The sequence below is a fragment of the Tardiphaga sp. OK246 genome (assembly GCF_900188215.1).
Classification (GTDB): domain Bacteria; phylum Pseudomonadota; class Alphaproteobacteria; order Rhizobiales; family Xanthobacteraceae; genus Tardiphaga; species Tardiphaga robiniae.
Window position 1 is genome coordinate 1,088,116 of sequence record NZ_FZOX01000003.1, and the last position, 55,971, is coordinate 1,144,086.

Sequence of the window (55,971 nt, forward strand, 5' to 3'; positions counted from 1 at the left end):
ACAAACTTGCACACCGCGTGCTCAATCCACTCGTCCTGATCCTCATCGTCGCAGCAGCCGTATCCGGGCTCGGCGGAGACATCGGCAGTTTCGTCGTCATCGTCGCGGTGATCTCGTTGTCGCTGACGCTCGACATCGTTCAGGAGCATCGTGCCGAACTGGCAGCGGAAGCACTGCGCCAATCCGTCGCCATACAAGCAGACGTGCTGCGCGACGGTACGTGCGTGACCGTCCCGGTCGCAATGATCGTGCCCGGCGACGTCGTCATGCTGCGGATGGGTGACCTCATTCCTGCGGACGGCGTGGTGCTCGACCAAAAGGGGCTTCAACTCGACGAATCCCTGCTGACCGGCGAGGCCTTCCCGGTATCTAAATCAACCCTCCCCTGCACTGCCACCAGTCCGTCAGAGGCGCACAACGCACTCTTCGCAGGAACGTCCGTCGTCGCAGGCCAAGGATCGATGCTGGTGGCGGAGACCGGCAACCGCACCCGCTTCGGTGCCATCGCCTCCTCCGTCGAAACGGATGCCGCTCCGACGGCTCTCGAAGAGGGTGTGCGACGACTCGGGCTGCTGATCGTGAGGCTGACGATCTTCTTGACGCTATTCGTGCTGCTGGCTCACCTCGCCTCAGGACGGCCGGCGCTTCCATCCTTCCTGTTCGCCGTTGCCCTAGCGGTCGGGCTCACGCCGGAGTTGCTGCCCATGATTATGACCGTGACCCTGGCCAAGGGCGCGCAACGCATGGCGGCCAGACAGGTCATCGTCAAACGCCTCTCCGCGATTCACGATCTCGGCGCTCTGGATGTCCTCTGCGTCGACAAGACCGGCACGCTCACCGAGGCAAAAATAGCGCTTATCGAACCGATCGATTGCGATGCCGGGCGGTCGGAGCGCGTGCTGCAACTGGCGGTCGTGAACAGCAGGTTTCAATCCGGGATGCGGAGCCCGTTAGACGTCGCCATCCTTCAGTCCACGCCCAGCACGGGGTCGGATCAGTGGGCGCTGAACGGCGAAATCCCATTCGATTTCAGCCGGCGCTGCCTGTCCGTCGCCGCGACCCTCGACGACAGGACGTTTCTGCTGACCAAAGGAGCGCCGGAGGCCATTATTACCAAATCAATCGCCGTCGAAATCGACGGGCTCGCACGCCCGCTCGACGAGGCATGGCGCGAGAAGCTGGATGCGATCCAACAGCGCTACCAAGACGGCGGCTTTCGCCTGCTTGGCGTCGCTATCCGGGAGCTGGCGCCACTCATCCCGCCCAGATTGGAGGACGAGACCGATCTTACCTTCGTCGGGTTCTGCGTCTTCGCCGACCCCGTCAAACCCGACGCGGCATCAGCCGTAGCGGAACTCGCAGCACTTGGCGTCAAACTGAAAATCATCTCCGGCGACCAACCGGGCGTCGTGCAGCACGTGGCTGCACAGGTCGGCATTCCGGCAGACCGCGTCATCGTCGGCACTGAGATCGACGGACTCGCGGATGCCGCTCTTGCCGAGCGGGTAAGGACCGTCGACCTGTTCGCCCGCGTCGATCCGAGCCAGAAACGGCGCATCATTGAGGCTCTGCGCCGCGACAAACATATCGTCGGCTTCCTGGGCGATGGGGTGAACGATGCACCCGCAATCCATGCGGCCCATGTGGGGCTTTCGGTCCAGGGGGCAACCGAAACCGCGCGGGCGGCGGCCGACATCATTCTCCTCGCCACGAGCTTGAACGTGCTCTCGGCGGGCGTTCGCGAAGGCCGCAGAACGCTCGCGAACATCCTGAAATACGTGCGGATGGGCACCAGTTCGAATTTCGGCAATATGCTCTCGATGGCGCTGGCTTCCGTGGTGCTGCCTTTCCTACCACTGCTCCCGCTGCAGATCCTCTTGAACAATCTCCTTTACGACCTTTCGGAGATCGGCATTCCTTTCGACGACGTCGAGCCTGACGACATCGCTCGGCCGCGCGCCTGGGACATGAAGTCGATCCTCCACTTCACCATCGTGATGGGAGCGATCTCCTCATTGTTCGACGTCGCGACCTTCGTAATTCTACTAAAAGGCTTCGGCGCCGACGAAGCGGCCTTCCGCACCGGCTGGTTCCTGGAATCAATCGTGACGCAGATCCTGGTTATATTCATCATCAGGTCCTCACGCGCGCCTTGGCGGGCGATCCGGCCGCACCCCGCGCTGATTATCACCTCCATCGGCGCGCTCCTTGGCGCCCTATCGCTCGTTTTCGGGCCATTCCGCGCGTGGTTCGGCTTCATACCGGTGCCTTGGCAAGCCACCGCAGCCATCGTCTGCTTGACGGTCGGTTATCTCGTCGCAGCTCAAGCCGTCAAACGATGGGCTATCCAAGGGAAGACAAGCAGCATCTAGAGCGCTTTGGCGATAGTCGCCTTCGAATTGCGGAAGATCAAAGCATCGTCCTGATCGGTAAGTCATAATACTCTTCTCTAACCTGGAGCACGATCATGAAGCGCAATGTCGGACGTCTCGATCAGTTCATTCGCATCTTCATCGGCATGGCGCTCGTCGCCTACATTTCAAGGGATGGAACGCTCATGCCGAACTGGCCACTCGCTGGGCTGGTGGGGGTCGCCCTCCTGGTCACCGCGGCCTTCTCCTATTGCCCTCTCTACGACGCACTCAACGTCTGTTCGCGGGACCAATCAGATCGCACTGTCTGATATGAGAATGCAGGAACGTGGCTTCGCGACCAAACAAGCCTATGAATCCCGCACGTCGGCCGCATTGGCCGCATGAATGAATGCGGCCAATAGTTCGGTGCGGCCAATGAGACCGACGACGCTCGAGCCGCACATGACTGGCACCTGCGCGACGTGGTGACGGTCCATGAGCGCAACAACGTCATCCACGGTCGCGTTCGCGTCGATGCACACGGGCACCCTGCTCATGATCTCGCCGACCGTGCGGGCAGTCATGCGACGCGTGGCCGGCGTGTCCTCTTCGAACCCAGGCGGTCGCTCTACCCAGTTACCGGGCGGTGGTAAGATGTCCAGTTCCGCCCGATGAAGAAAGTCTCCCTCGGACACTACACCGATAACGGCGCGATCGGAATCGACCACCGGGATGATCCTCTGGTTGGTCTCCAGCAAAATATTGGCGGCCTCCAGAACCGGCTTCGTCGGAGCGATGACCGCAAAGGAGCTGCGCATAATATCCGCGACGTTCATGACGGCTTCCCTTCCATTTCGAGAGACGATCTTTCGATCGCTAACCCATCCACTGTCCGCCGTTGATGGAAAGCGTCGAGCCGGTGATGAAGCTTGCGTCGTCAGAACCAAGGAAAAGGACGCCGCGTGCGATATCCGCCGCCGTCCCGAGCCTCCCGACCGGGATCTTTGATAGAATGTCCTTCGTCAAAACGTCGTCTGACACAATCTCGAGCATGTCCGTGTCAATATATCCTGGGCATATCGCGTTGACGGTGATCCCCATGTGGGCGGACTCAAGGGCCAATGCGCGCGTGAATCCCAGCAATCCGGCCTTCGCAGCAGAATAGTTGGTTTGTCCATACTGCCCCTTCTGACCATTGATCGATGAGACATTGACGATGCGCCCGAACTTGCGGGCACGCATTCCTTCGATAACGACGCGGCACATATTGAAGGCGCCGCCGAGGTCCGCGTCGATTACTTCCTGCCACTTCTCGCGATCCATCTTATGCAGCGCTGCGTCCCGCACGATACCTGCATTGTTCACAAGAACATCGACGGGACCGACCGCCGCTTCAACCTCCTTGATGCCTTCCGAACAGGCTTCGAAATCACCGACGTTCCATCGATACGGCGTCAGACCGGTCTTGTTGCGGAAGGCCTCCGCCGCCGCTCGGTCGGCGACATAGGTCGGCACGACTTTGTAGCCCGCTTGCAGGAACGCCAAGGACACGGCAGCTCCGATGCCCCGCGTACCGCCAGAGATCAACGCTACTCTTGCCATCGTCACCTCCCTATCGAGACGAGAAAGACAATCGGTAGCCCGCTCGCTCGTGTTGCTTCTTGCGTTAGATCAAAACGGCCCGCTGCGAACTGCTGTTTGCTGAGACATCGTACAAGCGCATCTGCCAAGGGTCAGGAGCACGGTCATGAATAGCATTCTTACGAGTATTCCAACCGAACGCGGATTCCGGGGGCTCATCGACGCAGCGGCCTCGCTGGCCACGACGTTCGATACGCGGCTCGACGCCGTTGCCATCGGCTATGAAACGACGAGCATAGGTCTGGCGGTCGAAGGCGGTACCGCCGTGGCTGCTATCTACGAAATTGAGCGCGAACGCGCCCAAGCGAGGGCCGAGGGCGCGCTGTCGATTGTCGTGGCGGAGGCACAACGGAGGTCTTTTCAGTGCAAGTGCATTCCGATGACGGCGACACCGTTCGAAGCCGCCTCTACAATCGGCGCGCTTGCGCGGCTCTACGATCTGACGATCGTGCTTCAGCCTGAGGTGGAGGTCGAGTCGTACGACAACACGCTACCGCAGGAGATCCTCTTCGAGGCGGGCGGCCCGGTCCTTTTCGTACCCTACACTTTCAGGGGCCCGCTCAAGATGTCCAACATCGGAATCGCCTGGGACGGCAGCCGCCTGGCGGCGCGCGCCGTACGAGACGCAATGCCGTTCCTGAAGAATGCCGAAAATATCACCCTGATCACCGTGAACGATACGACGCATCCCGAAACATCGGCCCAGGCGCTCCAGGCGCGCCTGATCCACCAGGGATTGCGAGTGACCGTCAGCCGCAGCTTCGCCGCGCCGGCTGACATCCAGCCGATGCTGCTATCGATCGCTGCGGACACCGGTCTCGATCTTATTGTGATGGGCGGTTATGGCCATTCGCGGCTGAAGGAACGCATCCTCGGAGGCGTGACCCGCGGAATGCTGGAGTCGATGACGGTCCCAACTTTGATGTCGCACTGACACCGAGGCCGTCGGAAACACCCGGAACATCGCATCGTCGCGAGGGAAAGAGAATCATGCGTCCATCCATCTTCGCGCGCTCAACAATCGTCGTGCTCGCTCTCATCATCATGGAATCGTCCCCAGCTTCCGCGGCCAGCGTCGAACAAGGCAAACGCCTCGCGATCGTGTATTGCATGAAGTGCCATGCGATCGACAAGGTCAGCCCAAGCCCACTGCGGATCGCGCCCCCCTTCCGGACGCTTCATGAACGATACCCGATCGAGACGCTCCAGGAAGCATTGGCCGAGGGGATCGTGACGGGTCATCCGAGCATGCCGGAATTCAGGTTCGACCCGGATCAAATCAACGATTTCCTCACATTCCTAAAATCACTCGAGTGAATTCAGAGCGAAATTTGCGCAAAGTCAAAGGCAAGAGGCGACACAACGCCGTATCCTGCAATCAACAGACAAGGAGAACTCAGATGCGCGCACATCAGATCATGACACGCAACGTCCTTACCGTCTCACCCGTCACGTCGGTCGAGACCGCAGCCAACACGATGCTCGAACACCACATCAGTGGGCTTCCGGTGCTGAACATGTCCGGAGAACTCGTCGGCATAGTATCCGAGCGCGACTTCCTTCGCCGCGCCGAGATCGGCACGCAGCGCAAGCGACCTCGCTGGCTTCAGTTCTTCATGAGCCCCGGCGCCCTCGCGGATGATTTCGTCCGCGAGCGGGGGCGCTCGGTGTCCGATGTTATGACGCCGGATCCGGTGACAGTCAGCGAAGACGAAACGCTGGATGACATTGTGGCCTTGATGGAAAAGAAAAACGTCAAGCGTCTTCCCGTCACGCGCGGGCGCCAATTGGTTGGAATTATCACCCGCGCCAACTTAATGCGGGCTGTCGCGAGCATGGCCCGCGACGTCCCGGATCCCACGGCCGACGACGATCACATGCGGGAACGGATCATCCGAACGATCGAAGCTCAGGACTGGCGCCCGATCGGTCTACAGGTCACCGTCCGCCGTGGCATCGCTCATCTGCACGGATTGATCGTGGACGATCGCGCGCGGGAGGCTGCACTCGTCGCAGCCCGGAATGTCGCCGGCGTCAAGGAAGTCCACGATCACCTCTGTTTCGTGGACACTTGGTCCGGATTCTATCTGGAATCCGCCGAGGACAGGAAGGCGACGGGCTGACGCCGTCGGGAGAGTGTAGATGGCTTGGATTCTACGTATTCTCTCGATAGCGGCGGCGGCGATCACTTCGCTTTTCGTAGCCAGAGACGCCCTGAATTTCAGCATCATCCAAACGCTGGTGACCATCACGCTGATCGTCGGTTTCGCCATCGCTGCCGTTGGGTGGAGCATGAGGCGCGACATATAGGCTTGCTATCGCATTCGTTGGTTCAAGATCGTTTTCACTGCCGCGCGGCATCGCGTTATCAATTGCGATGACCGGAAACCTGCATCGGAGGCCATCATGACCCACTTTCACGTCCGTTTTCTAAAGAAGATCTGCAACGACACAGGCCACGAATGCGTGACCTGCCAGGGTGAGTTTCTCGTCGAGAACACATCGGCAGGTCTGGCGCTCGAAGAAGCCGAAGCCGCCTTCTGCGAATTACGTAAGACGGATCGCTGGGATATGTTTGCGGACACCGCGGAAATCCGGATCACAGGTGGGCGCGAGGGCTTCGCACCCCGCCTGGCCGGAGTAGGTCATCCGAAGTCGCAGGCAGTCTGACGGCGCCCTCGTTAGCCCCGCCGAAATCGAGGTGTCCTCTGCTCGCCCCCGGTGACAGGCGTCGCGACTACGTAACAATACCTAGGGGAAACATCCAAATATCCGAGCGACGCGAGCCGGCGCACAGTCTGACCGACAAAATCAGACACAGAGGAGCCGTCCATGCTGAGCCAGACGACACACGCAGCCATACTCCCCTTGTTGCCTTACGAGGTCTTGTCCCAACCGCAGCAGGTACGTCGACTGCATCTCGGCGCGACCAGATGCTACGCGCGCAACGCCGAGATCTTCGGGGAAGACGAGCCCGCGACGCACATCTATCGCGTCGTCTCCGGCGCGATCCGGACCTATCGGATCCTGCACGACGGACGCCGGCAGATCACCGCTTTCTACCTGCCGGGGGATCTGTTCGGCTTCGAGGCCGGCAGCAACCACCTCAATTCCGCTGAAGCTATCTGCGAAAGTCAGATATCTGCGATCAGCTTAAATACCGCCTCGCGCCCGATGGCAGGGTCGCCCGATCCGACCAGCGATCTTTGGTCGATGGTCAAGGAAGAGCTCCGCCGCATGCAGGATCACATGGTCCTGCTGGTCCGTAGCGCCGAAGAAAGGGTTGCCCACTTCCTGCTTGAGATGTCGCGCCGGAGCGGCAATCTAGCCACAGTGAACCTGCAAATGTCGCGTCAGGACATCGCCGACTACCTTGGCATCACAATAGAGACCGTGTCGCGAACCCTAACCCACTTCGAGCAGGCCGGCCTCATCTCGCTGCGCACGTCGAGGCAAATAAATCTATGCAAGCGTGCAGCCCTCGCGCGCCTCAATGCGTAAAAGGGTTAGCGGGGACCTCGGCGGCCAGCGGTGCATTCGGTGCTGGCCCACGAAGTGCTCGCAAAGCATTCGTAATGGCGGCGACGTCGATGACCTCTTGCAAGAGGGCACCTTGGACTGGGGCCAAGTATCCAAAAGCAGCCGCGATCATCCCAATGAGGGACAGGCCTGTCCCCAACAGAACGCTCTGATAGGCAATCGCTCTAGATCGCTTCGCGATGTCGATCGCCACCGAGACGCGATCGAGACGATCGACAAGAAGCACGACGTCCGCCGCCTCCGACGAGGCGGCGGCGCCTCTCGCGCCCAGGGCGACACCTATGTCCGCAGCCGCAAGAGCTGGCGCGTCGTTGATCCCGTCGCCGACCATCATGACACGTCCGCCCTTGCGCTCGGCGCGGACGATCTCCGTCTTCTGGTCCGGGCTCAGCTCGGCATGGACCGCATCGAAACTCAATCCCGTCACTGTCGCCTCGGCGATATCCCTCCGGTCTCCCGTCGCGAGGACCATGCGCTGGACTCCCTTGCGTCTAAGATCATCCAGGAGGCCCGACATGCCGCGGCGGATCCGGTCTCCGAGAACGATCTCGCCGACCGCCTGACCGTCCAGCCCAACCACCACCACCAGCGATCCGGCGTCCGGAGGGGGAGCGCTCATCCGGGAGATGCCGGAGATCGTATTCCGCGAGACAAAGCCCGAGCCTCCGACCACGACGCGCCTGCCATCAACTCGCCCGATGATGCCGTCCCCCGGTGTCTCGACCACCTCTGCGGGCAAGGATAACTTCAACCCGCGCCGGCGCGCCTCTTCGACGATGGTGCCGGCGACGACATGTTTCGACGCCTGATCGAGCGATGCCGCGAGACGCAATACCTCTAGGTCGGAAACTCCATTGGCATGAATCGCAAGGACGTTCGGACGCCCGTCGGTGAGAGTTCCGGTCTTGTCCAAAACCAATCGCTGGATTCTAGCTAGACCTTCAATGGCGCTTCCCCCCTTGATCAGGATGCCATGCCGGGCCGCGCGCGACAGTCCCGCGATGAATGCGATCGGGACGGCGAGGATCAACGGACACGGTGTCGCCACGACAAGAACGGCGACGACGCGAATGACGTCACCGCTGACATACCAGGCAAGACCGGCGATGCCGGCTGTCAGCAACAGGAATGCCAACGCGAAGCGGTCGGCGAGCCTCGACATCGGCGCTTTCGATTGCTGCGCGGCCTCGACCAGGCGGACGATTCCGGCGAAGGTGCTCTCAGCGGCCGGACGCGAAGCCACCATGGTGAAGGCGTCACCTGCATTGTAGACGCCGCTCGACACGCTTTCCCCTGCGCTTCGCCGCACCGGCATCGCTTCGCCGGTCAGTGCGGATTCGTCGAGAATGGCCACTCCGTCCGTTACGGTCCCGTCGGTCGGCACCGGATCACCTTGACGTATCAGCAGATGATCGCCAGACGCGAGCGCGTCGACGGCGACCTCCTCTAGACGATCGTCGTGCAGTCGCACCGCGACCAGCGGTACACGGGACAATAGCGCCGTCATTTCGCGCCGCGCACTGCGGTCGGCGTAGGCTTCGAGGAACTGCCCGCCCGCATACATGAGTGCTACGACCACCGCGGCAAGCTGCTCGCCGGTGACCAAGGCGGCGATCATCGAAAACGCTGCCACGATGTCAAGCCCGAACTCGCCGCGTCGCAGGCCCATCACGATCTGTGCCAAGAGAGCGATCAGGACCGGAATCGTGCTCACTGTCCAGGCGGTTGCGCGCCACGCCGACAGCCCTATCCAAGGCGAGACGAGTCCCACACAAAGCCCTAACGCCGTGGCTCCAATGAGCGCGCCGCGCATCTGGAAGATCGGGTTCTTCAAAAGACGTCCTCCGGCAAGGTCCGCCCCGCCTCCATAGGCAGCATCATCCGCTCAAATCGGCCAATGTCGGTTGATGCGGATCAATACGCGCGCCACGGACCCGACCCATGATGGACTGCAGGCGGCACGCATAATGTTGTCGGATCAACCGCAATCCGGTCGTCGGGGACCGCAGGCTCATCGGAATCCTGTCGCGTCGGGACCTACTCCGTGCCGCCGTCGATCTGGCCGATGCGGCTTCTGTTTGAAGACGCGAACGTGAAAGGAAGATATCCGATGTTGGACGCACAAGATATCGAGCTTATCGACCGCTACTGGCGGGCCGCGAATTATCTTTCCGTGGGATAGATCTATCTGCTCGACAATGTGCTTCTTCGAGAGCCGTTGCGCGCCGATCATATCAAGCCGAGATTGCTTGGACATTGGGGGACCACGCCGGGTCTGAATTTCATCAACGCACATCTGAACAGGACCATCCGCGAGCGCGATCTTGACATGATCTACGTCTGCGGTCCGAGTCACGGCGGCCCCGGCATGGTCGCCAACACCTATCTCGAAGGCAGCTACAGCGAAGTCTATCCAGAGATCACGCGGGATGCCGACGGACTGCAAAAGCTTTTCCGGCAGTTTTCTTTTCCCGGAGGCATTCCGAGTCATGCTGCTCCGGAGACACCCGGCTCCATACACGAAGGCGGAGAACTCGGGTACGCACTGGCGCACGCGTTCGGCGCCGCATTCGACAATCCCGATCTAATCGTCGCATGCGTCGTCGGAGACGGTGAAGCGGAGACGGGCCCGCTGGCGGCACATCTTTGCCCGGCGCCTCCGTGACCGGACCGGCCGCCGAAAAAGCTCACCACGGGAAAATGCATCGGCGCGGCTGATCGACCCTCGGCTTACGGCCGCCGTCGCGCAATGTTACAAGCTAAGCGGCAACATCGCATCGCGCGGCCAGTTTGCTCGGAGGAGTTTACAGGGCGCACAACGCCGCCAGGTAGCTTCGAGCTTCATGTCAAGGATATGGCGATGTGGGGAGCCGCCGGGCAACCCTGTCCGAACTGATAGAATCACCGCAGACGTAAGGGATTACAGATTGCTGATGAGCTTGCCGGTCGCGGGCTTTCGCTCCGTGGCCATTAGAACAAAAGTCATAAAACCGGAATGATGCTGAAAACGCAGCTACCCATCGCGCTGTTTTATAGCTTCGACCAAACAAACCGCAATGGCAATCGCTCCACTTCCATAGTGAAGGTTATGTTTTTCGATTCATCCATCTGGCGTCGCGCTCTATGTTGGCCGCCACCAAAGGCGCTTGCTCGGCTGCGATGGGCGGAGAGAAGACGTAGCCCTGCACGAAATCGCAATCGAACGCGGCGAGCAAGTCCACCTCCGCCGCCATTTCGGCTCCTTCGGCGACGACACTCATTCCCAGCCCATGCGATAGAGCGATCATCCCACCGAGCAGCTTACGTTTCTCCGGCACGGTTGCAATGCCGTCCACGAATGTCCGATCAATCTTCAGACAATTGAATGGAAGACGCGTCAAATAGCCCAGCGAAGAATAGCCGGAGCCGAAATCATCAAGCGCCAGCTGGACGCCTAATTTCGATAAGGCTGCAAGCGTGTTACTGACTTTCTGCTTGGTACGATCGACAAACAAATTTTCAGTCAGTTCCAGGCAGAGCAGTTCTGAAGGAAGGCCGGTCTCTGCGAGCACAGTTGAAACTACCGCCTCAAAATCCCCACTCCAGATTTGAGCCGGAGAAACGTTCACCGAAATGGATCGTGGCGGCAATCCGACATCTAGCCAACTGCGCATTTGCTTGCAGGCGTTGCGTAGCACCCAATGGCCGAGATCAACAATGAGACCAGTGCTTTCCGCAATGGGAATGAACTCTGAAGGCGAAATCGCCCCCCGCTCCGGATGATTCCAGCGCAGCAGCGCTTCGAAACCACTTACGCGGCCGGTCTTCAAATCAACTTGTGGCTGGTAATGTGCTTCGAGGCCCCCAGTCTCTACGGCGTGGCGCAGGCGTCGGCCGAGGTCTAGCCTTTGATCAGCCGCCTGAGCGTAAATCGGCTCAAAAAGCTGCGCTCGGCCGCGTCCAGCCTCTTTGGCCATGTAAAGCGCAAGGTCTGCGTTGCGAGAAGCTTTCTCCGCCGTTGCCCCATGTTCTGGCAAGACAGCAATGCCGATGGTGGCGCCAATGCAGGCCTCGCCTTCGGCGAGTTCGACGGGGACCGATAACTTAGCGATAAGCCGATTTGCAAGGATGAGCAGCGCTTTGGCAGACGTGGAGGGCTCGTCCGTCAGCACGGCAAATTCGTCGCCGCCGATCCGGGCAACGAAAGCTTGCGGACCCAGCTCTTGTCTCAGGACATTCGCCACGTGGATCAGCAAGCTGTCGCCAGCGGAATGACCGAGGGAATCGTTGATCTCTTTAAATCGATCAAGGTCTATTAGTAACAGAGCGTCGTGTCCGTTTTCCGAGATCGGCTTCTCGAAAAGACCGGCGAGTTTACGCATAAAGAGAGCGCGATTGGCAAGTCCTGTCAAAGGATCGGTATAAGCAAGCAGCTCGAGCTTGCGCTCAGCTTCTTTGCGATCGGTGACATCTTGAGCAGTGCCAACTATGCCGACAATCTTTCCGTGAATAATCTCCGCTTTGCATATGACGGCCAGATCGCGCGTCGTGCCGTCAGCGTGCACAATTCGTATGTTTGTGGCTTCCGTCTTGCTGCTGCGAAGAATGCGCTTCTGCATGTTCAGAAGACGATCGGCATCGTTCTCTAGAAAATAAGGCCTGGTACTCTCATCGGTTGGTTCAAAGGTGGCAGGGTCCAGGCCAAGCATTTGATAGAGTTCAAGCGACCATACCGTTCGGCCGGTGTCCAGTCGGTGATTCCAGGTTCCTATTTTGCCCAGCCGATGAGCATCTTCCAGAGCGTGGGTTCGCTGGTCGAGCAATGCGCGGGCTGTTCTGAGCTGTGTGATATCGCTCGCCGTGCCGCGATAGCCTAGGAATGTCCCGTCATCGGCGAAGATCGGCTTGCCGCTCGTGCAAATACTGATCCGCGAGCCATCATTCCCAATCGATGTGTAGACAAAGTCACGGAAAGGGCGCTGGGCTTCCATGTCCGCCCTGTGCAAGGCCATGGAGCCTTCTTCTTCGGGTGCATAAGATAGCTCCCAGCGCGCCTTTCCGCCGGAAGCTACATTTTGCAAGGCTGCATTTCCATCAAGTGACTTAGGATAGGGAAGCAGTCGATGGTCGGGTCCAGTCTCCCAACACCAGTCCGAAGCGGTACTGACGAAATCCGCGAGCCGCTGTTCGCTCTCTGCCAAAAGTCGTAGGGCAGAAGTTTCCGGGGTTACGTCCCGGACAACACCGAACACCCGCTGAACCTGGCCGTTCGGGGCGAACTCTGGTTCGCCATGCACTACGCAATCAAGCCGAGTGCCATCGGATCTGAGAAATTTCGTCTGTATCGCAAATGGCTGACCCTCCGCCCAACATGCTGAGTAATGGGCCGCTAAAACATCGCGGCTTTCGGGTAGGTAACGTTCTCGCATTGGAGCAATCGGAGCGGAGCCATCGGGAATTTGGAAGTCGTAGAGGGAAGCGAATTCTGCTGATTCCCAGAAATTCGTCGCAGTGGCGCTGTGCGACTCCCAATACCATACGCGAGCCATCCTCATCGCGCGATGCAGCGACCGCTCCTCATGCCAGCGCCTCCGCGCTTCTGGTGCGGGAGGCTGCCCCAATGACAATCTACGAACGGCCATCTTCCCCACCAAGACGAACGCGCACAATAATACAGCTAGCTTGGTAGCATGCAGCCTTAAACGATTTGAGCGGATGACGCGTCGGTAGGGGCGCGCCCTGCATCTTGGTATAATTTGGGTAAACAGCAGCTGAGAACGTCAAACTGGTTTCGGCGCCCCCTTCCAACCAAACAGGTGTGGCGCCGGTACGCGCGAACGAATATATTCCGCAATGAAGGTTTTGCGACTCTCAGAGAGCTAGGTGTCCGTTTATCCCGGACGTCTCACGACAAGGCTTCTCGCCGTTTGCGCATCGGATGACATGCTTTCGACGAGGAGGGTACCCATAGCTGCGCCAGATCCTATTGGTGCAGCGCCCCTGGCCGAGGGTTGAGCCCGCCGCACCCACGGCGGGCTCGTCATCAAGCGTCTCGACCGCAATCGAGATGAATGTCCCTAACTACGTCATGGCTCGACGTTAGCCCAAAAGCCGACCGCCAATTTGGGCTCTTCCAAAATGGGAAGCCGCGCCGCCGGCGCTCCGCTCAGAGGGGGAGGATCATCCTCCTCATCGAGGTCTCTCAAGGCACTCAGGATGCGTCCCACCGGGATAGCAGTGGACGAACCGGGAAGCTGTCTCAGCCACGGGCTATTCTCGACGGCAAATGCGTCGGACGCCCATGCCGCCAGCACGCAGCGCTTTTCAAGGCTTGAGAGGACCGGGTCGGAGAGCACCTCTGACGGGTCACTGTAGGTCGCTGCCAGAATCGAGTTTGCATGAATGTCGAAGAGTGTCTGGTTCGATTTCATGGTCGCCTCCTTTACTCCTTTCTGTTTAAGACGGCGATGAGCGATGTAGAGCGGTCGGCCGGCAGGTCAAGAACATCGCCCTGGCAGAAGCCCAAAAAAATTTGCGACGCCCTCTTGAAACTTTCTCGCAGTTTTTTTTATTTTAGTGACGCTGGACGCCAGAAGTTGGGTCCAGCGTGAGGCGGACGCCGGGAGTGTCCGGCGCCTGCTCATACCCATCTTGCTCATTGGAGGATTTGGCTATGAAGACTTATGACTTTGCTCCGCTTTGGCGCTCAAGCATTGGCTTCGACCGCCTGTTTGATCTTGTGGATGCCGCACAACGCGCCAACGAGGACAGTTTTCCCCCATACAATATCGAGCGTGTCGGTGACGACCGATACCTCATCTCCCTGGCTCTGGCGGGTTTTTCGCCGGACGAGATCAGCTTGACGGCAGAGCAGAACGTTCTGACGGTCGAGGGCCGCAAGGGCGAACAGAAGCGTGACTTCCTGTTCCAGGGCATTTCTGGTCGCGCGTTCAAGCGGCAGTTTAACCTCGCTGACCACGTCCAGGTGACCAGCGCGACTTTCGAGAACGGCCTTCTGCAGATCAATCTGATCCGGGAGATTCCCGAGGCCATGAAGCCGCGTAAGATCGAAATCAACGGCGCTTCCCGTTCTAACGTCGAGCAACTTGAAGCCAGAGCGGCCTGACGCCTTTTCGATCGCTTTATGCAATGGGTCCGCAATGGCTCCGGCCGTCGCGGACCCGCGTGACATTTGGCATCGCGCTGATCACTCGCGAATCGTCAGGAGGCAGGGATGACCCACTTCGCACTTCCAGCCTTGGCCGCTGGAGAAGGCCTTACGTATTATCTCACCGCTATCAAGCAGTTTCCGCTCCTCAAGCCTGAAGAAGAGCTCACCTACGCCAGGCGCTTACGCGAAGACGGCGACAGGGACGCTGCCTATCATCTTGTGACAAGCCATCTCCGTCTGGTCGCCAAACTGGCGATGCGCTATCGCGGCTATGGGCTGCCTATCGCCGACGTCATTTCGGAAGGCAACATCGGCCTAATGCAAGCCGTGAAGCGATTTGATCCGGCCAAAGGTTTCAAGCTTGCGACCTACGCCACCTGGTGGATCAAGGCGACGATCCAAGATTACATCCTGCGGTCCTGGTCGATCGTCCACATCAGCGCCACGTCCACCCAAAAGCGGCTGTTCTTCAACCTGCGTCGCTTGAAGAGCAAGATCGCAGCTCTTGAAGACGCCGATATGCAGCCCGACCATGTCGCAACGATTGCGCATCGCTTGAACGTGCCCGAGAGCGAGGTGATCGATATGAATCGCCGGTTCCTCGGCGACATGTCGCTCAATGCGACTTCACGAGAGGACGACGAAGAGGGAGCTGAGTGGCAGGAGCGCTTGGCCGATCCCACGTCTAATTTTGAAGAAGATGTCGCGGAACGCAGTGAGCTCAACTGGCGGCGGCAGATCCTCAGGCAAGCACTCGACCAACTGAAACCGAGGGAGCAGCGAATTATCGAAGCACGATGGCTAGCGGACACCCCGCTTACACTTGACGAACTGGCCTCAGAACTAAGCGTGTCACGCGAGCGTGTGCGGCAAATAGAAGTCAGAGCGCTCGAAAAGGCCCGAACATATGCAGCATCGCTCTTGAGTGTTGACGCGAAGTGAACGTCGATGTGCGCAGGCTCATCACACTCCACATGTTCATGCCAATCAATCACAACCAATGAGAGGGAGCACGGCGCGAGTTATTGCACCATCAGCATGAAATCCGTCTCTCCTACGATGCGGATGGTCGCGCCATTGGCGATCATGTGTTCCGCCTTGCGGTGTTTCGAACTCTTTTCCTGACCTTTTGTGAGCCGCAGATCCTGATCTCCGACTACGAGGATGGTCGTTTTCTTGGTCACGCTGTCGGCGACGTCGCAGCCCGCCGAGGCGGCGTCGCTGGCGGCTTGCTGTCGCGCGATCTGAAGAGCGCCCGTGAAAACAACCGTCTCGCCTGCAAACGGCCCATCAGACAGGCCGGACTGAGCAACCTTTTTACCTGCATAAGCAGGCGCCTGAATGCGACGCGGAGATGTATCGACCGTCGACGCGTAACCTATGTCATCAACCCATCGATGCAGCGGTGTTCCGCTGGCCTCTATCGCGAGCAACATCAACATTCCAGATGCTCGTGCGTCATCGACGGCCTGATGATGCGTAAACTCGATCCCGAACGATTTGGTTAGGTTCGCAAGACCGTAGCCGCCGTTCCCTCGAAACCGATCCCAAGTCCGTTTCGCGGCTTGGCAGGAATCCACCCAGGTGCACGGTAGCCCGCCCGTCCCGTATCGCCCCGCAGCGCGCGCAAGCGCTGTGCGATCGAAAGGGCTGTGGTGGACTATCACTGCGTTCTCAAGCGCGGCGGCGATGACCGGAATGACCCGCGCCATATTCGGCTTTCCAGAGACCTTTTCGGGTGTAATCCCGTGGATTCTGATGTTGGCCGGGTCGAAGGCGTCCTCGGGATCGACCAAAATGTCGAGAGACTTGAAGACCGCTCCGTCTTTGAAGTGGACAAGCCCGACCGAGCAGATACTGCCGAAATCGGCATTTGCCGTCTCAACATCCAATGCGATGAAATCCTTGACCATCCCCGAGCTCCCCAGCTTGCCTGGATCATTGCCCAAGGGCTGGATGAGGACAACGGTCTTTAGCCTGAAAAGCCTTACGATGGCTTCCGCAGGGCAGGTATAGAGAGGTGGAATCAGGCTGTTTCCCAGCACGGGTATTTGGGCAGAGTTATCTGTGATATACTCCCGTTGGGAAACGGAGACTGCGCCGAATGCTACATCGAGCAGTTCAATACGACGTGCAGGAGGTCCAGCCGGGGCTTTGGCGCTGGAACATTTATCTAGGCAATCGCTCGGTACAAGGGCCGGTCAAGTTTCGCTCGCGTGAGCTAGCTGTGGAAGCATGCCACGGCGAGATCAATGACGGCATTGAACGGACGCGCCGGCAGGCAGCTCGCCGGTAGTCACTCGCTACCCTATTTAGGTTTTTATTCGATAATGAAACTTATGCGAATCGGAATGATTTGAGAGTAGCTCACCCTTCTTGCTCTAGAGAGCGGCAGTCCCGCGGAGCGTGCGGCGTGCTGGAGACGAACTCGCCGAAGACACGCACGCGCTTCGGCTTCCTTGTCTCCGCCCTGTGTGAGAAGCCGAGGCGTTTCGTCGCTGGGAAGCCTGACTGCTGGAAGCACCCATTCAGGCTTCTGACGACCAGGAGTTGGCTTCTACAGAAGGGGTGCTCGGGTGAAACGGCAGATGGCGGCTTCAATCTAAACCCGGGCCGCGCTCGTGAGGGTCGAGGACGGCAGCTCGCCGAAAGTTTGTCTGTACTCTCGCGCGAAGTGTCCGAGGCTCTGAAAGCCGCAACTGAGGGCGACGCCTACGACCGTCGTGCCGGGGCCATTCTTCAGGAGCCGCTCCCGGGCCCGGTCTAAACGTATGCGCTTCCGAAAGGCTTGAGGAGTGCAACCGTGAACCGCGCGGAAGTGTCTGAACACGCTTCTTGCGCTCACTCCGCTAACGTTCGCCATGGTCTCGACGTCTAACGGTTCATACCAATTTTCGAAAATGTAATCCTCTAGGCGCTTCAATTGCGCGTTGGACGCGCTACGAACTTCTCGGGTCAGACGGAGAAGTTGCTCGTGGTCGTGAGCGTACAGGAAGCGGACCATAATGTAATCCTCGATCTCCACGAAACCGAGTTTAGGGGCGGCGGCGATTGCGTTCGCTTCGAGTTCGACAGCAAGAAACTCGACAGCGCGGCGCATGCTTGCCATGGCCATTGGCCTGGCGCCATCGCCTGCAGACCAATCCAGCGAACGTTGCCGGCCATCCCCGAGAAGGGCATCAAGTTTGCTGCCCAGCTTTTGCAGATCGAGCCACATAACCAACTGCTTGGTGCCCGCGCCATATTCATATCGGACGTCCATACGGGGAGGTATAAGTCCCGACCATTCGTCGGACGTCAGCTCTTGAACATGCCCGCCACTGTGAATGCGGACCTCTCCTGACAGGCAGATATGCTGTCGGACGAATGACGCTTCGGGAAAACTCAGCGAGACGTAGGAAGCATAGTCGCAATAGGACAGCGAGATGCCTCCCACCTGTACGAAGCTTGCTCTGACGTTAAAAGCGTCGTTCTTTCGGACCTCGAAAGTTCTAGCACCATAGGTACCAATTAATGTTGCCCGAGCCGCGCAAGGGTCAGCGGTATCGAGCACCTGGAAAGCTTGAAGCGGGGTGCAGTGCATCTAAATCCGGCGTCCAAAATGAATTCATGAAATTCTCCGGGCATGTAACCTACATTTAGAGCGGCAGCCTTGATCCTGATCAACATGGACAGGGAACGAAATAGTCATGCGTCGGCGCGCAAACGTAATGGCGGCCTCTGTCGTAGTCCAATGATTTAGCAGGCAAAATCAGGCAAGCCCCGCGGGCTGACCGGTAACATGATATTCATCATGCATTCGACAAACTGTGACTTGGGTCCTTGGACATAAAAGCAGTCCTGTCCCTTATCGCATTCAGCGGCGGCGAATGCGATACGGGGACGATGCCCCCTCCTCTAGGCCTTTCGCGGGCACCTTCCCTCAACCCAAGGCGGCTTGGCGGTTCTTGAACAATGGCACTGCAGGGACTTACGGCGCGTTAGATAGAATCATGTTGTACACAACTACGAGAAGTTAGCTGCATGTTGCTCAGCAAGCCGATGCGGGAGCCGTGCTTGAAGTGTCTGGGAATCCCATGCTTACGGTTCGAACTGACAAAAAGAGAGAAGCGTGGCGCTGCAAAATTGCAATGTTCGCTGGTGTCAGCAAACGATTACCGGTGAACGGCTGCGAAATCGAGGGCGTAGTCCATTCGATCAAACAAGAAAACGGCGATCCACCCTCTTGGATCGTGTCCATCCGTACCGCCGCCGTTCCGGCAATTGGCCGTGAGAATCATCAAGCTCGCAGATCCGCAATTCCTAGAGATTGGCTTCGGTTGGGAGAAAACTGACGAACGACTGATCCAGTCGTCAGTAGTCGAAGCGTCAAGCTCAACTTCTATTTCATCACATTTATGCAAAAGGACTTTTGAGATGTTCAACAGCCGACAAACCGCGAGGGACCTGGCAAAATCTATCGCTACGGATATGTTGACCGCCAACGTCATGCTCGCGGATGCTGACCTAAACATCACTTACGTCAACGAAGCCGTGGTGGCGCTCCTGAAAGAAGCTCAAACGGATATTCAAAAGGACCTACCAAGATTTAATGTCGCCGACTTGGTCGGCTCCAATATAGATACCTTTCACAAGAATCCTGTCCATCAGCGACACATGCTCGCAAATCTGAACAAGGTTCATCGTGCGACGATCCGGGTTGGCGGTCGGGCGTTTGACCTCATCGCAACACCGCTGAAGGACAAAAAGGGCAAGCGTCTGGGAACCGCGGTCGAGTGGAATGATGCGGGCCTCCGTCTGCAGAACCTTGAGTACGCTGCCAAAGTCGTGGCAATAGGCAGGTCACAGGCCGTCATCGAATTTGCGATGGATGGATCCATTTTGACTGCCAATGATAACTTCCTAAGCGCGTTAGGCTACTCACTGTCCGAGGTCGTAGGGAAGCATCACAGCATGTTTGTCGAACCGGCAATGCGCGCCAGTGCAGCGTACGGCGAATTCTGGGCCAGCTTGAACCGCGGGGACTACCAGGCGGCCGAGTACAAGCGCATCGGCAAGGGTGGAAAGGAAGTCTGGATCCTCGCCTCCTACAATCCAATTCTCGATCAAAATGGCAAGCCATTCAAGGTGGTTAAGTTCGCGACCGACGTCACCGGCGACAAACTGAGGACCGCCGATCTTGCCGGGCAGATCACCGCGATCGGAAAGTCTCAGGCGGTAATCGAATTCAACATGGATGGCACCGTCCTGACTGCGAACGACAACTTCTTACACGCGCTGGGATACTCACTCGCGGAGATCAAGGGACATCACCACCGCATGTTTGTCGACCCCACCGATCGGGACTCGGTCGCTTATCGGGAATTTTGGGCCAGCTTAAACAGGGGAGAGTATCAGGTCGCCGAATATAAGCGCATCGGAAAAGGCGGCAAAGAGGTTTGGATTCAGGCGTCCTATAATCCGATCCTCGATCTCAACGGTCGACCGTTTAAGGTCGTCAAGTACGCAACTGACACGACGGATCAGGTGATCGCCCGCATGAAGAGTGAACGCGTACGCTCTATGATGGATTCGGTCGCTGCAGGGGCAGAAGAGCTCAACGCTTCCGTGCGCGAAATTTCAGAAGCGATGGTCAAGTCAAGGAATACCGCGACGTCTGCCGTTGAAAAGGTCGAGGTTGCCGACGGCCAGGCGCAACGCCTTAGCTCTGCGGCTATCGCGATGAGTGGCATCGTTGAACTGATCGGAAACATCACCGGCCAGATCAATCTGCTCGCTCTTAACGCAACTATCGAGTCTGCGCGCGCCGGAGAGGCGGGACGCGGCTTCGCCGTTGTGGCCTCTGAGGTCAAAAACCTCGCAAATCAAGCGAAGCAGGCAACCGATAAGATCACTACCGAAATCGATAGCTTGAACGAAATTTCGGCCGATGTGGTAACTGCACTCGTCTCCATCAAGCAGGAGATTCAGAACGTCAGCGAATACGTTACGGCGACTGCGGCGGCGGTCGAAGAGCAAAGTACCGTGACTTCTGAAATGTCATCGAGCATGCAGCGCGCTGCAGCAGAGGCAGCCTAGCCCATGAGTCAGCTGGGTGCCGAACTTTGAATCGTGCCCTCCTCTAAAGATTCAGAAACTTGCTAAGTTCGACGGATCCATCCGCAGTTAAGACTGATGGTACGACGTCGGCCTGGGCGGACGTGTGGATCTCGTACAGAGGTTGGTACCCGGCTGGCATTGCGATTAAACGAAGAACGCAATCGTAAAGCGTCGACTCCGCGATCGTGTAGGGCTTAGCGCCATCACGCGAGCTGACTTTCTGACCATTGAGCGTAGGCCATTTTTTAAGTGTGGCGCGGGCTTGAAAGCTTATTGAGCTTTTCATTGAATCCATTACACCGCTTTGGCAGCGTTCAAATCAGAATGGCTTATCTCGAAAATGGGCGAGGACGAATAGCCGGATCGCCGACGACATATTTGAACACTCGCGGCTCGCTTCGATCTGCGCAACAAGCTCGGTGATAGTGGTCCCTCGCTCATCGGCGATCTCTCTCAATCCATCCCAGAAGGCCTGTTCTAGGGTCGCGCTTGTTCTTATCCCACGCGCGACAGTACCGCGCTTCACTACGATAAAATCCGCGCAATTCAGGCGTCTGCCCGCGACGGTCGCGCAACGGTGGAGCGGCCGAAATGGCCTATGATCGTCATGCGCAGTCCGAAGGGTTGGACCGGCCCCAAGGAAGTCGACGGCTTGAAGGTCGAAGGTTTCTGGCGCGCTCACCAGGTGCCGATTGCCAACCCGCGCGGCAATCCCGAACACCTCAGGCTGCTCGAAGAATGGATGCGCGGCTACCGGATCGATGATCTGTTCGACAAAGCCGGTCGGCTGCTACCTGAGTTGCAGGCTCTGGCGCCGCAGGGCCGGCGGCGCATGGGAGCCAATCCCCATGCCAACGGCGGTTTGCTAAAGCGCGAGCTGAAGCTACCTGACTTCCGCGCCTACGCCATCGATGTTCCCCATCCCGGCGGAACCGAAGGCGAAGCAACGCGGGTGATGGGGCAATTTCTGCGCGACGTCATCAAGCTGAACGCCGACGCGCGCAACTTCCGCATCATGGGTCCAGACGAGACAGCATCCAACAGGCTCGACGCGGTATTCGACGTGACCGAGCGCGTCTGGATGGAGGGCATCGAGCCGTATGATGTCCACCTCGCCCAGGACGGCCGGGTGATGGAAGTGCTCAGCGAGCATCTGTGCCAGGGCTGGCTGGAAGGCTATCTGCTGACCGGCCGCCACGGGCTGATGTCCTGCTATGAGGCATTCATCCACATCGTCGATTCAATGTTCAATCAGCATGCCAAATGGCTGAAAGTGTCCCGGGCGTTACCCCTCTGCAGGGTGTGCGAAAAGACCGTCGATACACAGGCACGCTGATAGGACTATCAGTCTGATCGCGGATCGAGAGCAGTGCTGGCCGGGCCGACAGGCGCGATAGAGGGCACGCGCACTGCGTTGATCAACCCAGACGGAGCCGCCTCGCAAGACGGGCTGGCGTTTGCCTAGTTGAGGTTTCTCAGACCGCGAGTTCACCTTCTGTTATCTGTGTCGACCCGGCGATCGGCATGGAAAGGTCCAGGACTATGCGTCCCTCGATCTTGCCCGCTTTGAGCTTGGCGAAGATCGCGTTGATATCGCTGAGCGGAGCCTTGGTGATCTCGGCCCTGACCTTACCGTCGACCGCAAAAGCGACAGCCTCGTCGAGATCGCGGCGCGTGCCCACGATTGAGCCCCGCACCGTGATACGCTTCAGCACCACGTCGAAGATCGGTGTCGGGAACTCACCCGGCGGGAGACCGACAAGCGCGACGGTGCCCCGGCGGCGCACCATGTGGAGGGCCTGGGAAAACGCGGGCGGCGAGACGGCGGTCACGAGAACGCCGTGAGCGCCGCCGCCTGTAGCCTTTAGGACATCTGCCACGGCGTCGGGCGAGCGCGCGTCGATCGCGACATCGGCGCCCGTCTCACGCGCCAGGGCGAGCTTCTCAGGCGCAACATCGAGCGCCACGACCTTGAAGCCCATAGCTTTGGCGTATTGGATCGCGACATGGCCGAGGCCTCCAATGCCGGAGATCGCGACCCATTCGCCAGGACGCGCTTCGGTTTCCTTCAGGCCCTTATAGGTGGTGACGCCGGCGCAGAGGATCGGCGCGATCTGTGCAAAATCGACATTGGCAGGAAGTCTGGCCGTGAAAGCGGCGGAGGCGATGACATACTCCGCGAAGCCGCCATCGCAGCTGTAACCGGTGTCGTGCTGGTGCTCACACAGGGTCTCCCAACCCGTTTCGCAGTATTCGCAGCGCAGGCAGGCGTCGTGCAGCCACGCCACGCCGACCGCATCGCCCTCTTTGAAATCCGTCACGTCGGGCCCAAGTGCCGCGACGACACCGGCGACTTCATGGCCGGGAATGAACGGCGGCGACGGCTTAACGGGCCAATCGCCATCCGCCGCGTGGAGATCCGTATGGCAGACGCCGCAGGCCATGACCTTGACGAGCAGTTCGCCGGGACCGGGCGCCGGCACGGGCACGTCCTGGATCACCAGCGGTTCGCCGAAACGGCGCACGACGGCAGCCTTCATCGTCTTGGCAATCATCGTCCATCTCCTCGGTTGATGAAGCCAGATTAGGCGCGCCGTAGACGGCAGCATTGACAGAGATCAAGGCGCGATGCGCAGCCGAGGACATCCTGGTGCGAGCTCAAGCCGGAAGAGATGCTCGGATTCCGGGAGCGAGCCGCAGCAAACGAAGAGGTCATCATGACGTATGCGACCACGAATCCCTATTCCGGTGAGGTTTTGAAGACTTTTCCGGATGCGACCGACGCCGAAATCGAGCTGGCGATAGCGAACGCCCACGCCGCATTCCTGTCTTGGAAGGAAACTTCGTTCGCTGAGCGAGCCAAGGTGATGCAGAACGCTGCTGATATCCTGCGCAAGGAGATCGAACCCTACGCCACGCTGCTGACCCTCGAGATGGGCAAGCTGCTGACCGAGGCTCGAGCGGAGGTGGAGCTGTCGGCCGCGATCTTCGAATATTACGCCCAGAACGCCGAGACGCTGCTGGCGCCGCAGACGCTGACCGTCGCGGATCCGGCCGAGGGCGAAGCGATCATCGTGCATGACCCGCTGGGCGTCCTGCTCGCCATCGAGCCGTGGAATTTCCCTTACTACCAGATCGCCCGGATCATCGCGCCACAGCTGTCCGCGGGCAACACCATGTTGCTTAAGCACGCCTCCAACGTGCCGCAGAGCGCCGCTGCCTTCGAAAAACTGATGCGAGAAGCCGGCCTGCCGGACGGGGCCTTCAAGAATCTCTACGCCACCCGCTGGCAGATCGAGACCATCCTCAACGATCCACGCGTCCACGGCGTCGCGCTTACCGGTTCCGAGGGCGCCGGCGCGATCATCGCGGCCCAGGCGGGCAAGGCCCTAAAGAAGTCGACGATGGAGCTTGGCGGCGCAGACGCCTTTGTGGTGCTCGCCGACGCCGACCTGGAAAAGACCACGAAGTGGGCGGTGTTCGGCCGTCATTGGAACGGCGGGCAGGTGTGCGTGTCGTCCAAGCGGATGATCATCGTCGACGAGGTCTACGACGCGTTCTTCGAGCGCTACAAGGTCGGCGTGGCCGGTTTGCACGCGGGCGATCCCTTTGACCCCGAAACCACGCTGGCGCCGCTGTCGTCGCAAGGCGCTGCCAACGAGATCAAGGACAAGATCCGTCAAGCGGTCTCCCATGGCGCCACCGCGCTTGAGGTCGGGCCCAGCGTGCCCAACCAGGGCACCTTCGTGCAGCCGACGATCCTGACTGACGTCGCCGACGACAATCCGGCCCGCTACTGGGAGTTCTTCGGTCCGGTCTCGATGCTGTTCCGCGCGAAGGACGAAGACGACGCCGTGCGCATCGCCAACGACTCGCCGTTCGGGCTGGGCGGCTCGGTCTTCACCTCGGACACCAAGCACGGCGCGGAAGTGGCCCGGAAAATCTCGACCGGCATGGTGTTTGTCAACCACCCGACCATGGTCAAGGCCGACCTGCCGTTCGGCGGCGTCCGTCGCTCCGGCTACGGCCGCGAACTGCTGGGCCTCGGCATCAAGGAATTCGTCAACCACAAGCTGATCGACGTCGTCGACATCGACGCCGCTTTCTGACGCCGCTGTCATCCGGCCCCACCTCTGCTTCAAGGTCTCAGGACCTTGAAGCAGAGGGAGACCCGTCCTTCATTGACTATGTTCGCAAAAAACTCGTCGAACATGGAGTAGATCCTACACTGATATGCTTCGAAATAACCGAGACTAGCGCAGTCGAAAACATCGATAACGCGAGACAATTCGTGCAGGCTCTGAAGTTGCAGGGGTGTCGTTTCTCTCTGGATGATTTCGGAACTGGAATGTCTTCATACGCGTATCTAAAACATCTACCAGTCGATTACATTAAAATAGACGGTAGCTTCATTAGGGAAATTCTCGACAGCGAGATCGATCGAGTCATGGTTGAAATGATCGTGAAAATGGCCCGTGTTATGAACATGACTGTTATTGCCGAGTGCGTCGAGTCCGAGGCGATAATGGACGTTCTCACCAAAATGAATGTTGGCTTTGCTCAAGGTTATGCGATTGCACGACCGGCGCTGTTCGCATAATCCTGGCCTGCCCCGTGTGACGCCTTCGACCAGGGCGAGCACCAACTTTCCTTCAGTTCGATTTTGTGTTAACGGTAAATGATGAAGAACCACATTGTCGTTAATGCAAATAAACGCGGTCGTCCCGTGACCACAGGTACGGGCACCGTTATTGGCGTGCGAATGCTTGATGAGCTACTAGCATCCATCGACGCCTGGATCGCAGCGCAAAATGAGCGGGACCTATCGCGACCCAAGGCCATCCGCCATCTTGTCGAGCTTGGGTTGACAGGTGCGACAGCCGGCCGCGCGAAGAAATCGGCTAAATCGTCAAAGTCAACCGAGCTCGCAGGCAACCAGCTCGACAAGATGACTGACGTGTCAGCTTCGCCGGAAGAGCAAGCCACGCGAAAGCGGCGATTGCTCAAAGGTCCTTCAGAATTTCGTGATGTCCGTGTAGATCGGAAAAGTAAACGATGAGGAAGAAGTCTGCTGCGGATCTAACCAACGCCGCCCGAGCGGAGGCCGTTTTTAAACCACTCCCCCCAACTGCGAAGCCGTTGAACGAACACGCGCTGGAGAAGAAAAGCTTCGACGATAATAGGGATCGACTGAAAGCCGAACGTTTAGCGCGGGAAGCTTTGCTTCGCGCGGACAAGGCCGGCGATCAAGATGCTTAAACGAGGATGGGTTTATGGTCTACTCGCTTTCATCGGTTGCTCGATCGCCGCAGGTACCTGGTACTATCGAAGCAAGTGTCACGGGATCGAGGCTTGCGCGGCTGCAGATGCAGAAAGCCATGAACGAGAGAAGCCGAGCGAACCTCAGTGAGTTAGAGACGCCAATGGTCTATTGAGAAGCACGCTGAAACAGGTACGAGGTTCTTGTAAACAGCAAGCGTACTGGCGGCACCTATGCCGATTTAAAGATCGCCGTCGAGGTACCGGAGAGACTTCACAAAAGTAAACTGACATCTGAACTTTGCTCAGTGCTGACATTCTAGCTTTGCTCCTACAGCGGCCGTTCGCCCTTCGGCCGTTATGGAACGCCCACAACGTGAATTCGCATCTCCGCCGGAGATGGACCCCAGCGTCACAACACAAAAGCCCCAGCAGCCAAAGCTGGCGACGCGCTTCTTTAGCACACCAAACGGCTCTTCAGAAGCTGACCCTGATCTGCGCTGCCCCGCCGATGCGGTTGGCGTTGGCGGAAAGTTCTCCGTCAAGGTTGAGACCGAGCCTGATGTGTTCGCTGAGGCGGGCGCTGATGCCGGCGGCGATAAGCGTGCTGTTGCGGTCGGCGGCCGCTCCCGTGGCCCTGAAGGCGGCGGAGGACAGACCCACCAGGCTCGCTGTTAGGTCGCCCTGCGCTGCAAGTGATGTGCCCAGGCTGCGCGGACATAGCCGTTAGCGGGAACGCCGCCGAAGAGGCCGTCGGTATCGAGCTGCAGGCCGAACTCGCTGCGCGAGGTGGTCTCACTACGCCTGCTCAAGGCGAGCGCACCCGCGCTGGCACCCGTCCAGTTCGCCTCGACAATCGCCGGATTGCGGACATGCGTCGCCTGCAGTGCGGCCAAGGGCGAGAGGCTGAGTCCGTTCCAAGTGAAGGCAGCGGCGCTCGCCTGCAGGCGTCCGCTCCAAGCCGCGGTCTCGTAGGATGAGGAGAACGTCGAGCCCAGCGCCGGAATGCCCCGGCTGACGTCGTTGTCGAGCCTTGCGTACCCCGCAGCGGCGCCAGTTTGACTGGGCCGAGCTGGGTCGTGCCGTAGATGCCGGCCTGGAAGACATCGGCATCGACCTTGCCGACGCCCCCCGCGAGCAAGGCGCACGCCTTGCCGCCGGCAATGGCGACGCGGCGATCGTGTCCGGCGTCAATCGCATATCGATGCCCGTGGCAAGATGCGTATCGTCGATGGCGCGTTGGGCCGAACCGATCGCCGCGTCGCCGTTGGTGCGGCCATGGGAACCGAAGGCCGAGGCCCAAACCGAATAACTGAACGCATCGAGCTGCGACGCCACGCCCGTTTTCTCGGTGCGTTTGTGAAGCAGCCCGTAGAAGGTCGCCGCAGATCCCCTGCCGGCAGCACTGGCACCAAGTCGCCCGGCCGCCATCGGATCGAGCATCGCGCGCAGGAATTAGTCGGCTGCCACATTGGCCATCGCCGGGGCGGCGGTGTGGATCTCTCCGGAAAGCTGGTTGATCGCAGCTGGGATCGCCGCAGCCGGCAGGTTGTAGATCGCGAACAGTAGGGAGGGATCGCCCCCAGCCACGACGGCTCTGTCGATGGCGGTGGCCACCGAATATGCATTGGCCGGCGCATTGGGAGCGCCAACAGTCGGCGTCAACTGCTTGGGAGCCAGTGTCAGTTGGACGTCGGTCGCGGTATAGCCCATTGCCATAGCGACGCCGGCGCCAGGCCGGATACATATCAGCGACTTCCGCTATCCACGCAAACTTTCACTTGCGATCAGCAGCCGGTCCATACATTGCGCCAAGACCGGACATCAATGCCCCGTAAATTTTGCGACGAATAGCCGAAAATCCTTTTGAACAACTGGCTACATGACGCACGTGACGCATATCCGTTGCGCGTCTCGTGAGAGCTCCCACCCATCGAGCGCGCTGTCGACAACGCTACGAGCGCCGAGGCACCAAACGAAACTGACCTTTCGTACCCGCAATTGCGCTGCCGCGAAACAGTGCAAGCAATGAGGAATCTTCGCGCACGTGGTTGTCTAGTTAACTGGTAGACTAGTTTCAGCGTTTTTCTCTGGAGCATGTCGATGCCGGTGTTCTCTCGAAGTGCCTTGATCGCCCTTTGCGTGGCTTTGTTGTCACAGCCTGCCCACGCCCAAACCAAAATTCGATACCTGCTCACGTCTCCAAGTCCCGGCATCGCCGAGGCGACGCATTCGTCGGTGCCGGAGGCAATGGGTTTCTGGAAGGACGCCGGGCTCGACGTAACGGTTACGCCTTTCAATGGCTCGACCGGTGCGACGCAGGTGGTGATCTCAGGGTCGGCCGAATTCACCATGGCCAGCCCCGAAGGCCTGCTGGTGGCGAAACAGGAAGGCGCCGATGTCACGGCCATCTATAACCACGCCCGCGCGGCCATCTATACGATCGCGGTGGTCAAAGAGAGCCCGGTCCAGAAGCTCGAAGACCTGAAAGGCAAGACCATCGGCGTCGTCGGGCTTGCGAGCGGGGCGACGGCTGTAGCAAAGGCCATGCTGCGCGGCGTGGGCCTCGATCCGGAAAAGGATGTGCGATGGCTGCAGGTCGGCCTCGGCCCGCAATCCGCTGCGGCGCTTAAGGCCAAGCAGGTCGACGCGATTGCGATGTGGGACTGGGCCTATGCGATTCTCGAGAATTCCGGCTTCCAGTTCCGGCATTTCGAGACCGAGGGCACGTCGAAGCTCCTCAGCATCATGCTTATCGGCAACGGATCCTTCATCAAGGAGAAGCCGGACGCCACGACGAAATTCGCCGAAGGCATCGCCAAGGGGGTCGTCTTCACGCTGGCCAACCCCGAGGCTGCGGTGCGCATTCACTGGGCGCGTTATCCCGCGTCCAAGCCCGCCAATGTCCCTGAAGACCAGGCTCTGCGCGAAGGCATCCACGTTCTCGAAGCTCGAATCGCGAAATATCGGCTCGAAGGCCGCGCCGATCCCCGCTTCGGTGCCTTCACCGCGGACGAATGGAAGACCACGCAATCGTTCTTCTTCGACGTCGGCATGATCAACAAGAAACCTGACGTCAGCACCTACTTCACCAATGCGTTCGTCGACAAGATCAACGGCTTCGACAAGGAAACGATCATGCGCAAGGCCGAGGCCTATCGATGACCTCGCCCGCGAGGCCGTTGATCGAAGTCCGGGATGTCCAGAAGCAGTTCCGCTCGCGCTCCGGCGCGTCCCTCGAGGCGCTGCTCGGCACATCGCTCAACGTCGAAGCCAATCAGTTCATCTGCATCGTCGGCCCCTCAGGCTGCGGCAAGAGTACCCTGTTGCGCATGATCGCCGGATTGGAGACGGCTTCGGCGGGCGCGATCGGGATCGACGGCGCCGCCGTCAAGGGACCGCGCCGCGACATCGGACTCGTCTTCCAGAGTCCGGTCATGCTGCCCTGGCGGACGATCCTGCAGAACATCATGGTGCCCGCCGAGGTTCTGAAGCTGAACAAGAAGGTGGCACGTGCGCGCGCCGACGAGTTGCTGACGCTGGTCGGCCTCGATGGCTTCGGCGACCGCTATCCCGACGAATTGTCGGGCGGGATGCGCCAGCGTGCTGCGATCGCGCGCGCGCTGATGCACGATCCGCGCATCCTCCTCATGGACGAGCCTTTCGGCGCGCTCGATGCGCTGACCCGCGAGGCAATGAACCTCGAGCTGCTGCGAATCTGGGAGGCAAGCCGCAAGACGGTCATCCTCGTCACCCATTCGATCGAGGAAGCGCTCCTGTTGTCCGACCGGGTCGCGGTATTTGCGCCAAGACCCGGCTTCGTGCGCGAAATGATCGATGTTCCGATCGCACGGCCGCGCTCGGCAGCGACGCGCTCGGATCCGGATTTCGTCCATCTCGCCGAGCGCCTGCGGGCGCATTTCACCTCGGTGCCGGCGCATTGAGCGCGGCAAGGATTCGCCCATGAAGGATCGCCTCTCCACCATGTCGGAGCGATACGGGCCACCCATCGCCGCCGGCCTCATCATACTGCTGGTCTGGGAATACGTCCCGGCCGCACTTGGCGTGTCGAAACTGCTGTTGCCGACTCCGAGCTCCGTCATGCGCGCACTGTGGCAGCTTCAGGTGCGCGGTTTGCTGCTGGAGAATTTTTTGATCACCCTCTACGAGGCGCTCGGCGGCTTCGTGCTAGGCGCAGCCAGCGCGATCTTCTTCGCCTTCCTCGTTACCCGGTCGGTGCTGATCGAGCGCGCCTTGATGCCATATCTAGTCGGCCTGCAGGCGCTGCCGAAGGTGGCGGTAGCGCCGCTGATCGTGATCTGGATCGGCATCGGCATCGAATCCAAGATCCTGATCGCCGCGGTGATCTCGTTCTTCCCGGTTCTCATCAATGCGATTGTCGGCTTCTCCACGGTCGAGGCCGACAGGCTGGATCTGATGCGGTCGCTGGTGGCGTCGCCCTGGCAGCAATTCCGCATCGTCGTGTTCCCGAATTCCCTGCCTTTCATCTTCGCCGGGCTCAATGTTGGCATCGTTCTCAGCATCACCGGCGCGCTGGTCGGCGAATTTATCGGCGCCGATCGCGGCCTCGGCAATCTCCTGCTGCAGCTCAACTACAATATGGACATTTCGGGCATGTTCGCCGTGCTGCTGGTCCTGGCACTGCTGGGCATCGTTCTCTACTCGCTAATCCGCTATCTGCACCTGCGTTTCGTGTTCTGGGCCAAACCGGACATCCGATCCGATTCCAACTGACATAAGCGACACTGCCATGATCCCGTCATTCACCAATGCCGACAACCGCGCCAACCTCATTCACCGCGAAATCAAGCGGCGCATTACCGAGCTCGTCTACAAGCCGGGCGACAAGCTATCCGAGGTGCGGATCGCGGAAGAACTCGGCTGCGGCCGTTCGCCGGTACGCACAGCCTTCACGCGGCTGCAGAGCGAAGGCTGGATCGAAATATCGCCGCAAAGCGGCACATTCGTGCGCGGTTTGACCGACGTCGAGATCACCGAAATTCTCGAAGCGCGGATGTTGCTCGAGGCTCATCTCGCTGGGCGTGCCGCCACGCGCATGAGCGAGGCGAAGATGGCGCATTTCCGCCGCGCCTTCGCCGGTTTCGGCAAGCGGATATCCGCCGAACGCATGGATGACTATCTCGAACTCGATCTGCAATTCCATCTGGCGATCTACGAAGCCGCCGGAAACAAGGTGCTGTCGAACGTCTTGCTGAACCTCGTCGACAAGGTCCGATGGATCAGAACCGCGAGCAAGAGCTCGCCGACACGCGTCAACAGCGCATTCACCGAAATCGGCCAGGTGCTCGATGCCCTTGAGGCGCGCAACGAAAAGGCGGCATCAACCGCCATGCGCGCGCACATCGAGAATACGATGGATTTCCGACGGCTGCGCAAGCCCGCGAAGGAACGCCCTGCGCCGACAGCGCCGCCGCAAAAATTGGGACAAAGCCTAGAACGCCGTGGCCGGGGATGACGTGCGCACCATCTCGAGATGCTGCCTGAACTCTACTGTCCGGATCGGATGCTACATGACTGCGCAGAACCACCATGACGCCGACTATCTCATCGAACGCGACCGCGTTCTGCATCCACGCCGCATTGCTCGCCTGTCGACGACCATCCTGCTCGCCGCCTATCTCTTCGCGGCACTGACGGTGTTCGCGTGACCTGCTGTCCCTTGCCATCCCAAAATCCCCTCCAACTCAGAGGACCATTCGACATGAAGGACGCAAACAGTCTGCCGGAGTTTCAAGCCAGCGCCGAGGAATACAAGAGCAATCCGATCGGGTATCTCGAGGACTTGTCCAGACAATGCCCCTACGCAAAATCTGACCGCGGCTATGTCATCCTGCGTCGCAAGGAGGCGCGCCCGGCTCTGCAACTCGATATCCCGATCTCGGTCTACCATATTCCCGCGGAGACAAGCCCCTATCTCGCCGAACGCACGAAAGAGCCGCTGCTGACCCGGCACGGGCCGGAGCACGTCAAGCTGCGCATGATGCTGACCAAGGTGCTGCGCGAGCGCGTCATCGACGCCCTTCGCCCGCGGATCAGGGAGCTGTTTCTCGGCTTGCTGCAGCCTTTGCTCGAACGTGGTGAGGGCGACCTGGTCGCCGATCTGTTCCACCCGTTTCCGGCGCGTGTGCTCGCGCCGATGTTGGGCTTGCCGCTCGCGGATATCGAGATGGTGTCCGGCTGGGTGAGCAGCAGTTCGCGCTGGACCAACATCTACAATCCGCCCGACACGCTCGCCGAGATCGAGCAGGCCTGGCGGTCGCTGGAAGTCTACCTGCTCGAACTGCTGCGCGAACGTCGCAACAATCTCGGAGGCGATATCTTCAGCGAGCTGATTCGCGAGATGGAGGGGCACCGGGAGTTGGAGGTTGTCGGCATCGCCATGGAGCTCACCCGCGCCGGCATGGACACGACCCGCCGCCAGCTTGCCAACACCATGCATGCGCTCATCACACATCCGTCGGAATGGGAAAAGCTCAAGGCCAATCCCGGCATCGCGCATCGCGTTGTCGAGGAGGGCATGCGTTTTGCCGGCATTACCCATAACCTCGCACGCGTGATGATCGACGACACCGCGCTGGACGGCCTGACCGTGAAGAAGGGCGAAACGCTCACCGTCATGGCGATGGCCGTCAATCGCGACCCCGAGGTCTTCGCCGATTCTGGCACCTTTAATGCCGAACGAAGCCCCTGCCCGCACATGAGCTTCGGCTTTGGTTCACATTCCTGCGTCGGAGCGCCGCTCGCCCGGATGGAAATGACGGAAGCATTCACCCTTCTGGCCAAGCGTGTGGATCGCTTCGAGCTCGCAGGTGACGTTCCGCGCAGCGACGTATCCACCGGCCTCGTGCCGACCAGCCTTCCAGTACGCATTTTCCTCAAGCCATGAGAAAGTCCGCAGCAGGCCGAATCGGAGACCGCTGCCTCGCTTGGGCGGCGGTCTGCTCCTCACGTCCTGACGGTGGTCCAATCGCCAGGCTCGATGCTGGCAGCCACCAGGCATTCAAAGGATAAATGAATCTGGAGCCTATCGCATCGGATAGCGCCGACAAGACAGAGTTTGGGCGTGAGCCGAACCGAGGGTGAGGTTCGCTCACACGATCGGCTGCAATCAGAACCTGCCGGCGAGGAACGGCTCAGCGCCTCCTGGAAGCGCTCCGGCTGCTCGACATGCGGGACGTGACCCGCGTTCTGGATCTCGGAGAGTTCGCCGTCCAGCAAGTCCTTCACCGCAGCTCGGCCGAGCTCGGACCAATGCCCAGCGCCTTGACCGCCTCCGGAGACATAACGTCTGAAGAACACGCTGCCTTAGGCAGATAACATAATAAGAGAACCGCCGACACGAGGGCCTTTCTGCGAGAAAGGCAACAGTGTCGCCATGAATGTCCGCTCTGCGCCAGAAGCCGACATTCAGAGATTCTGCCTACTCTCCGCCAAGCCCCAGCCGGTTTGGCATGCGCTTCTCAATGTTGAACTTGAGCAGGGCCGCGGAGCGGAAAATGCCGTGGGCGAATTTGCCGTAAGGCAGCGTCAGAAACAGCGCCATTACGGTGCCGAGATGGATCGCGAGCCACAGCGCCATGAAGCGGGTATCCCGCAGCAGCAGCAGCGCGAAGCCGGTGGCGCTGACCAGCAGCAGCAGCATGATGAAGCCGCGGTCCATGGCGTTCTGTTTGACGTCGGCGCGCAGCGCATCGCGCTTCAGGTTCAGCCACAGCAGGCCGGCCGGCCCGACGATCAGGCCGATGCCGCCGAGTGAGCCGAGAATCACCGGCGCGCTGGTGAAGGCATAGGGTGCGTGCAGGTTCCACAGATAGTGATAGAGCGTCGCCACGCAGGTCGCCGCGAAACACAGCAGGAAGCCATAGAGCGTGAAATGGTGGAAGCGCCGCCGCCACGGCGTGAAGGCATCATCGTCCTCGTTGCAGCCCTCGCCATGGCCGCCGCCGAGATACTTCAGCCGCGCGACGTCGTGGACGGCTTCGGCCACCGCAGGAACGCGCGCCTGCGCGGCCGCCTTGATGTCGGCGGGATTGCCGTCCTTCGTCGGCGAGACCTCGCGCCAGAATTTGACCACGCCGATGGCGAGCGCCAGCATTGCGAACAGGAACACGGCGCCGAACAAGAGCGCCAGGAAGTTGTGTGGGAAGATCGCATAGAACTGGCCCGCCAGCGGCTCATGGATAAGCCGGCCGTTCATCGCAACCGCAAGGATCATGAACAGAGCCAGACCACCCGACAGCGCGAAGGCCACCGTCAGCCCGGCGCGCTCATAGAGCCGGCCGAACGCGCGCGGCCACGCATAGTCCTGATAGGTGCGCACCCGCACCTTCGCCATCGCCTGCGGAACATTGACTGCAAACTCATGCGGCGGCGCATATTGGCACGCATAAAGGCACGAGCCGCAGTTGTGACAGAGATTCGCAAGGTAATGCGTATCGGCCGCGTTGAATTCGAGCCGACGCGTCATCGCCGGGAAGACGGCGCAGAATCCTTCGCAATAACGGCATGCATTGCAGATCTGCATGACGCGGGTGATCTCCGCCTCGCCCACAGTCATCGCATCGGCAAAATTCACGCCGCCTTCGCAGGCGCCGCCGGCGACGGGCGCTTCCAACTCAGTGACCGGCGGCATAGCGAAGCTCCTCGTGGAATGTCGGGTGGCGATGCCCGGTCGCAGCCGCCGCATTGACGCCGGCGATGCGGCCGAACGCGGTGCCGATGCTCATGCCGACGCCGGCGGTGTAGCCCTTGCCGAGCACATTGCCGGCCACCATCTCGCCGGCGGCGAACAGGTTGCTGCTGGCGACGCCGTTGAAGCGGCAGGCCGCCGTCGCATCGGTTTTCATGCCGAGATAAGTGAAAGTGATGCCGGGTTTGAGCGGATAGGCGTAGAACGGCGGCGTGTCGATCACCCGCGCCCAGTGGGTCTTTGCGGGCGTGAGCCCGTCGGTACGGCAATCATCCAATGCGGTGTGATCGAACGTGCCGGGACGGCAGGCCGCGTTATAGGCTGACAGCGTCTCGACGAAGGTCGCGGGATCGACACCGATCTTGGCCGCGAGTTCATCCAGCGTATTCGCCTTGGTACCGTCGAACACCGGGGGCATAAAGCGGCCGATGGCTTTCTGGTCGATGACCGACCATGCGGTCTGGCCCGGCTGTTGCGCGACAAGACGGCCCCAGATCGCATAGCGCTTCGGCCAGAAATCCTCGCCCTCGTCATAGAAGCGCCTGGCCTCGCGATTGACGACGACACCAAGCGAGACGCAATCGATGCGCGTGCAGATGCCGCCGTCATAAAGCGGCGCGCGCGCGTCGATGGCGACGCAATGCGCCTGGGTCGGATCGCCGATGCTGTCGGCACCGGCATCGATCATGAACTTGAGCAGCACACCCTGATTGAAGCGAGTGCCGCGGATCAGGAAGTTCTCCGCGGTCCATTCGCCGCGCTCGTTCTGGCCCCAGGCTTCACGCTGCCATTCCAGATTGGACTCGAAGCCGCCGCAGCCGAGCACACAGCTTTTTGCAGTGATGCGCTCGCCGGACTCGGTAGTGGCACCGATAAACTGGCCATCCTTCAGCTCGAGACTCTTCACAGGCGTGTCGTAACGGATTGCGACGCCGAGGGCCTCGGCTGATCGGTAATAGGCATTCACCAGCGCCTTGCCGCCGCCCATGAAGAACGCATTGGTACGCGCCACATGCAACGCACCGGATAAAGGTGGCTGGAAATGCACGCCGTGCTTGCGCATCCATGGCCGGCATCGCGACGAATGGCGGATCACCATCCGCGCCAGTGGCTCGTCAGTCAGGCCGCCTGTGACCTTCAAGAGGTCCTGCCAATACTCTTCCTCGGGATAGGCTTCGACCAGCACGTCCTGCGGTTCGTCATGCATGCAGCGCAGATTCCGCACATGCATGGAATTGCCGCCGCGCCACGCCTGTGGTGCGGATTCCAGCATCAGCACCGATGCGCCCGCTTCACGCGCCATCAGCGCCGAACAGAGAGCCGCATTGCCGCCACCGATGACGAGCACGTCCGGTAGGGATGAAGATGTTGCCATGGATCAGGCCATTCCTGCGCAGCTTCGCGCCCCGTGTAAAATTGTCAGCGTCGATAGGCCGGCCATTCGCCACCCAGATTCATTGTGAGCTTTTTGGCAACGGGGCCCAGTACGCGTTTCATCTCGGCGATCTCTGCTGCGCCGAAGCGCTCGCGCGGCCCCGACAGCGAGATCACGCCGACGAGCATGCCGCGCGGGCCGAACACAGGTGCAGCCACCGCTGCGCAGCTCGGATCGCGTTCGCCGAGCGAGACATCAAAACCAGTGGCGCGAATGGCGTCATAGCGTTTGCCGGTGCTGCCGGCGTAAGCGAGAATGATGTGTCCGGCCGCGCCGCGCAGTAGCGCATAGCTGTGACCGGCCTCGACGCGGTCGAGCGTCGCGTGACGCGAATTCACCCGAAACAGGCAGACGCGGTTGTCGGCATCCTGCCGCACATGGAACGACGCGCTCTCGGTGCCGCGATCGACCAGCTCCTGCAACGCCGGCACCACATGATGGCCGAGCGCATTCTTGCGGGTGAAAGCGACGCCAAGGCGAAATGCGGTCGGCCCGAGGTCGTAGCTACCATCCGGCAGCCGCGTGACATAACCGGTCGGGATCAGCGAGCTCAAAAGGCGCAGGATGGTGCTCTTGTAGAAGCCCGTACGAGCAGCGAGTTCGGCCAGCATCATCGGTTGGTCAGCGGTTTCGAGCGCCGCCACAATGGACAAAGCCCGCTCGACGGCTGCGACGCCCTCGCCGGCTTCTCGCACCGGGACGTCCGTCGTTGCAGGTTTGGTCGCAGGCTTCTTCATGGGAGCTTCCGATCAGGCCGTACGCGACGCCTTGATGACGCGCGCCAAAACCGGCCAGTAGAGGTCGCCATCACCGGCGTCAATCGCCTCGCCCAGGATCTTGTCGGCAAGTTCCGCGCCTTGCAGCTTGATGTTCACCGACTTGGCAAGATCGAGCGCGTAGGAGATGTCCTTGCGAGCATATTCAGTCGAGAAGGCCCGCTCCGGGAAGGTGTCGGGCAGCATCGCCTTCATGCCGTGATTGCGCAGCGCAAAGCTGTCAGCCGAGCCCTTGGCGAGCGTCTCAAACACCAGCTTGGGATCGAGCCCGGCCCGTTTGGCCGTTTCCAGCGCCTCGCCGAGCGCGACGACGGTTTCCATCAGCACCATATTGTTGAGGATCTTGACCACCTGGCCGGCGCCGATATCGCCGCAATGGGTGATGTCGGTGGCGAAAGTGGCGATCAGCGGCTGCAGCTTGGCGAAGATCGCCGCGCTGGCGCCGACCATGACGCTCAACGTGCCCTCTTCCGCGGCCTGTCGCGTCCGCGCGATCGGCGCATCGGCATAGGCCGCGCCCCTGGCGGCAAAGCGCTTGGCGAGTTCGCGGCTGGCTTCGACCGGTGAGGTGCCGAGATCGACGACGGTGTGGCGCGCATCGGCATGCGCGAGCAGCCCGTCATCGCCCTCGCACACGGCCTGCACATGCTTACCGCTGGGCAGCGCCATGAAGATGACGCCGCACTGCTTGGCGAGTTCGGCCAGCGAGTTTGCGCGCTTGACACCGGCTTCCGCGAGACGCGCGAGCGGCGCATCGGCGCGGTCGAAGCCGTAGACCGGCACACCCGACTTGCGGGCCAGATTGCGGCACATCGGCTCGCCCATCACACCAAGACCGATAAAACCAATGGCAGTCACCATGCCGCACTCCTTCGTCTTCATTCCAAGAGAGATCGAGAAGCGGGCGCAGCCAGGCTGCACCCGCGATGTCGTGGTTCGCTTAGCCCTTGACCAGCGGGCAGTTGCCTTCGCTCATCGGCCGGAACGCCTGTTCGCCGGGTGAGGTGGTGATGACTTTGTAGTAATCGAACTTATACTTCGATTCTTCCGGCTTCTTTACCTGCACCAGATACATGTTGTGCAACACGCGGCCATCGGGACGCACAGTGACGTCCTTGTTGTACATGTCGTTGACCTTCATCTCGTGCATCTTCTTGGCAACCACGGCCGGGTCCTTGGTGCCCGCGGCCTTCACGGCGGCGAGATAGTGATGCACACCGCTATACACACCGGCCTGCACCATGCTGGGGACCTTGTTGTTGGTCATCGCGAAATAGCGCTTGGTCCAGGCGCGGGTCTCGTCATTGAGGTCCCAGTAGAACGAGGTCGTCACCTGCAGGCCCTGCGTCGCCTTGAGACCGAGCGCATTGACGTCGGTGATGAAGACGAGAAGACCGGCGAGCTGCTGTCCGCTCTCGACGATGCCGAATTCACCGGCCTGCTTGATGGCGGTCTGCACATCGGCGCCCGAGGTGGCGAGGCCGACGACCTTGGCCTTCGAGCCCTGCGCCTGCAGCAGGAACGAGGCCATGTCGGTGGTTCCGAGCGGATGGGCGGACGAGCCGATCACCTTGCCGCCGGCGCCTTCGATGAACTTCGTCGCATCACGCTGCAAAGCGTGTCCAAAGGCATAATCGGCAGAGATGAAATACCAGGTGTTGCCACCGGCCTTGGTGATGGCCTCAGAGGTCAGCTTCGACAGCGCATAGGTGTCGTAGTTGAAATGGAAGCTCACCGGCGAGCAGGCCTTGCCGGTGAAGTCCGACGATCCCGGGCCGCTGATGGTGAAGATCTTGCCCTTCTGCTTTGCCACTTCGAGGATGGCGAAGCCGGCCGACGATGCGGCGCCGTCGGCGATCATGTCGACGTTCTCGGTATCGAACCAGCGGCGCGCGGTGGCCGCAGCGACGTCCGGCTTGTTCTGGTGATCGGCGGTGAGCACCTCGATCTTCTGGCCGTTGATCTCACCGCCGAAATCTTCAGCTGCAAGCTTGGCCGCGGCCACCGAGCCGACGCCGCCATTGTCGGCGAACACGCCTGACTGGTCGTTCAACACGCCGATCTTGATGGTCTCGGCAGCGCTGGCGACCTGCGCCGACAGCAAGAGTGCGGCGGATAGATAAAGACTTTTCGTGAATGCCCTGGTTGTCATGTGATGCCCTCTCCTCAGATTTTCTGTTGTTGTTTGATTTTCTCAAGCACCGGCGCGATGTAACGCCGGAATTGCGCGGGATTCTCGCTCATCGGGAAATGGCCCAGCTGCTCCATTACGGTGACTTCCGCACCCGCGATGCCGGAGGCCGTTCGCACGGTGTCTTCGGGCATGCAGGAGAAGTCGTACTCGCCGGTAAGCAGATAGAGCGGACAGATCTTGGTATCGATCGCCTTCGTGCGACCGCGCAGGTCGCCGTCGACGCGATAGAAATACAGATCGCCCTTGAACACGCCGGGGCCGCCCTGCTTGTAGGCCCACAGGGTTTCCATCCGCGCCTCCGCAGGAGACTGCGGCGCAACGAGACCGGATACCAGCGCGGCACAGACTTCGCCGCCATGGATATCCGGCCGATTAAGCCAGGTGGTGTCGTACCACGGCGCCTGGAAGTCCGCGGCTTCGAGGCCGATCAAGGCGCGGAATTCGCTGGCGTGATCGATGGCGAGATTGAGCACGATGCGGCCGCCGATCGAACAGCCCATCACGACGGGCTTGTCGAGATCGAGCGCCGCACTGAATGCGCGGATCGTCTGCGTATAGCGCGCGGTGGTGAGCTGATATTCGCTGCCGTCCCAATTCGCTGGTGGATTCGACTTGCCATGCCAGGGCATGTCGAAGGCAATGATGCGGAAGTGTTTGGTGAACTGTTCATCCGCCAGGAGATAGCGCCATTGCCGGTTGTCCGAGCCGGCGGTGTGCAGGCAGACCAGCGGAATGCCTTGGCCGGCTTCCTCGAAATAGATCCGGTGCGTGATGCTGTCGATATCGACATGCACGTAACGCCCGATCATCGGTTCGATATATCCGGTCATGATGCAGCTCCCGACTTGCGCGGCAGTGCCAGCAGATCCTTGAAATACTGCAGATGGGTCATGAAGGGCTTGATGTCACCTTCGAGGTGGGCTTCGCCGCGCTTGGTCAGCGACAGAAGATCATGCCAGCCGGCTTTCGGCATTGGCTGCCAGAATGCGATCCATGTGTCAGGCGTCGCGCGATAGCCGAAAGTCCACGACCGCATCAGCACCGGCGCCGACACCATGTCGATGATGCGGCCGGCGCGGATGGCGACGTGAAACGCCTGCTCGGTCGAGCCAAGCAGACAATCGACGTCGAGAAAGCGGCCGCGCTGGATCAGCGCAGTGTCACTCTCCAGCAGCGTCGGAAGCTGCGAGAACAGCTCGCTGACGGGATCAGATTTTTTCAAGACCGGACTCCCTGATGATGCGCCCCCACAGCTCGGTCTGCTTGGCGACGTGCTCGGCGAGGCCTTCCGGCGTGCTGACATCCGGCTCGAGACCGATATCGGCGAAAAATTTTTTCGCCTCATCCGTCGCCATGACCTGCAGGAAAGCCTTATTGAGCTTCTGCACGATGTCGGCCGGCACATTCTTCGGCGCAAACAACCCGCTCCAGGCAGCGAAGTCGTAGCCGGGCAGACCGACCGCGGCCATCGGTGCCACATCCGGTAGCGACGCGACCTTCTGCGGTGTCGTCACGCCGAGCGCGCGGAGGCTGCCATTGTTGATGAACTCACGCGTCACGGCCACGTCGGTAATGATGAATTCGATGCGGCCTCCGAGCAGATCGGTGATCGCCTGCGGCGTGCCGGGATAGGAGATGCGCACCGCGTCGATGCTCGCCATGGATCTCACGAGCTGGGCCGCCGCCATGCTGCCGGTATTGCCGCTGCCATAGCTCAGCTTGCCTGGATTGGCCTTGGCGTAAGCGATGAACTCCTTGAGGTCCTTCGCCGGAAAATCCTTGGCGACCACCATCACCAGCGGGTTGCGCGTCAACCGCGCGATCGGCGTGAAGTCAGCGACGGGATCGAAAGGCATCTTGTTGTAGAGATGCACATTGGCCGAATGGGTCGAATTGGTCGCGAGATACAGCGTATAGCCGTCGCCCGGCGCGCGCGCGACTTCGGCCGCGCCGATATTGGCGTTGGCGCCCGGCTTGTTGTCGACGAGGATCTTCTGGCCCAGCACGGCGCCGACTTTTTCGGCGAGGAAGCGCGCTTCCACATCGGTGGCGCTGCCGGCCGGGAACGGCACCAGCAGCCGGATCATCTTGCTCGGATAGACGTCCTGCGCCTGCGCCGGTGTGAACACCGCTGCCATCGCCGCCAGCATGCCTGCCATCGCGACGCGCCGCGTGAGCGACCACGCCGCAGCCCACTGCTCTCTCATGCTTCAACTCCCAATCGATGTTCTTGATGATTTTGTTGTTCAGCGCGCCCGACGCGTGATGACCGACACGCTAGTGGCGCGCGTCGCGGCATCTGCCGCTGCGCTCTCCACCATCTCGCATCGTCCAATCGTACGCATGTTCCATCTCATTCAATCCCAGAACGTTCTGTCTGCCAGAACTGTTGTTCTATTATATCAACATATGATTGGATGCCGCGCAAGTGAGGCTGAGTCAACCGCTTCCGACGACCAAGAAAGTGCACTTCGACATGACCTATCCCAACATCGAGCTTTACGTGGACGGACACTGGCGCCGGGCTTCCGGCACGCCGATCATCAATCCCGCCGACGAGAGCGTGCTAGGGACGGTGCCGCATGCGACGAAAGCCGATCTCGACGATGCGCTCGATGCGGCGGTGCGCGGCTTCAATGTTTGGCGCAAGACGGCACCGAACGCGCGCGCGCAAATCATTCTGAAGGCTGCGACGTTGATCCGCTCGCGCGTCGACGAGATGGCGACGGCGATGGTGCTGGAGCAAGGCAAGCCGCTCGATCAGGCGAAGCTCGAAATCCTGCGCGGCTGCGAGATCATCGAATGGGATGCAAGCGAAGGCATGCGCATGTATGGCCGCGTGATCCCGGCCGGCCCCGGTCTGCAACACACCGTATATCGCCAGCCGATCGGCCCCGTTGCAGCATTCTCGCCGTGGAATTTCCCAATGAGCTCACCGGCGCGCAAGGTGGCCGGCGCGCTGTCGTCGGGCTGTTCGATCATCCTGAAAGCTTCGGAAGAAACCCCGGCCGGCGCGCTGCAGCTGGCGCGCGCGTTCCATGATGCAGGCTTGCCCGCGGGCGTACTCAATCTCGTGTTCGGCGATCCTGCCGAAATCTCCGGCTATCTGGTGCCGCATCAGGCCATCCGCCTGATCACCTTCACCGGCTCGGTGCCGGTCGGCAAACATCTCGCCGCCATGGCCGGTCAGCACATGAAGCCGGCGATCATGGAGCTCGGCGGACATGGCCCGGTGATCGTCTGCGACGATGCTGATCCCGTCACCACCGCCCAGGCTTCGGTCGTCACCAAGTCACGCAATGCCGGTCAGGTTTGCGTCGCGCCGACGCGTTTCTTCGTGCACGAGAAGAACTTTGAGATCTTCGCAAAGAGTTTTGCCGAAGGCGCCGCCAAGCTGAAGATCGGCAATGGCATGGATCCATCCACGCAGCTCGGGCCTTTAGCGAATTCACGACGCGTCAACGCCATGGAACGGCTCGTGTCGGACGCCAAGGACCGCGGCGCGCGCGTGCTCGCGGGTGGCCAGCGCATCAACAATCGCGGTTACTTCTATCCACTCACCGTGCTCGCCGACGTGCCCGACGATGCATTGGCGATGAACGAGGAGCCGTTCGGTCCGCTCGCTCTCGTCAATCCGGTGCGCGATCTCGACGAAGCCATCGCCAAGGCCAATGCATTGCCGTTCGGCCTTGCCGCCTATGCCTTCACGAAGTCAGCCGACAACGTGCAGCGGATCTCCAACGACGTGGAAACCGGTAACCTCACTATCAACCACTTCGTCGCATCCACAGCGGAGACCCCGTTCGGCGGCGTCAAGGACTCAGGCTATGGCCGCGAAGGCGGTACCGAGGGCCTCGCCTGCTACACGGTGACGAAGAACGTGTCGCATAAATTTGCGTGAGACATTCGTGGAGGCTGGGAAGCACTCTGGTTCTTCAAACGACTTTTGAAGAACCAGAGTCGCACGGGTGCAATTTACCGACACGATCTGCTCTCGTGCGATTGGTTTAAGCGACGGTACCGCTCCCAAAAATACATCGTCCGCGAAGTGGGTCAGTGGCGAGAAGTTGTCATGCAAACGGAAGCTTCGGCGAGCGCCGGGCCTGCGAGTGGGGAAAGGTCACCCCAGCCTGCGCGCCTCAGCTCGCACCGAGATCGTAGACCTGTAGAACGCTACGGCCGCGCGTGCAGGTGACGCGCCGGCCGCGGCCTTCCTTCCGGATCTTGATGCCTACGCGCCGCCCCCGACGATCGTGGCGCTCGCGACAACCATACAAAGAAGCAGGTTTAAGAGCATCCACGCCTCCGCACCGCCCCCCAAGCGGAACTTCTGCAAAACTCATCCATGTCCGCTTTGCGCCAAGAGCCGCCCTCAGGTCACACCTCTAGTCCTTTAGGCCGTATGACCTGAGCCGGCCAATTTGCGGCGCGCGGGCTCAAAGTCGAAACCCAAATCTCCCCGCGGGAAGAAATGTGCGGCCGCGCGCCAACTTGGAGGAAGCGCGCGACCGCGGCGCCGCGAGAGCTACGACAGCCTCGTGGCGGACTACTTGCGGCGAACCGCTATCGTGTTTTGCGGGCGAAGCCGGCTTCGCTACCCAATGATCGCTTTGACCTCCAGATATTCCTCGAAGCCGAAAACCCCGAACTCGCGCCCGTTGCCGGACTGCTTGTATCCTCCAAACGGCAGGCTGCGGTCGAATGCAGCGCCGTTGAGGTAAACACGCCCTGCGCGGATGCGATTGGCGACGCTACGCGCTCGGATGCGGTCACGCGATTGCACGAAGCCCGCCAGTCCGAACGGCGTATCATTGGCAATCTCGATGGCCTCGTCCTCGCTATCATAGCTCATGATGGACAGCACAGGACCGAACACCTCATCGCGCGCAATTCTCATTTGCGACGTCACGTCGCCGAACACGGTGGGGCGAACGTAATATCCGCGATTGAGCCCCGCCGGCCGGCCCGTTCCACCCGTTACCAAGGTCGCGCCCTCGTCAATGCCGGACTGGATCAGGTCCCGCACTTTTTCGAACTGTGACTGGCTCACCAAGGGGCCCATGGTGGACGCCGGATCGAGCGGATCGCCAAGACGGATGCTGCCGACGGCTTCGCTAGCCGCGGCGAAGGCTGCGTCGCGCTGCGCGCGCGGAATCAGCATGCGCGTGGGCGACTGGCAATTCTGGCCTGCATTTGTGTAGCAGGCGTGAACGCCCTGTATCACGGCAGCTTTCAAATCGGCATCAGAAAGGATGATATTGGCGGACTTGCCGCCCAGCTCTTGCGCGACGCGCTTGACGGTGTCCGCCGCCAGCTTGGCCACCCGGACGCCAGCCGTTGTCGATCCGGTAAACGACACCATGTCGATCTCGGGATGGGCGGCGATCGCCTCGCCCACCGTCGGACCATCGCCATTCACCACATTGAACACACCCGGCGGGATGCCGGCCTCGTGCACGATCTCGGCGAACAGCATGGAGCTCAGTGGCGCGATCTCGCTGGGCTTGAGAATGACCGTGCAGCCGGCCGCCAGCGCCGGCGCAACCTTGGACGCCACCTGGTTCAGCGGCCAGTTCCAAGGCGTGATCAGGCCGCAGACGCCGATCGGCTCGCGGCGAACGACCCCGCCTCCCATCGGTTCTTCGAACCTGTAGTCCGCAAGCACGCGCGCAGCTTCCTCGAAATGAAACAGCGCAACGGTCGCCTGGCGCTCGGTCGCAAAGGTGATCGGTGATCCCATTTCCAGCGTCATCATCCGCGCCAGTTCCGGCAGACGCGCCCTGAAGCCCTCAATGATCTTGTGAAGAAAGACGAGGCGGTCTTTCACGCTCACCTCGGAATATATGGCGAAGGCGCGGCGGGCCGCCTGCGCGGCCCGGTCCACATCCTGGCGGGAGCCCAGGCTGATCCTCGCGAAGGCCTCCTCCGTCGCAGGATTGAAAATTTTGAGAGTTGACGGCGTGACCGGATCCACCCAGGCGCCGTCGATATAGAACTTCAGCTTGTCCATCTTCTCCACCCGTGACGCCCATACGAGGCGTAGCCATTGTGTCCGGGCTTACGCCCGGCCGTCGCTGTTCGCCGTAATTCCCGCTGCCGTGTGTTTTAAAGATGCCTGCCCTCGTCCACCGGCACGACGATCCCCGTTGAACTCGTCAGATTGACGATGCAGGCCATCACCGCTCTTGCGACATCGTCGGGCGTCGTGATGCGGGCAAGCGGCAGTTTTTCGGCGACCCGCTGCAACTGTTCCCGCGTCCGGCCGGCGACGAAATCCGTATCCACGCCGGCCGGCGAAATGGAAAACACCCGGATTTTGGGTGCGAGCACTTTCGCGAGCGCGATCGTCAGCGCGTCGACGCCCGCCTTGGCGGACAGATAGGCCAGGCTGCTTCCCAGCCCGGTGCGGGCGGCAATGGACGAAATGTTCACAATGGCAGCGCCGCTGCCGCGCTCGAGCAATGGACGGAAAGCGCGCACCATGGCGAAAGGCCCCCGCAGGTTGACGATCACGGTCCGGTCGAAGATCTCGTCGGTCAGTGCGTCAAGATCGTTGGCGGGCACTGGCGTCGTGGCGCCTCCACAATTGACCAGTACATCGAGCCGGCCGTACTCCTTCTCCACCCGCGCCGCGGCTTCGGCGATAGAGGATGGATCGTCGATCGCGATGCGCAGAGCGAGATGCCCGGTACCCTGCAGCCCGCTCACGACATCTTCCGCCAGCTCCTTGCGGCTGTTGTAGCCGACCACGACAGCCGATCCGCTGGCGGCGAGGCGCGCCGCTGTCGCCTTGCCAATCCCGCTGCCGCCGCCCGTGACGAGCGCCACTGTGGGAGTCGATAGCGCGGGAACATCGATGCGGATCATGTCGGTCACTCAATCACCCGATCGTCAGACGACGAGCCCGGACCAGCGCAAGCAGGATAACACTGCACTGCGCGGTGCCGGCCTCGCCCTTGCTACATTGCAATTTTTGCCGCCTCGATTGCCGGGCGCCACTTGGCGAGTTCGGCCGCGACGAATGCCTTGAGATCGTCCGGCGATCCGCCGACGCCCAGCAATGCATTCTGCCCGAGAATAGCCTTTCCCTTTTCACTCTGAAGAAAGCTGTTCACGATGCTGTTCAACTTGGCGACGATCTCGGGCGACGTCCCGATCGGCGCGACCATGGCGTACCACGCTGAAGCCTCGAAGCCCTTGAAGCCCGTCTCCTGCACTGTGGGCACGGCCGGCAGTTGCGCGGCCCGCTGGCTGGTCGTGACGGCAAGCGCCTGAACTTTTCCGGAGGTGACCAGCGGTACATAGGTCGGCATGAAGTCGATGACGATATCGATCTGACCGCCGAGCAAATCTGTCATCAGCGGTGATGTGCCGCGATACGGCACGTTGGTCATCTTGACGCCGACGGACCGCTGCACCAGTTCCGACGTGATGTGTCCGAGCGTACCGTTGCCGGGATGTCCCACATTGACCTTGCCGGGGTTCTGCTTCGCATAAGCGATCAGCTCTTCGAACGTCTTCGCTGGAAAGTCGGCGCGCGCGGTCACGATGAGCGGGGACTTAGCGACGAGAACGACCGGCGTGAAATCCTTTTCGGAATCATAGGCCAGCCCCTTATACATCAGCTTGTTGAGCGCAATCGGCGCAGGCGTGCCGAACAGAAGCGTGTAGCCGTCAGCGCTCGCCTTGGCCACGGCCGCACCGCCAATGCTACCGCCTGCCCCCGCACGATTGTCGACGATGAACTGCTTGCCGAGCGCCTCGCTCAGTGCCTGGCCGACCGCGCGCGCGAGCGTATCGACGGCGGATCCTGCCGGAAACGGCACGATCATGGTGACGGTCCGTTCCGGCCATCCTTGCGCGGCGGCGTTGTGAATGGGCGTCAGGGCGAGCACGAGACCGCACAGGCCGACTAGCAATGCACGCATGTTTCCTCCGATTTTTAAGATGCAGGCTGTGCCCACTTGTTCAGCGCCATCTTCCGCAGCGCTTTCCCTGTTCGATTTCCTACAATCAAACCGCTATCGAAGTTGCGGAATGTGCCGCCGTTCCGCTGTACGGCATGGCTCGCTCACGCGCTTGCGTGAACAGTTCCCCGGCACGTCTGCCGGGGGCTCTTGTTTTCAACCCGGTGGTCGATCAGGCTCAGAACGACCGCAGGATCTGAACCGCGCCGTTGTAGAGGTTCTGATCGCGCACGGCGTAGGATGTGCCGGCTGGCTTGCCCACGACGTTGCCGGTGTAGGTGCCACCCAGGCTCTGATCCATGCGGCTGTAGATGAATTCCGCCGAGAGCGTCAGATTCTGAACGGGCGTCCAGGCTGTTCTGGTGCCGACCTGCGTGGTGGCAAAGTCGAAATTGTTGCTGGTCCCGGACAGAACGCCGGCGGACGAAGCCCCTGCCGAGGACGAACTGGTGCCGAAGCCCCGCGTGGTCGAGGCGAATGCGCCTGCCAACAGAGCGTTGCCCGCGTCGCCGTAAGAGATGTGGCTGTAGTTGGCGAACAGAGAGGTGCGCCACGCGGGGTTCCAGTAATGCTCGAAGAAGCCGCTGACTTCCCAGGCCGAGCTCTGCACGATCTGGCCGCCGGGCGCATAGACGCCATCGAGAACATAGCCGAAGCCGACGGTGTTGCCATCAAACTTGGCGAACCGCCCGCCGCCCAGCGTATCGACGGTGCCCGCGAAGACGTATTTCGCGGCGCCCTTGGCGTAAGAGGCTTCCAGCTTGAGGCTGTCGCCCGCGCCGGTTGGCAGGTTCTTGAACTCGACGGCGCCGCTCACGGCGAAGCCATAGGCATCGTCAGGGTGGCCGGAGGGTTCATTGGTGTAGTATTGCGCCGTCGCCTGATGAAGGGCTGCAGCGAAATGCAGCGTGCCCCATGCCTGATCGAGGCGCAGGTTGCCGACGACGTCCGGCATATGGTTGCCGCCGGCGGCATTACCGAGGAACGTGTTCGACGACGAGCCATAGAATGCACCGGTGAACTGCGAGGCACCGGGCGCCACGATGAACGTGTTCACGTTCCACAGGCCGGCATTGCGATAGGGCGACGCGTTCTCGAGCGAGATGGTGCCGGAGACGCCGTTACCGAACGACGCCGTATAGGCCAGCTGCGGAATGCCCGTCGCATTGTTGGAGCCCGCGAAGAAACCGGACGCAATGGTCGGCTTGGCGAGCGCCCATTGCGGGTCGAATTGCGAGACGGCCTTGCCGAAGGTGAAACCTGCGAACTGGATGAACGCGAAGTCTACTTCGACGAAGCCGCCAGCGATGCTTTCACGTCCCTGTGCGAAGTCGAAATGAATGTTGGAGAATGTGCGAAGCAGACCATATTCGGTCGCCGTGCGCGTATCGGTGGTCAGCGTCAGGCGCGGCTTGGTGTTGAAATAATCCTTCGTGTAAAGATTGTTGCCGCCAGCGCCGCCGAACCAGTACGGCACGTCATAATTGCTCGCGGCATTGAATGCGGTATCGATGCGAAGTGCACCGCCGATCTTGATGCAAGTGTCGGTGCCCGGGATGTAGTAGAAGCCTGCGCCGTAGAGCGAGCAGATCTTCACATATTCGACCGCCTTGGCCTTCACCGGAAGATCGGCTGCGTGTGCACCGCTGATCGCGAGAATTCCTGCCGCCGAGCCGAGAACAAGAGTCTTGATAGTCGTCGTCATTATAGCCCTCCGAATTGCCTTCGTTTCCTCAGTGAAATCTTACTTGGCCGCCCATCGCCGGCTCGCCTTCGTTGTACGCGAGGGCGTAACGCTGTTTTGATATAAGATATTGATGGAGGGATCGGCCTGTCAACGACGGCGGCGAATTTCGGGCCAATGATGAACGGAGTGTGTCATTCGCGTTGCATTTACGCACAAATGAAGGGTGCCGTTTCGTCATCGCGAACAACTATCGAAACGCACGCGCGTAGCACGCCGAGAGCGATGATCGCGAGCCTACCAATGGAGCTCGTATCGCCTCGCTGCTGCATTGCCGGCGATCGCTTGAATGAATCGCTCCGCAAAATGGAGCGCATGCCGTGGGTCGCGCATGCATAGTGATATCATCGGGTGTGCAGGGCAGCGGGTCCGACATGGTCGGCGTATGAATGCCACCGAATTATTGTCGAGCTGACGTCATTCGATTCCACAGCGGAACTGTCAGCTCACGCCGCCATCGGCGATGATCGTCCGCCCGGTAAGCCATTTCGCGTCCGGCGACGCCAGAAACAGCGCCACACCGGCGATGTCGTCGGTCTGCCCGATGCGCCCGAGCGGTGTCATCGCTTCGATCCCCGCGCCGCGCTCGGCGAGGATCTGCGTCGTCATGTCGGTCTCGATGACGCCTGGTGCGATCGTGTTGACCGTGATTCCGCGCGGCCCGAACTCCTTGGCGAGGGCATGCGACAGAGCAGCAACCGCCGCCTTGGAGGCCGCATAGATCGAGGTGGTCGGGATCGGCCGGGTCGCAAGCGCGGAGGAGAAATTGATGATACGCCCCCCCGGTGCGGTCAGATGCGGGAGCGCCGCCTGAATGACCGCGATCGTGCCCAGGACATTGGTATCGAAGGTGGCGCGAAACATTTCGGAGTCGATCGCCTCGAACGGCCGGTATTCGGCAATGCCGGCGCAGTTCACCAGAATGTCGAGATGCTCGAACTGCGCAATGACCTGCGCAACCATCGTCCGCGCGTCGTCTGGATTGGAAATGTCACCGGCGACACCGATGCCCTGCGCGCCCAACTCGGCGATATCACCGAGTACCGCATGCGCCGCCGCGGACTCATTGCGGTAGCCGATCGCCACACGACAGCCCGCGCCGGCAAAACGCCGTGCGATCGCAGCTCCCATCCCGCGCGACCCGCCCGTGACCAGCACGACCTTGTTGCTCAACGAATCCCGGTCGGGCCGCCCTTGATCGCTGGTGCTCATGACCTGCCTGTTTCCGTGGGAGTGACTGCTGCGATGCCGGCGTGCGGCGCTATGTCTTCGACTGCCTTTTGCAATCGCAGGCTCCATTGCCGCAGATACACTTCGCGGCCTTCGGCATCCACACGCGGCGCTGCGTAAGCGACGAACGGTTCAAGAGCTGTCATGCCAAGATACTCGATCATCAGGCGCTGTGCCGGCCACAGCACAGTCTGGATATCGCCATAAGCGTCGCCAGCCGAGAACCGTTGCCGGGTGCCGCCGGTGCTGAGGCACAGCAGACCGCGCTTGTCGGGAAAGAAGCCGCTGTCGAAGCGGCGGCCATCGGCATAGGCGAAGCCAAAGGCAAGGACGCGGTCGAACCAGCCCTTCAGAATGGCCGGCATGCCGCCCCACCAGATCGGGTAGAGCCAGACGACAAGATCGGCGTCGCGAAGACGCTGCTGCTCACGCACGAGGTCGGCCGCGAAACCGCCGGTGCCGTGCGCATGGGCCTGTTCGGTCTGATAGTGAAAACGTTCCGCGTCCGCCATGGCATTGAAGTCGTGTCGGCCGGCGACCGGATCGAACCGTTCGGCATACAGATCGGACACCACCACCGCGTGGCCGGCCTGCCGCAATGTCGCGACACCGGCATCCTTCAGGGCACCCGTGAAGGAGGTCGGCTCGGGATGCGCATAGATCATCAGGACGTTCATCGCGATACTCTCACAAGCGACATCATCGGATCAGGCGCTCTTGGCCCGGCCGGCGAACAACCCGCTGGGGAAAAACAGCAGCACGATGAGCAGCACCGTCAGCGCCACGATGTTCTTGAAGCCCGCACCGAAGAACACGATGGCACCGGACTGGATGACGCCAAGGAAGATGCCGCCGATCAGCGCCGCCGGCGCACTGCCGAAGCCCCCGATGATCGCCGCGATGAAGCCGTTGATGCCGAACGGCCCTCCGACGCTGTAGGCCGTATATTGCGTTGGCGTGATGAGAATGCCGGCGGCGGCGCCCAGCGCTGCACTGAGTGCGAAGGACACGATCAGCATGCGCTCGACGGGAATGCCGAGCAATGCGGCGGCCTCGCGGTTCTGCGAACAGGCCCGCAAGGCGCGTCCCATCCGCGTGCGGTTGAAGAATTGCGTCAGAGCGAACACCATCAGGGCGCCGCAGCCGAGCACCCAGAACAACTGATAGCCGATCGCGATCGGCCCGATCTTCAACGGCCCGCCGGATGTGAATTCCGGATAGGTCCGCGGCTGATCGCCCAGAGTGAGAATGACGACCTGTTCGATCAGAAGCTGGATCGCCAGCGTCGCAAGAATGATCGCGAACAATGGCGCCTTGCGACGCCACATCGGATTGATGATAGCGATCTGGACGAGAACGCCGATGCCCGCGACCAGGATCGTCGATAGCACCGCCGAGACATACATCGGCAGGCCGAATTGCGTCAGCATCGTATGTGCGAACATGCCACCGAGCATGACGAACACGCCCTGCGCGAAATTGACGATGCCGCTGGCATTGTAGATGACGCAAAATCCGATCGCGACCAGTCCGTAGATCAGTCCGATACCGACGCCGGTGACGAGGCTCTGGACGAGTTCGACTGCGCTAGGCATGTGCTGCCTCCTCTACGCCGAGATAGGCGGCAATGACTTCGGGATGAACCTTGATTTCGTCCGGCGTGCCTTCGGCAATCTTCCGGCCGAAATCGAGCACGGCGATCCGATGTGCGATCCGCGTGACCAGACCGACATCGTGCTCGATCAACAGCACCGTGGTGCCCTGGCGGTTGATCTTCTGGATGATATGCGCGAGCCCATCGGTCTCCTGCGTATTGAGACCGGCGGCCGGCTCGTCGAGCAGCAGAAGTCGCGGCCTGGATGCCAAGGCGCGCGCGACTTCGAGCAGCCGTTGCTGACCATACGGCAGCAGTTCGGCATCGAGATCGGCCTGCGCGCCGAGCCCGACGAAATCGAGCAGTTCGCGCGCCCGTTCATGAACCTCGGCTTCCTGCCGGCGAAACCAGGAGGGCCGCAGCAGCGCCGCGGCGACGCCGCCTCGGGTGGCGAGGTGGCAGCCGACCTCGACATTCTCGGCGACGGACATCCCCTTGAACAGCTGCACGAGCTGAAACGTCCGGATCACCCCCATGGCGGCGATCTGATCCTGGCGCATGCGCGTGGTGTCGCGGCCATCGAAGGCGATGCTTCCCGAGGTCGAATTGAGGAAGCCGGAGATCATGCTGAAGAATGTCGTCTTGCCCGCGCCATTCGGACCGATGACCGCGAACAGGCTGCCTTGCGGCACGTCGAGATCGATCTCGTTATTGGCAAGCAACCCGCTGAAACGCTTGGTCAGACCTTTGACCTTGAGGAGAGCCATGGTCACGCCTCCCCTTTGTCTTTGCGCGGGCGAAACAGTCCACCGAGTGCCGACAGGCCCTTGGGCGCATAGATCAGCATCAACAGCAAGACCAGCGCGTAGGCGATGTCCTGGAAGCGGCCGGTGCTGCGGAAGATTTCCGGTAACAGCGATGCGACGATTGCGCCGATCACCGGACCGATCAGCGTACCGACACCTCCGACATAGAGCATCGTAAAGGTTACGATGACCATCTGCGGACCGAACACTTCGGGGCTGATGAAGCCGACCGTATGCGCGAACAGCGATCCGGCGGCCGACGCATACAATCCGGCGATGACGAAGGCGATAAGCTTGAAGCGCGAAATCCGAATGCCGAGCGCAGCGGCGCCGTTCTCGCTTCCGGAAATGGCGCGCAGTCCGCGGCCAAAACGGGAATCGCGCAGACGCTGCGAGATCCAGAAACCGACCAGCAGCAGCCCGCCGAGACAGAGCAGCTTCACCCGTTCGTCTTCGACGGTCAGCGTTCCGATGCCGAGCGGTGGAATGCCGGCATAGCCCATATAGCCCTGGGTCAGGCTGGTCCACTGGACCGAGATGTCATAGGTAATGAGGCCCAGCGCGAAGGTCGCCATCGCGAGATAGTGGCCGCGCAGACGCAGCGTCGGATAGCCAATCACCAGCGCGGCTATTCCCGCCACGCCCATCGAGGCGATCAGGGCAAGCGCAGGCTCCCAGTTGTACTGCACACAGAGAATGGCGCTGCCATAGCCGCCGATGCAGGCGAAGGCGTTCTGGCCGAACGAGGCCTGCCCCGTATAGCCCATGAAGAAATTCAATCCGAGGCAGAAGATGCCATAGATCATCGCGAGCTGCATCACCGTCAGCAGATAGCCGCCATAGATCAGCACGGCGACAAACAGCAGCGCGCCTGCCCCAAGCAGGCCGATTGAGAACCGGTCGAGACGCGCAACCGGCTTAGGTGAAGTAATAGCGAGCAAGGTCATGGTGCGATTCAATCTCGTGCGTCGGCAACTCGGCCCGAACGCTTCCAGAGGCAAGAATGTAAACGCGCTGGGCGAGCTTGAGCGCCAGCGGCGCTTTCTGCTCGACCAGCAAGATACCCAGACCCTCCTTGTTGAGGGCGCCGAGCGTCGACAGGATTTCGGAAGCGACGCGCGGCGCAAGGCCGAGCGACGGCTCGTCGAGAATGAGCAGTTTTGGATCGGCCATCAGTGCCCGGCCGACAGCCAGCATCTGCTGCTCGCCGCCGGACATGGACGATGCGGTCTGGTCGATACGCTCGCGCAGCCGTGGAAACAGGGAGAACACCTTCTCCAGCTGCCGCTCGCTGTGGGCCTGCGGTCCGGACAGTTTGTAGGCGCCGAGTTGCAGATTCTCCCGCACGCTCATGTCACCGAACAGGCCCCGCCCTTCCTGCACCATGATGATACCGAGCCCGGCCAGCTCATGGGTGCGTAGATGAGTGACATCCCGGCCGTTGAACACAATCTGCCCGGTGCTGGCGATCAGCCGCGTGATGGCGCGAAGCAAGGTGGTCTTGCCGGCTCCGTTCGGTCCCAGAATGGTCACGAACTCACCGGGCGCCACATGGAGCGCGGTCGACCGCAGCGCTTCGATATGACCGTAGCGGGCCGTCAGATCGCGGACAGCGATCAGGGGGACAATGTCCGCCATCGCCGTCACTTCTTGAGAACCAGAACGCCGTCCTTCACGGAGGCGATCACGTAGGGATTCTTGATAATCCCGATATGGTTCTCCGCGCTGAAGTCGTAGGACGCGCCCGCACCGTCGTAATGGCCGAGTTTCTCGAACGCATCGCGTACGGCCGCCCCATCGGTCGAATTCGCCTTCTTCATGGCGGCAGCCATCATCATGATCGAGTCCCAGGCGCGCGAGGCCTGCGCGTTGTCGGACTTGCCGAACTTCGCCTTCATCGCCTTGACGAACGGCTCCGCGGCCGCGCGGGCGGCGGGATCCGTGATGACCTTGATGTCGTCGGCTGCCACCTGAATAAGCGGCGACGGGACCAGATACTGGTCGCCAAGCACCTTGCCCGCCGAGAGCAGAATATCGAGCTCGTTGATACTGCCCAGCATCAGCATCCTGGTCAGGCCGAGGCTGCGGATGTTGTTGACGACGGTTACCACCGCATTGCCTTGCCCCAGCATGATGATCGCCCCGGCGCCAGCCGCATTGATGCGCCCGATCTGAACGCTGAAGTCGGCGTCGTCCTGCTGGTAGGACTCATTGGCCACGACGGTCAGTCCGAATTCCTCGGCGCCCTTTTCCGCCAGGCCGCGCATCAACAGGCTGTACGGGCTCGGATCGGAGAGGATTCCGACCTTACGGATATCGGTCTTGTCCTTGAGATACTGATAGCGCGCAGCCACCTCGAATTTGGGTGGCGGCAGGAACTGGAAGGCCCACTTCTGCTCGTCCGGCTGGCGCGGCAGAATGGAACAGAGAAACATCGGCAACTTGGCTCTGGAGACGAAGCTCGCGGCGGCAAAGTTGCCGGCCGAGATGCAGCCGCTGTCGAAGGCGGCGACCTTGTCGTCTGTCATCATTTTCCGATAGACGACCACTGCCTGCTGCGGCGTCGACTTGTTGTCTTCGATCACCAGTTCGAGCTTCTTGCCCAGGACGCCGCCTTGCGCATTGACCGCCTCAATGGCGATCTGCATCCCGTCACGCCAGTGACCGTCGGTCGCCGACCCGTATCCCGTCAAACCCAGCGACGATCCGATCTTGATCGTCTGCTGCGCTGACGCCGGCAGTGCCAGCGCGAGCGCGAACAGCGTGGCGCAAATTGACGCCTTGTGTGGTCTCATGTCTCCCTCCCCTGTCTGTTTTTTCAGCTTGAGCGCTGATTGCAGATTGATCGATCTAACGCGTGCTCATCCAACCTTGTCCCGGACATCGCGCAGGGCGGCAGTCGCCGCCTGGCGCAGAAAGCCCTGATCCGACGAGAGCACGAAGACGTTGGCGCCGAGCGAATTCAGCCAGGCGGCCTCGCTCGCATTGCCGACATAGACGCTGATCGGCTTGTTGGCCTTGCGTGCTGCCTCCGAGATGCGTTCGACTGCGCGCAACACATCGGGCGGATCCTTCGATTCATCGCCAAAGGCCGCGGTCAGGTCGCCCCGCCCGATAAACAGCGAGTCGACGCCGTCGACGGCGGCGATGGCGTCAATCTCGTCCAGCGCCACCGGATCCTCGATCTGGGCTACGAACACCATCCGGGCATCCGAATCCGCAATGTGTCGCCACATCGGTATGCCGGAATAGCGACCCGCACGCGTGCTGGTCGCAAAGCCGCGGCTGCCACCGCGATAGCGCAACATTGCTGCCACCTCGCGCGCATAGGCCGCGCTCTTCACATGGGGCACCAGGACGCCGGTGGCGCCGCAATCCAGCACCGAGAGAATGGCCTCCGGTCCCGGCACCCGAACCAGCGCCGGCGTGTCGGTTGCCCGCGCAGCCATCA

56 protein-coding genes and 2 pseudogenes (2 of these 58 cut by a window edge) are annotated in these 55,971 nt (G+C 60.7%); 26 read left to right on the forward strand and 32 right to left on the reverse strand.

Annotation, left to right across the window (positions count from 1 at the left end):
* A protein-coding gene (gene mgtA / locus CHC01_RS18070; RefSeq protein WP_089265577.1) for a magnesium-translocating P-type ATPase crosses the window boundary here: on the forward strand, window positions 1–2,372 show its 3' portion. The gene continues 184 nt to the left of window position 1, outside the view; 2,372 of the gene's 2,556 nt are visible here — the last part of the coding sequence; its start codon lies off the left edge, out of view; the stop codon is at window positions 2,370–2,372.
* A gap of 95 nt (window positions 2,373–2,467) precedes the next feature.
* Entirely contained in the window at window positions 2,468–2,683 is a 216-nt protein-coding gene (locus CHC01_RS18075) for a YgaP family membrane protein (RefSeq protein ID WP_089265578.1), read from the forward strand.
* Window positions 2,684–2,722: 39 nt separating this feature from the next.
* Here the strand turns inward: CHC01_RS18075 and CHC01_RS18080 are convergent, their stop codons facing one another.
* Window positions 2,723–3,190 carry a CBS domain-containing protein gene (locus tag CHC01_RS18080; protein ID WP_089265579.1) on the reverse strand — a complete coding sequence of 156 codons (468 nt, stop codon included), beginning with the start codon at window positions 3,188–3,190 and terminating at the stop codon, window positions 2,723–2,725.
* 40 nt (window positions 3,191–3,230) lie between these two features.
* Complete coding sequence (gene phbB, locus CHC01_RS18085) at window positions 3,231–3,956, reverse strand: acetoacetyl-CoA reductase (RefSeq protein WP_089265580.1); 726 nt, start codon at window positions 3,954–3,956, stop codon at window positions 3,231–3,233.
* Between the two features lie 145 nt (window positions 3,957–4,101).
* Here phbB and CHC01_RS18090 point away from each other — a divergent pair, with 145 nt between their 5' ends.
* The 6 genes from CHC01_RS18090 (at window position 4,102) to CHC01_RS18110 (ending at window position 7,496) form a co-directional block, all read left to right on the forward strand.
* Window positions 4,102–4,929: a universal stress protein gene (locus CHC01_RS18090; protein WP_089265581.1), complete on the forward strand. Its 828-nt coding sequence runs from the start codon at window positions 4,102–4,104 to the stop codon at window positions 4,927–4,929.
* 110 nt (window positions 4,930–5,039) lie between these two features.
* Complete coding sequence (locus CHC01_RS18095; protein ID WP_089265741.1) at window positions 5,040–5,312, forward strand: c-type cytochrome; 273 nt, start codon at window positions 5,040–5,042, stop codon at window positions 5,310–5,312.
* Between the two features lie 83 nt (window positions 5,313–5,395).
* Window positions 5,396–6,118 (forward strand): CBS domain-containing protein, encoded by a 723-nt coding sequence (locus tag CHC01_RS18100; protein ID WP_089265582.1) that lies wholly within the window; start codon window positions 5,396–5,398, stop codon window positions 6,116–6,118.
* 19 nt (window positions 6,119–6,137) lie between these two features.
* Window positions 6,138–6,305, forward strand: a complete 168-nt coding sequence (locus CHC01_RS32635; protein ID WP_176454624.1) for a hypothetical protein — start codon at window positions 6,138–6,140, stop codon at window positions 6,303–6,305.
* Window positions 6,306–6,401: 96 nt separating this feature from the next.
* Window positions 6,402–6,665 carry a hypothetical protein gene (locus CHC01_RS18105; RefSeq protein WP_089265583.1) on the forward strand — a complete coding sequence of 88 codons (264 nt, stop codon included), beginning with the start codon at window positions 6,402–6,404 and terminating at the stop codon, window positions 6,663–6,665.
* Between the two features lie 162 nt (window positions 6,666–6,827).
* Entirely contained in the window at window positions 6,828–7,496 is a 669-nt protein-coding gene (locus tag CHC01_RS18110) for a helix-turn-helix domain-containing protein (protein ID WP_089265584.1), read from the forward strand.
* On the opposite strand, the gene CHC01_RS18115 is transcribed toward CHC01_RS18110, so the two are convergent.
* Window positions 7,486–9,348, reverse strand: coding sequence for a heavy metal translocating P-type ATPase (locus CHC01_RS18115; RefSeq protein WP_089265742.1), 1,863 nt, complete (start codon window positions 9,346–9,348; stop codon window positions 7,486–7,488). The two genes, CHC01_RS18110 and CHC01_RS18115, sit on opposite strands and share 11 nt — an antisense overlap.
* Before the next feature lie 164 nt (window positions 9,349–9,512).
* Between CHC01_RS18115 and CHC01_RS33515 the strand changes: the two genes are divergently transcribed.
* Together CHC01_RS33515 and CHC01_RS18120 are read left to right on the forward strand one after the other, a co-directional pair.
* Window positions 9,513–9,617, forward strand: coding sequence for a CBS domain-containing protein (locus CHC01_RS33515; RefSeq protein ID WP_141137124.1), 105 nt, complete (start codon window positions 9,513–9,515; stop codon window positions 9,615–9,617).
* A 28-nt stretch (window positions 9,618–9,645) separates the two neighbouring features.
* Window positions 9,646–10,176 (forward strand): annotated as a pseudogene (locus CHC01_RS18120) (phosphoketolase family protein); the annotation flags it as partial.
* 445 nt (window positions 10,177–10,621) lie between these two features.
* On the opposite strand, the gene CHC01_RS18125 reads toward CHC01_RS18120, so the two are convergent.
* Both CHC01_RS18125 and CHC01_RS18130 read right to left on the reverse strand, forming a co-directional pair.
* Entirely contained in the window at window positions 10,622–12,811 is a 2,190-nt protein-coding gene (locus tag CHC01_RS18125; protein WP_244558394.1) for a sensor domain-containing protein, read from the reverse strand.
* Window positions 12,812–13,600: 789 nt separating this feature from the next.
* The gene (locus CHC01_RS18130; RefSeq protein WP_089265586.1) at window positions 13,601–13,945 is read right to left on the reverse strand and encodes a hypothetical protein; all 345 of its coding nucleotides are present in this window, start codon (window positions 13,943–13,945) and stop codon (window positions 13,601–13,603) included.
* A 242-nt stretch (window positions 13,946–14,187) separates the two neighbouring features.
* Here CHC01_RS18130 and CHC01_RS18135 point away from each other — a divergent pair, with 242 nt between their 5' ends.
* Window positions 14,188–14,640 carry an Hsp20 family protein gene (locus tag CHC01_RS18135; protein ID WP_089265587.1) on the forward strand — a complete coding sequence of 151 codons (453 nt, stop codon included), beginning with the start codon at window positions 14,188–14,190 and terminating at the stop codon, window positions 14,638–14,640.
* Between the two features lie 108 nt (window positions 14,641–14,748).
* The gene (gene rpoH, locus CHC01_RS18140) at window positions 14,749–15,627 is read left to right on the forward strand and encodes an RNA polymerase sigma factor RpoH (protein ID WP_089265588.1); all 879 of its coding nucleotides are present in this window, start codon (window positions 14,749–14,751) and stop codon (window positions 15,625–15,627) included.
* Between the two features lie 80 nt (window positions 15,628–15,707).
* Here the strand turns inward: rpoH and CHC01_RS18145 are convergent, their stop codons facing one another.
* A complete protein-coding gene (locus CHC01_RS18145) occupies window positions 15,708–16,598 on the reverse strand; it encodes an exonuclease domain-containing protein (RefSeq protein WP_141137118.1) in 891 nt (296 codons plus the stop codon).
* 689 nt (window positions 16,599–17,287) lie between these two features.
* Window positions 17,288–18,268 (reverse strand): AraC family transcriptional regulator, encoded by a 981-nt coding sequence (locus tag CHC01_RS18150; RefSeq protein WP_089265590.1) that lies wholly within the window; start codon window positions 18,266–18,268, stop codon window positions 17,288–17,290.
* 887 nt (window positions 18,269–19,155) lie between these two features.
* Between CHC01_RS18150 and CHC01_RS18155 the strand changes: the two genes are divergently transcribed.
* A complete protein-coding gene (locus tag CHC01_RS18155; protein WP_502695671.1) occupies window positions 19,156–20,763 on the forward strand; it encodes a methyl-accepting chemotaxis protein in 1,608 nt (535 codons plus the stop codon).
* Window positions 20,764–21,103: 340 nt separating this feature from the next.
* Here CHC01_RS18155 and CHC01_RS18165 read toward each other — a convergent pair whose 3' ends face one another.
* Window positions 21,104–21,310: a ribbon-helix-helix domain-containing protein gene (locus tag CHC01_RS18165; protein ID WP_244558395.1), complete on the reverse strand. Its 207-nt coding sequence runs from the start codon at window positions 21,308–21,310 to the stop codon at window positions 21,104–21,106.
* 9 nt (window positions 21,311–21,319) lie between these two features.
* Between CHC01_RS18165 and CHC01_RS18170 the strand changes: the two are divergent.
* Window positions 21,320–22,075 (forward strand): annotated as a pseudogene (locus CHC01_RS18170) (phosphoketolase family protein); the annotation flags it as partial.
* Window positions 22,076–22,259: 184 nt separating this feature from the next.
* On the opposite strand, the gene adhP reads toward CHC01_RS18170, so the two are convergent.
* Window positions 22,260–23,339: an alcohol dehydrogenase AdhP gene (gene adhP, locus CHC01_RS18175; protein ID WP_089265593.1), complete on the reverse strand. Its 1,080-nt coding sequence runs from the start codon at window positions 23,337–23,339 to the stop codon at window positions 22,260–22,262.
* A gap of 162 nt (window positions 23,340–23,501) precedes the next feature.
* On the opposite strand from adhP, the gene CHC01_RS18180 reads away from it, so the two are divergent.
* The 4 genes from CHC01_RS18180 (at window position 23,502) to CHC01_RS18195 (ending at window position 26,043) form a co-directional block, all read left to right on the forward strand.
* Window positions 23,502–24,893 (forward strand): NAD-dependent succinate-semialdehyde dehydrogenase, encoded by a 1,392-nt coding sequence (locus CHC01_RS18180; protein WP_089265744.1) that lies wholly within the window; start codon window positions 23,502–23,504, stop codon window positions 24,891–24,893.
* A 5-nt stretch (window positions 24,894–24,898) separates the two neighbouring features.
* Complete coding sequence (locus CHC01_RS18185) at window positions 24,899–25,384, forward strand: EAL domain-containing protein (RefSeq protein WP_283805458.1); 486 nt, start codon at window positions 24,899–24,901, stop codon at window positions 25,382–25,384.
* 81 nt (window positions 25,385–25,465) lie between these two features.
* On the forward strand, window positions 25,466–25,843 hold the full coding sequence (locus CHC01_RS18190; protein ID WP_210421682.1) for a hypothetical protein: 378 nt from the start codon (window positions 25,466–25,468) through the stop codon (window positions 25,841–25,843).
* Window positions 25,840–26,043, forward strand: a complete 204-nt coding sequence (locus CHC01_RS18195; protein ID WP_089265596.1) for a hypothetical protein — start codon at window positions 25,840–25,842, stop codon at window positions 26,041–26,043. Before CHC01_RS18190 ends, CHC01_RS18195 begins: the two co-directional genes overlap by 4 nt.
* A gap of 477 nt (window positions 26,044–26,520) precedes the next feature.
* Here CHC01_RS18195 and CHC01_RS18200 read toward each other — a convergent pair whose 3' ends face one another.
* Window positions 26,521–26,706: a hypothetical protein gene (locus CHC01_RS18200; RefSeq protein ID WP_089265597.1), complete on the reverse strand. Its 186-nt coding sequence runs from the start codon at window positions 26,704–26,706 to the stop codon at window positions 26,521–26,523.
* Between the two features lie 11 nt (window positions 26,707–26,717).
* Window positions 26,718–27,191 (reverse strand): autotransporter outer membrane beta-barrel domain-containing protein, encoded by a 474-nt coding sequence (locus CHC01_RS18205; protein WP_089265598.1) that lies wholly within the window; start codon window positions 27,189–27,191, stop codon window positions 26,718–26,720.
* On the opposite strand from CHC01_RS18205, the gene CHC01_RS32640 reads away from it, so the two are divergent.
* Window positions 27,077–27,355, forward strand: a complete 279-nt coding sequence (locus CHC01_RS32640; RefSeq protein ID WP_176454579.1) for a hypothetical protein — start codon at window positions 27,077–27,079, stop codon at window positions 27,353–27,355. The two genes, CHC01_RS18205 and CHC01_RS32640, sit on opposite strands and share 115 nt — an antisense overlap.
* A 143-nt stretch (window positions 27,356–27,498) precedes the next feature.
* Here CHC01_RS32640 and CHC01_RS18210 read toward each other — a convergent pair whose 3' ends face one another.
* Window positions 27,499–27,762 (reverse strand): hypothetical protein, encoded by a 264-nt coding sequence (locus CHC01_RS18210; protein ID WP_141137119.1) that lies wholly within the window; start codon window positions 27,760–27,762, stop codon window positions 27,499–27,501.
* Window positions 27,763–28,146: 384 nt separating this feature from the next.
* Here CHC01_RS18210 and CHC01_RS18215 point away from each other — a divergent pair, with 384 nt between their 5' ends.
* Genes CHC01_RS18215 through CHC01_RS18235 form a run of 6 tightly spaced genes read left to right on the forward strand, consistent with a single transcriptional unit; the run spans window position 28,147 to window position 32,971 of the window.
* Window positions 28,147–29,208 carry an ABC transporter substrate-binding protein gene (locus CHC01_RS18215; protein ID WP_176454625.1) on the forward strand — a complete coding sequence of 354 codons (1,062 nt, stop codon included), beginning with the start codon at window positions 28,147–28,149 and terminating at the stop codon, window positions 29,206–29,208.
* Window positions 29,205–29,987 carry an ABC transporter ATP-binding protein gene (locus CHC01_RS18220; RefSeq protein ID WP_089265601.1) on the forward strand — a complete coding sequence of 261 codons (783 nt, stop codon included), beginning with the start codon at window positions 29,205–29,207 and terminating at the stop codon, window positions 29,985–29,987. The genes CHC01_RS18215 and CHC01_RS18220 overlap by 4 nt, the downstream gene beginning before the upstream one ends.
* Before the next feature lie 19 nt (window positions 29,988–30,006).
* A complete protein-coding gene (locus tag CHC01_RS18225) occupies window positions 30,007–30,798 on the forward strand; it encodes an ABC transporter permease (RefSeq protein WP_176454626.1) in 792 nt (263 codons plus the stop codon).
* 16 nt (window positions 30,799–30,814) lie between these two features.
* Complete coding sequence (locus tag CHC01_RS18230) at window positions 30,815–31,540, forward strand: GntR family transcriptional regulator (protein WP_089265603.1); 726 nt, start codon at window positions 30,815–30,817, stop codon at window positions 31,538–31,540.
* A 55-nt stretch (window positions 31,541–31,595) separates the two neighbouring features.
* The gene (locus CHC01_RS32645) at window positions 31,596–31,733 is read left to right on the forward strand and encodes a hypothetical protein (RefSeq protein WP_176454627.1); all 138 of its coding nucleotides are present in this window, start codon (window positions 31,596–31,598) and stop codon (window positions 31,731–31,733) included.
* A 53-nt stretch (window positions 31,734–31,786) separates the two neighbouring features.
* Window positions 31,787–32,971 carry a cytochrome P450 gene (locus CHC01_RS18235; protein WP_089265604.1) on the forward strand — a complete coding sequence of 395 codons (1,185 nt, stop codon included), beginning with the start codon at window positions 31,787–31,789 and terminating at the stop codon, window positions 32,969–32,971.
* 534 nt (window positions 32,972–33,505) lie between these two features.
* On the opposite strand, the gene tcuB is transcribed toward CHC01_RS18235, so the two are convergent.
* The 8 genes from tcuB to CHC01_RS18275 form a co-directional block, all read right to left on the reverse strand.
* The gene (gene tcuB, locus CHC01_RS18240) at window positions 33,506–34,717 is read right to left on the reverse strand and encodes a tricarballylate utilization 4Fe-4S protein TcuB (protein WP_089265605.1); all 1,212 of its coding nucleotides are present in this window, start codon (window positions 34,715–34,717) and stop codon (window positions 33,506–33,508) included.
* Window positions 34,701–36,149, reverse strand: coding sequence for an FAD-dependent tricarballylate dehydrogenase TcuA (gene tcuA / locus CHC01_RS18245; protein ID WP_089265606.1), 1,449 nt, complete (start codon window positions 36,147–36,149; stop codon window positions 34,701–34,703). The genes tcuB and tcuA overlap by 17 nt, the downstream gene beginning before the upstream one ends.
* 44 nt (window positions 36,150–36,193) lie before the next feature.
* The gene (locus CHC01_RS18250) at window positions 36,194–36,946 is read right to left on the reverse strand and encodes an IclR family transcriptional regulator (RefSeq protein ID WP_089265607.1); all 753 of its coding nucleotides are present in this window, start codon (window positions 36,944–36,946) and stop codon (window positions 36,194–36,196) included.
* Between the two features lie 12 nt (window positions 36,947–36,958).
* Window positions 36,959–37,846 carry an NAD(P)-dependent oxidoreductase gene (locus tag CHC01_RS18255; RefSeq protein ID WP_089265745.1) on the reverse strand — a complete coding sequence of 296 codons (888 nt, stop codon included), beginning with the start codon at window positions 37,844–37,846 and terminating at the stop codon, window positions 36,959–36,961.
* 79 nt (window positions 37,847–37,925) lie between these two features.
* Window positions 37,926–39,137, reverse strand: coding sequence for an ABC transporter substrate-binding protein (locus CHC01_RS18260; protein ID WP_089265608.1), 1,212 nt, complete (start codon window positions 39,135–39,137; stop codon window positions 37,926–37,928).
* Between the two features lie 14 nt (window positions 39,138–39,151).
* The gene (locus CHC01_RS18265) at window positions 39,152–40,009 is read right to left on the reverse strand and encodes an alpha/beta fold hydrolase (RefSeq protein WP_089265609.1); all 858 of its coding nucleotides are present in this window, start codon (window positions 40,007–40,009) and stop codon (window positions 39,152–39,154) included.
* A complete protein-coding gene (locus CHC01_RS18270; protein WP_089265610.1) occupies window positions 40,006–40,401 on the reverse strand; it encodes a hypothetical protein in 396 nt (131 codons plus the stop codon). Before CHC01_RS18270 ends, CHC01_RS18265 begins: the two co-directional genes overlap by 4 nt.
* Window positions 40,388–41,386 carry a Bug family tripartite tricarboxylate transporter substrate binding protein gene (locus CHC01_RS18275; RefSeq protein ID WP_089265611.1) on the reverse strand — a complete coding sequence of 333 codons (999 nt, stop codon included), beginning with the start codon at window positions 41,384–41,386 and terminating at the stop codon, window positions 40,388–40,390. Before CHC01_RS18275 ends, CHC01_RS18270 begins: the two co-directional genes overlap by 14 nt.
* A 269-nt stretch (window positions 41,387–41,655) precedes the next feature.
* On the opposite strand from CHC01_RS18275, the gene CHC01_RS18280 reads away from it, so the two are divergent.
* Window positions 41,656–43,080: an NAD-dependent succinate-semialdehyde dehydrogenase gene (locus CHC01_RS18280; protein WP_089265746.1), complete on the forward strand. Its 1,425-nt coding sequence runs from the start codon at window positions 41,656–41,658 to the stop codon at window positions 43,078–43,080.
* Window positions 43,081–43,773: 693 nt separating this feature from the next.
* Here the strand turns inward: CHC01_RS18280 and CHC01_RS18285 are convergent.
* From CHC01_RS18285 to CHC01_RS18340, 12 genes are all read right to left on the reverse strand, one after another.
* The gene (locus CHC01_RS18285; RefSeq protein ID WP_089265612.1) at window positions 43,774–45,189 is read right to left on the reverse strand and encodes an aldehyde dehydrogenase family protein; all 1,416 of its coding nucleotides are present in this window, start codon (window positions 45,187–45,189) and stop codon (window positions 43,774–43,776) included.
* Between the two features lie 95 nt (window positions 45,190–45,284).
* Complete coding sequence (locus tag CHC01_RS18290) at window positions 45,285–46,046, reverse strand: SDR family NAD(P)-dependent oxidoreductase (protein WP_089265613.1); 762 nt, start codon at window positions 46,044–46,046, stop codon at window positions 45,285–45,287.
* Between the two features lie 92 nt (window positions 46,047–46,138).
* Window positions 46,139–47,107 carry a Bug family tripartite tricarboxylate transporter substrate binding protein gene (locus CHC01_RS18295; RefSeq protein WP_089265614.1) on the reverse strand — a complete coding sequence of 323 codons (969 nt, stop codon included), beginning with the start codon at window positions 47,105–47,107 and terminating at the stop codon, window positions 46,139–46,141.
* A gap of 217 nt (window positions 47,108–47,324) precedes the next feature.
* On the reverse strand, window positions 47,325–48,851 hold the full coding sequence (locus tag CHC01_RS18300) for a porin (protein ID WP_089265615.1): 1,527 nt from the start codon (window positions 48,849–48,851) through the stop codon (window positions 47,325–47,327).
* Window positions 48,852–49,331: 480 nt separating this feature from the next.
* On the reverse strand, window positions 49,332–50,102 hold the full coding sequence (locus CHC01_RS18305) for an SDR family NAD(P)-dependent oxidoreductase (RefSeq protein ID WP_089265616.1): 771 nt from the start codon (window positions 50,100–50,102) through the stop codon (window positions 49,332–49,334).
* Complete coding sequence (locus CHC01_RS18310) at window positions 50,099–50,797, reverse strand: NAD(P)H-dependent oxidoreductase (RefSeq protein ID WP_089265617.1); 699 nt, start codon at window positions 50,795–50,797, stop codon at window positions 50,099–50,101. Before CHC01_RS18310 ends, CHC01_RS18305 begins: the two co-directional genes overlap by 4 nt.
* Before the next feature lie 30 nt (window positions 50,798–50,827).
* A complete protein-coding gene (locus CHC01_RS18315; RefSeq protein ID WP_089265618.1) occupies window positions 50,828–51,715 on the reverse strand; it encodes a branched-chain amino acid ABC transporter permease in 888 nt (295 codons plus the stop codon).
* Window positions 51,708–52,481 (reverse strand): ABC transporter ATP-binding protein, encoded by a 774-nt coding sequence (locus CHC01_RS18320; RefSeq protein WP_089265619.1) that lies wholly within the window; start codon window positions 52,479–52,481, stop codon window positions 51,708–51,710. Before CHC01_RS18320 ends, CHC01_RS18315 begins: the two co-directional genes overlap by 8 nt.
* Window positions 52,482–52,483: 2 nt before the next feature.
* Window positions 52,484–53,467 (reverse strand): branched-chain amino acid ABC transporter permease, encoded by a 984-nt coding sequence (locus CHC01_RS18325; RefSeq protein WP_089265620.1) that lies wholly within the window; start codon window positions 53,465–53,467, stop codon window positions 52,484–52,486.
* On the reverse strand, window positions 53,439–54,158 hold the full coding sequence (locus tag CHC01_RS18330; RefSeq protein WP_244558396.1) for an ABC transporter ATP-binding protein: 720 nt from the start codon (window positions 54,156–54,158) through the stop codon (window positions 53,439–53,441). Before CHC01_RS18330 ends, CHC01_RS18325 begins: the two co-directional genes overlap by 29 nt.
* Window positions 54,159–54,163: 5 nt before the next feature.
* Window positions 54,164–55,315 (reverse strand): ABC transporter substrate-binding protein, encoded by a 1,152-nt coding sequence (locus CHC01_RS18335; RefSeq protein ID WP_089265622.1) that lies wholly within the window; start codon window positions 55,313–55,315, stop codon window positions 54,164–54,166.
* Window positions 55,316–55,381: 66 nt separating this feature from the next.
* A protein-coding gene (locus CHC01_RS18340; RefSeq protein WP_089265623.1) for an HpcH/HpaI aldolase family protein crosses the window boundary here: on the reverse strand, window positions 55,382–55,971 show its 3' portion. Its footprint extends 175 nt past the window's final position; the window shows 590 of its 765 coding nt (coding positions 176–765); its start codon lies off the right edge, out of view; it ends in the stop codon at window positions 55,382–55,384.

Excerpts from the sequence above, each read along its gene's own strand:
- CHC01_RS18075 (WP_089265578.1), top strand. The coding sequence starts at position 2,468 with ATGAAGCGCAATGTCGGACGTCTCGATCAGTTCATTCGCATCTTCATC.
- CHC01_RS18080 (WP_089265579.1), bottom strand. The coding sequence starts at position 3,190 with ATGAACGTCGCGGATATTATGCGCAGCTCCTTTGCGGTCATCGCTCCG.
- phbB (WP_089265580.1), bottom strand. The coding sequence starts at position 3,956 with ATGGCAAGAGTAGCGTTGATCTCTGGCGGTACGCGGGGCATCGGAGCT.
- CHC01_RS18090 (WP_089265581.1), top strand. The coding sequence starts at position 4,102 with ATGAATAGCATTCTTACGAGTATTCCAACCGAACGCGGATTCCGGGGG.
- CHC01_RS18095 (WP_089265741.1), top strand. The coding sequence starts at position 5,040 with ATGGAATCGTCCCCAGCTTCCGCGGCCAGCGTCGAACAAGGCAAACGC.
- CHC01_RS18100 (WP_089265582.1), top strand. The coding sequence starts at position 5,396 with ATGCGCGCACATCAGATCATGACACGCAACGTCCTTACCGTCTCACCC.
- CHC01_RS32635 (WP_176454624.1), top strand. The coding sequence starts at position 6,138 with ATGGCTTGGATTCTACGTATTCTCTCGATAGCGGCGGCGGCGATCACT.
- CHC01_RS18105 (WP_089265583.1), top strand. The coding sequence starts at position 6,402 with ATGACCCACTTTCACGTCCGTTTTCTAAAGAAGATCTGCAACGACACA.
- CHC01_RS18110 (WP_089265584.1), top strand. The coding sequence starts at position 6,828 with ATGCTGAGCCAGACGACACACGCAGCCATACTCCCCTTGTTGCCTTAC.
- CHC01_RS18115 (WP_089265742.1), bottom strand. The coding sequence starts at position 9,348 with ATGCGCGGCGCGCTCATTGGAGCCACGGCGTTAGGGCTTTGTGTGGGA.
- CHC01_RS18130 (WP_089265586.1), bottom strand. The coding sequence starts at position 13,945 with ATGAAATCGAACCAGACACTCTTCGACATTCATGCAAACTCGATTCTG.
- CHC01_RS18135 (WP_089265587.1), top strand. The coding sequence starts at position 14,188 with ATGAAGACTTATGACTTTGCTCCGCTTTGGCGCTCAAGCATTGGCTTC.
- rpoH (WP_089265588.1), top strand. The coding sequence starts at position 14,749 with ATGACCCACTTCGCACTTCCAGCCTTGGCCGCTGGAGAAGGCCTTACG.
- CHC01_RS18145 (WP_141137118.1), bottom strand. The coding sequence starts at position 16,598 with ATGGTCAAGGATTTCATCGCATTGGATGTTGAGACGGCAAATGCCGAT.
- CHC01_RS18150 (WP_089265590.1), bottom strand. The coding sequence starts at position 18,268 with ATGCACTGCACCCCGCTTCAAGCTTTCCAGGTGCTCGATACCGCTGAC.
- CHC01_RS18155 (WP_502695671.1), top strand. The coding sequence starts at position 19,156 with ATGTTGACCGCCAACGTCATGCTCGCGGATGCTGACCTAAACATCACT.
- adhP (WP_089265593.1), bottom strand. The coding sequence starts at position 23,339 with ATGATTGCCAAGACGATGAAGGCTGCCGTCGTGCGCCGTTTCGGCGAA.
- CHC01_RS18180 (WP_089265744.1), top strand. The coding sequence starts at position 23,502 with ATGACGTATGCGACCACGAATCCCTATTCCGGTGAGGTTTTGAAGACT.
- CHC01_RS18190 (WP_210421682.1), top strand. The coding sequence starts at position 25,466 with ATGAAGAACCACATTGTCGTTAATGCAAATAAACGCGGTCGTCCCGTG.
- CHC01_RS18195 (WP_089265596.1), top strand. The coding sequence starts at position 25,840 with ATGAGGAAGAAGTCTGCTGCGGATCTAACCAACGCCGCCCGAGCGGAG.
- CHC01_RS18210 (WP_141137119.1), bottom strand. The coding sequence starts at position 27,762 with ATGGCAATGGGCTATACCGCGACCGACGTCCAACTGACACTGGCTCCC.
- CHC01_RS18215 (WP_176454625.1), top strand. The coding sequence starts at position 28,147 with ATGCCGGTGTTCTCTCGAAGTGCCTTGATCGCCCTTTGCGTGGCTTTG.
- CHC01_RS18220 (WP_089265601.1), top strand. The coding sequence starts at position 29,205 with ATGACCTCGCCCGCGAGGCCGTTGATCGAAGTCCGGGATGTCCAGAAG.
- CHC01_RS18225 (WP_176454626.1), top strand. The coding sequence starts at position 30,007 with ATGAAGGATCGCCTCTCCACCATGTCGGAGCGATACGGGCCACCCATC.
- CHC01_RS18230 (WP_089265603.1), top strand. The coding sequence starts at position 30,815 with ATGATCCCGTCATTCACCAATGCCGACAACCGCGCCAACCTCATTCAC.
- CHC01_RS32645 (WP_176454627.1), top strand. The coding sequence starts at position 31,596 with ATGACTGCGCAGAACCACCATGACGCCGACTATCTCATCGAACGCGAC.
- CHC01_RS18235 (WP_089265604.1), top strand. The coding sequence starts at position 31,787 with ATGAAGGACGCAAACAGTCTGCCGGAGTTTCAAGCCAGCGCCGAGGAA.
- tcuB (WP_089265605.1), bottom strand. The coding sequence starts at position 34,717 with ATGCCGCCGGTCACTGAGTTGGAAGCGCCCGTCGCCGGCGGCGCCTGC.
- tcuA (WP_089265606.1), bottom strand. The coding sequence starts at position 36,149 with ATGGCAACATCTTCATCCCTACCGGACGTGCTCGTCATCGGTGGCGGC.
- CHC01_RS18250 (WP_089265607.1), bottom strand. The coding sequence starts at position 36,946 with ATGAAGAAGCCTGCGACCAAACCTGCAACGACGGACGTCCCGGTGCGA.
- CHC01_RS18255 (WP_089265745.1), bottom strand. The coding sequence starts at position 37,846 with ATGGTGACTGCCATTGGTTTTATCGGTCTTGGTGTGATGGGCGAGCCG.
- CHC01_RS18260 (WP_089265608.1), bottom strand. The coding sequence starts at position 39,137 with ATGACAACCAGGGCATTCACGAAAAGTCTTTATCTATCCGCCGCACTC.
- CHC01_RS18265 (WP_089265609.1), bottom strand. The coding sequence starts at position 40,009 with ATGACCGGATATATCGAACCGATGATCGGGCGTTACGTGCATGTCGAT.
- CHC01_RS18275 (WP_089265611.1), bottom strand. The coding sequence starts at position 41,386 with ATGAGAGAGCAGTGGGCTGCGGCGTGGTCGCTCACGCGGCGCGTCGCG.
- CHC01_RS18280 (WP_089265746.1), top strand. The coding sequence starts at position 41,656 with ATGACCTATCCCAACATCGAGCTTTACGTGGACGGACACTGGCGCCGG.
- CHC01_RS18285 (WP_089265612.1), bottom strand. The coding sequence starts at position 45,189 with ATGGACAAGCTGAAGTTCTATATCGACGGCGCCTGGGTGGATCCGGTC.
- CHC01_RS18290 (WP_089265613.1), bottom strand. The coding sequence starts at position 46,046 with ATGATCCGCATCGATGTTCCCGCGCTATCGACTCCCACAGTGGCGCTC.
- CHC01_RS18295 (WP_089265614.1), bottom strand. The coding sequence starts at position 47,107 with ATGCGTGCATTGCTAGTCGGCCTGTGCGGTCTCGTGCTCGCCCTGACG.
- CHC01_RS18300 (WP_089265615.1), bottom strand. The coding sequence starts at position 48,851 with ATGACGACGACTATCAAGACTCTTGTTCTCGGCTCGGCGGCAGGAATT.
- CHC01_RS18305 (WP_089265616.1), bottom strand. The coding sequence starts at position 50,102 with ATGAGCACCAGCGATCAAGGGCGGCCCGACCGGGATTCGTTGAGCAAC.
- CHC01_RS18310 (WP_089265617.1), bottom strand. The coding sequence starts at position 50,797 with ATGAACGTCCTGATGATCTATGCGCATCCCGAGCCGACCTCCTTCACG.
- CHC01_RS18315 (WP_089265618.1), bottom strand. The coding sequence starts at position 51,715 with ATGCCTAGCGCAGTCGAACTCGTCCAGAGCCTCGTCACCGGCGTCGGT.
- CHC01_RS18320 (WP_089265619.1), bottom strand. The coding sequence starts at position 52,481 with ATGGCTCTCCTCAAGGTCAAAGGTCTGACCAAGCGTTTCAGCGGGTTG.
- CHC01_RS18325 (WP_089265620.1), bottom strand. The coding sequence starts at position 53,467 with ATGACCTTGCTCGCTATTACTTCACCTAAGCCGGTTGCGCGTCTCGAC.
- CHC01_RS18330 (WP_244558396.1), bottom strand. The coding sequence starts at position 54,158 with ATGGCGGACATTGTCCCCCTGATCGCTGTCCGCGATCTGACGGCCCGC.
- CHC01_RS18335 (WP_089265622.1), bottom strand. The coding sequence starts at position 55,315 with ATGAGACCACACAAGGCGTCAATTTGCGCCACGCTGTTCGCGCTCGCG.